The sequence below is a fragment of the Streptomyces sp. NPDC093568 genome (assembly GCF_044764945.1).
Classification (GTDB): domain Bacteria; phylum Actinomycetota; class Actinomycetes; order Streptomycetales; family Streptomycetaceae; genus Streptomyces.
The window spans coordinates 1-47,404 of the sequence record NZ_JBIWJD010000024.1; the positions used below are offsets into that span (position 1 = coordinate 1).

At 67.9% G+C, this 47,404-nt stretch carries 40 protein-coding genes, 1 pseudogene, 1 CRISPR repeat array and 1 other annotated feature; of the genes and pseudogenes, 32 read left to right on the forward strand and 9 right to left on the reverse strand.

What is annotated here, in order from left to right:
* Both ACIRD7_RS41240 and ACIRD7_RS41245 read left to right on the forward strand, forming a co-directional pair.
* A pseudogene (locus ACIRD7_RS41240) lies at positions 1-258 on the forward strand (IS481 family transposase); the annotation flags it as partial.
* Positions 259-345: 87 nt separating this feature from the next.
* A protein-coding gene (locus tag ACIRD7_RS41245; RefSeq protein ID WP_098471310.1) for an IS3 family transposase occupies positions 346-1,496 on the forward strand; the annotation gives its coding sequence in 2 pieces (ribosomal slippage) (positions 346-616 and positions 616-1,496; 1,152 coding nt in all).
* Between the two features lie 26 nt (positions 1,497-1,522).
* Here the strand turns inward: ACIRD7_RS41245 and ACIRD7_RS41250 are convergent.
* Positions 1,523-6,538 (reverse strand): hypothetical protein, encoded by a 5,016-nt coding sequence (locus ACIRD7_RS41250; RefSeq protein WP_363678030.1) that lies wholly within the window; start codon positions 6,536-6,538, stop codon positions 1,523-1,525.
* 390 nt (positions 6,539-6,928) lie between these two features.
* Positions 6,929-7,711 (reverse strand): alpha/beta hydrolase, encoded by a 783-nt coding sequence (locus tag ACIRD7_RS41255; RefSeq protein ID WP_363678029.1) that lies wholly within the window; start codon positions 7,709-7,711, stop codon positions 6,929-6,931.
* An 824-nt stretch (positions 7,712-8,535) separates the two neighbouring features.
* Here ACIRD7_RS41255 and ACIRD7_RS41260 point away from each other — a divergent pair.
* A complete protein-coding gene (locus ACIRD7_RS41260) occupies positions 8,536-9,330 on the forward strand; it encodes a ParA family protein (protein ID WP_049161927.1) in 795 nt (264 codons plus the stop codon).
* A gap of 29 nt (positions 9,331-9,359) precedes the next feature.
* Positions 9,360-9,692, forward strand: coding sequence for a hypothetical protein (locus ACIRD7_RS41265; RefSeq protein WP_363678028.1), 333 nt, complete (start codon positions 9,360-9,362; stop codon positions 9,690-9,692).
* Between the two features lie 78 nt (positions 9,693-9,770).
* Here the strand turns inward: ACIRD7_RS41265 and ACIRD7_RS41270 are convergent, their stop codons facing one another.
* Together ACIRD7_RS41270 and ACIRD7_RS41275 are read right to left on the reverse strand one after the other, a co-directional pair.
* Complete coding sequence (locus ACIRD7_RS41270; RefSeq protein ID WP_159832943.1) at positions 9,771-10,667, reverse strand: replication protein RepA; 897 nt, start codon at positions 10,665-10,667, stop codon at positions 9,771-9,773.
* Between the two features lie 367 nt (positions 10,668-11,034).
* Positions 11,035-11,826, reverse strand: coding sequence for a hypothetical protein (locus ACIRD7_RS41275; protein WP_363678027.1), 792 nt, complete (start codon positions 11,824-11,826; stop codon positions 11,035-11,037).
* Positions 11,827-12,067: 241 nt separating this feature from the next.
* On the opposite strand from ACIRD7_RS41275, the gene ACIRD7_RS41280 reads away from it, so the two are divergent.
* From ACIRD7_RS41280 to ACIRD7_RS41360, 17 genes are all read left to right on the forward strand, one after another.
* On the forward strand, positions 12,068-12,301 hold the full coding sequence (locus ACIRD7_RS41280) for a hypothetical protein (RefSeq protein ID WP_049161934.1): 234 nt from the start codon (positions 12,068-12,070) through the stop codon (positions 12,299-12,301).
* Complete coding sequence (locus ACIRD7_RS41285) at positions 12,301-13,425, forward strand: conjugal transfer protein (protein ID WP_363678026.1); 1,125 nt, start codon at positions 12,301-12,303, stop codon at positions 13,423-13,425. Before ACIRD7_RS41280 ends, ACIRD7_RS41285 begins: the two co-directional genes overlap by 1 nt.
* A gap of 42 nt (positions 13,426-13,467) precedes the next feature.
* On the forward strand, positions 13,468-13,773 hold the full coding sequence (locus ACIRD7_RS41290) for a hypothetical protein (RefSeq protein ID WP_363678025.1): 306 nt from the start codon (positions 13,468-13,470) through the stop codon (positions 13,771-13,773).
* Positions 13,774-13,795: 22 nt separating this feature from the next.
* Positions 13,796-14,311, forward strand: coding sequence for a hypothetical protein (locus ACIRD7_RS41295; protein ID WP_363678024.1), 516 nt, complete (start codon positions 13,796-13,798; stop codon positions 14,309-14,311).
* On the forward strand, positions 14,308-16,911 hold the full coding sequence (locus ACIRD7_RS41300) for an ATP-binding protein (RefSeq protein ID WP_363678023.1): 2,604 nt from the start codon (positions 14,308-14,310) through the stop codon (positions 16,909-16,911). The genes ACIRD7_RS41295 and ACIRD7_RS41300 overlap by 4 nt, the downstream gene beginning before the upstream one ends.
* On the forward strand, positions 16,908-18,872 hold the full coding sequence (locus ACIRD7_RS41305) for a hypothetical protein (RefSeq protein ID WP_363678022.1): 1,965 nt from the start codon (positions 16,908-16,910) through the stop codon (positions 18,870-18,872). Before ACIRD7_RS41300 ends, ACIRD7_RS41305 begins: the two co-directional genes overlap by 4 nt.
* A 3-nt stretch (positions 18,873-18,875) precedes the next feature.
* The gene (locus tag ACIRD7_RS41310; RefSeq protein ID WP_363678021.1) at positions 18,876-20,600 is read left to right on the forward strand and encodes a peptidoglycan DD-metalloendopeptidase family protein; all 1,725 of its coding nucleotides are present in this window, start codon (positions 18,876-18,878) and stop codon (positions 20,598-20,600) included.
* A 15-nt stretch (positions 20,601-20,615) separates the two neighbouring features.
* Positions 20,616-21,347: a hypothetical protein gene (locus ACIRD7_RS41315; RefSeq protein ID WP_366364044.1), complete on the forward strand. Its 732-nt coding sequence runs from the start codon at positions 20,616-20,618 to the stop codon at positions 21,345-21,347.
* Positions 21,348-22,035: 688 nt separating this feature from the next.
* Positions 22,036-22,815, forward strand: a complete 780-nt coding sequence (locus tag ACIRD7_RS41320) for an SAF domain-containing protein (RefSeq protein WP_363678019.1) — start codon at positions 22,036-22,038, stop codon at positions 22,813-22,815.
* On the forward strand, positions 22,812-23,609 hold the full coding sequence (locus ACIRD7_RS41325) for a hypothetical protein (RefSeq protein WP_049161954.1): 798 nt from the start codon (positions 22,812-22,814) through the stop codon (positions 23,607-23,609). The genes ACIRD7_RS41320 and ACIRD7_RS41325 overlap by 4 nt, the downstream gene beginning before the upstream one ends.
* Positions 23,606-25,240, forward strand: coding sequence for an ATPase, T2SS/T4P/T4SS family (locus ACIRD7_RS41330; RefSeq protein WP_363678018.1), 1,635 nt, complete (start codon positions 23,606-23,608; stop codon positions 25,238-25,240). The genes ACIRD7_RS41325 and ACIRD7_RS41330 overlap by 4 nt, the downstream gene beginning before the upstream one ends.
* A gap of 5 nt (positions 25,241-25,245) precedes the next feature.
* Entirely contained in the window at positions 25,246-26,103 is an 858-nt protein-coding gene (locus ACIRD7_RS41335) for a type II secretion system F family protein (RefSeq protein WP_336575237.1), read from the forward strand.
* On the forward strand, positions 26,103-26,969 hold the full coding sequence (locus tag ACIRD7_RS41340; RefSeq protein WP_336575210.1) for a hypothetical protein: 867 nt from the start codon (positions 26,103-26,105) through the stop codon (positions 26,967-26,969). The genes ACIRD7_RS41335 and ACIRD7_RS41340 overlap by 1 nt, the downstream gene beginning before the upstream one ends.
* A gap of 91 nt (positions 26,970-27,060) precedes the next feature.
* Entirely contained in the window at positions 27,061-27,252 is a 192-nt protein-coding gene (locus ACIRD7_RS41345) for a hypothetical protein (protein WP_023190090.1), read from the forward strand.
* Positions 27,253-27,297: 45 nt separating this feature from the next.
* Entirely contained in the window at positions 27,298-27,678 is a 381-nt protein-coding gene (locus ACIRD7_RS41350; RefSeq protein WP_023190088.1) for a TadE/TadG family type IV pilus assembly protein, read from the forward strand.
* Positions 27,678-28,124 carry a TadE family protein gene (locus tag ACIRD7_RS41355; protein WP_336575212.1) on the forward strand — a complete coding sequence of 149 codons (447 nt, stop codon included), beginning with the start codon at positions 27,678-27,680 and terminating at the stop codon, positions 28,122-28,124. Before ACIRD7_RS41350 ends, ACIRD7_RS41355 begins: the two co-directional genes overlap by 1 nt.
* Before the next feature lie 22 nt (positions 28,125-28,146).
* Positions 28,147-28,587, forward strand: coding sequence for a hypothetical protein (locus tag ACIRD7_RS41360; protein WP_403461247.1), 441 nt, complete (start codon positions 28,147-28,149; stop codon positions 28,585-28,587).
* 87 nt (positions 28,588-28,674) lie between these two features.
* On the opposite strand, the gene ACIRD7_RS41365 is transcribed toward ACIRD7_RS41360, so the two are convergent.
* Both ACIRD7_RS41365 and ACIRD7_RS41370 read right to left on the reverse strand, forming a co-directional pair.
* The gene (locus ACIRD7_RS41365; RefSeq protein ID WP_363678017.1) at positions 28,675-30,507 is read right to left on the reverse strand and encodes a hypothetical protein; all 1,833 of its coding nucleotides are present in this window, start codon (positions 30,505-30,507) and stop codon (positions 28,675-28,677) included.
* A 261-nt stretch (positions 30,508-30,768) separates the two neighbouring features.
* A complete protein-coding gene (locus tag ACIRD7_RS41370; protein WP_101967732.1) occupies positions 30,769-31,008 on the reverse strand; it encodes a hypothetical protein in 240 nt (79 codons plus the stop codon).
* A gap of 103 nt (positions 31,009-31,111) precedes the next feature.
* Between ACIRD7_RS41370 and ACIRD7_RS41375 the strand changes: the two genes are divergently transcribed.
* The 7 genes from ACIRD7_RS41375 (at position 31,112) to ACIRD7_RS41405 (ending at position 40,438) form a co-directional block, all read left to right on the forward strand.
* Complete coding sequence (locus ACIRD7_RS41375; protein ID WP_336575215.1) at positions 31,112-31,852, forward strand: hypothetical protein; 741 nt, start codon at positions 31,112-31,114, stop codon at positions 31,850-31,852.
* An 82-nt stretch (positions 31,853-31,934) separates the two neighbouring features.
* Positions 31,935-32,654 (forward strand): hypothetical protein, encoded by a 720-nt coding sequence (locus ACIRD7_RS41380; RefSeq protein WP_336575216.1) that lies wholly within the window; start codon positions 31,935-31,937, stop codon positions 32,652-32,654.
* A 32-nt stretch (positions 32,655-32,686) separates the two neighbouring features.
* Entirely contained in the window at positions 32,687-33,598 is a 912-nt protein-coding gene (locus ACIRD7_RS41385; RefSeq protein WP_402834949.1) for a hypothetical protein, read from the forward strand.
* Between the two features lie 128 nt (positions 33,599-33,726).
* The gene (locus ACIRD7_RS41390; protein ID WP_363678015.1) at positions 33,727-37,359 is read left to right on the forward strand and encodes a bacterial transcriptional activator domain-containing protein; all 3,633 of its coding nucleotides are present in this window, start codon (positions 33,727-33,729) and stop codon (positions 37,357-37,359) included.
* The gene (locus ACIRD7_RS41395) at positions 37,337-37,951 is read left to right on the forward strand and encodes a prepilin peptidase (RefSeq protein WP_363678014.1); all 615 of its coding nucleotides are present in this window, start codon (positions 37,337-37,339) and stop codon (positions 37,949-37,951) included. The genes ACIRD7_RS41390 and ACIRD7_RS41395 overlap by 23 nt, the downstream gene beginning before the upstream one ends.
* Entirely contained in the window at positions 37,951-38,682 is a 732-nt protein-coding gene (locus ACIRD7_RS41400; protein WP_363678013.1) for a hypothetical protein, read from the forward strand. The genes ACIRD7_RS41395 and ACIRD7_RS41400 overlap by 1 nt, the downstream gene beginning before the upstream one ends.
* A gap of 97 nt (positions 38,683-38,779) precedes the next feature.
* Positions 38,780-40,438 (forward strand): RNA-guided endonuclease TnpB family protein, encoded by a 1,659-nt coding sequence (locus tag ACIRD7_RS41405; RefSeq protein ID WP_363678012.1) that lies wholly within the window; start codon positions 38,780-38,782, stop codon positions 40,436-40,438.
* Position 40,439: 1 nt separating this feature from the next.
* Positions 40,440-40,773: a CRISPR direct-repeat array (repeat unit 29 nt; unit sequence GGATGCCCCGCGCACGCAGGGATGAGCCC).
* 39 nt (positions 40,774-40,812) lie between these two features.
* On the opposite strand, the gene ACIRD7_RS41410 is transcribed toward ACIRD7_RS41405, so the two are convergent.
* Entirely contained in the window at positions 40,813-41,100 is a 288-nt protein-coding gene (locus tag ACIRD7_RS41410; RefSeq protein WP_159832975.1) for a hypothetical protein, read from the reverse strand.
* Between the two features lie 225 nt (positions 41,101-41,325).
* On the opposite strand from ACIRD7_RS41410, the gene ACIRD7_RS41415 reads away from it, so the two are divergent.
* Positions 41,326-44,136 (forward strand): DNA methyltransferase, encoded by a 2,811-nt coding sequence (locus ACIRD7_RS41415; RefSeq protein ID WP_403461248.1) that lies wholly within the window; start codon positions 41,326-41,328, stop codon positions 44,134-44,136.
* Between the two features lie 103 nt (positions 44,137-44,239).
* Complete coding sequence (locus ACIRD7_RS41420; RefSeq protein ID WP_363678010.1) at positions 44,240-44,614, forward strand: hypothetical protein; 375 nt, start codon at positions 44,240-44,242, stop codon at positions 44,612-44,614.
* A 28-nt stretch (positions 44,615-44,642) separates the two neighbouring features.
* Here the strand turns inward: ACIRD7_RS41420 and ACIRD7_RS41425 are convergent.
* A protein-coding gene (locus ACIRD7_RS41425) for an IS3 family transposase (RefSeq protein ID WP_402804445.1) occupies positions 44,643-45,907 on the reverse strand; the annotation gives its coding sequence in 2 pieces (ribosomal slippage) (positions 44,643-45,604 and positions 45,604-45,907; 1,266 coding nt in all).
* Positions 45,474-45,608, reverse strand: a sequence feature (AL1L pseudoknot). Its footprint overlaps the gene before it by 135 nt.
* 491 nt (positions 45,908-46,398) lie before the next feature.
* Here ACIRD7_RS41425 and ACIRD7_RS41430 point away from each other — a divergent pair.
* Together ACIRD7_RS41430 and ACIRD7_RS41435 are read left to right on the forward strand one after the other, a co-directional pair.
* Entirely contained in the window at positions 46,399-46,572 is a 174-nt protein-coding gene (locus tag ACIRD7_RS41430; RefSeq protein ID WP_023190058.1) for a hypothetical protein, read from the forward strand.
* Positions 46,569-46,832 (forward strand): hypothetical protein, encoded by a 264-nt coding sequence (locus ACIRD7_RS41435; RefSeq protein ID WP_398807024.1) that lies wholly within the window; start codon positions 46,569-46,571, stop codon positions 46,830-46,832. The genes ACIRD7_RS41430 and ACIRD7_RS41435 overlap by 4 nt, the downstream gene beginning before the upstream one ends.
* A 106-nt stretch (positions 46,833-46,938) precedes the next feature.
* On the opposite strand, the gene ACIRD7_RS41440 is transcribed toward ACIRD7_RS41435, so the two are convergent.
* A complete protein-coding gene (locus tag ACIRD7_RS41440; protein ID WP_363678045.1) occupies positions 46,939-47,136 on the reverse strand; it encodes a hypothetical protein in 198 nt (65 codons plus the stop codon).
* Positions 47,137-47,404 lie beyond the last annotated feature (268 nt).

Genomic DNA, 47,404 nt, shown 5'->3' on the forward strand with positions numbered 1-47,404 from the left:
CACGGACGGGACTCCGAGAACGCGCGAGCAGCCAAGCGCGGGCCTGGCCGGCGGGTCGGCTACACCTACCTGCACTCGGCGATCGACGGGTACACCCGCCTGGCCTACACCGAAGCGTTGGAGGATGAGCGGGCGGCCACGACCGTGAGCTTCTTCTGCCGGGCGCGGGCGTTCTTCGCCGCCCACGGCATCACCGTGGACCGGGTGATCACGGACAACGGGAACAACTACCGGGCCGTGGACTTCACCGCCAAGGTGGTCTTGGGCTGACCCCGTTTCGTAGGTCCAGTCGTTATGAGAGTCGTCCTGTTGCCCGCGGTCGCGGGCAGGGAGACTGGTCAGATCATGACGAACAGCAGGAAGCGTCACACCCCCGAGCAGGTCGTCCGTAAGCTCGGGCAGGCCGACAGGATGCTCGCCGATGGTCAGGACGTCGCGGCGGTGTGCCGGGAGCTCGGGGTGTCCGAGCAGACGTACTACCGGTGGCGGAACCAGTACGGCGGCCTCAAGGCCGACGACGCAAAGCGCCTGAAGGAGCTGGAGAAGCAGAACGCGACCCTGAAGCGTCTGCTCGCGGAAGCGGAGCTGGAGAAGGCCGCGCTCAAGGAGCTGGCTGAGGGAAACTTCTAAGCCCGGACAGGCGCCGCGCCGCCGTCGATCACCTCAAGCGCAAGTTGCGGGTGAGCGAACGGATGGCGTGCCGTCTGGTCGGGCTGAGCCGCTCCGCGTACCGGCGACCGCTCAAGGGCGACACGGTCGCGGACCCGGATCGGGCGCTCAGGGAGTGGCTGCGCGCCTGGGCGAAGGACCATCCCCGCTACGGGTATCGGCGGGCGTATCACGACGCCCGCGCCGAGGGGTGGGTGGTGAACCACAAGAAGATCCAACGCCTGTGGCGTGACGAAGGGCTCCGGGTCCCGCAGCGGCGTCGACGCAAGCGCGTCGGGTCCTCGACCGTCGACGCGCCGACGGCGGACGCGCCGAACGTGGTGTGGGCGGTGGACTTCCAGTTCGACGCCGACGAGCACGGACGACCGATCAAGATCTGCTCGATCGTCGACGAACACACCCGGGAGTGCATCGGCGGGCTCGTGGAGCGCTCGATTACCGCCGACCGACTCACCGCCCACCTCGAGGACCTCGTCGCCGCCCGGGGCGCCCCGGCGGTGCTCAGGTCGGACAACGGGCCGGAGTTCATCAGCGAGGCGATGGCCGACTGGGCCGGCACCCGCACCGGCCTGTCCTACATCCCTCCGGGCTCGCCGTGGCGCAACGGGTACGTCGAGTCGTTCAACAGCCGGATCCGCGACGAGTGCCTCAACATCAACAGCTTCTACTCGCTGCTGCACGCACAGGTCATCATCGGCGACTGGAAGGACGAGTACAACCACCACCGCCGGCACTCCTCGCTCGGCTACCTAACCCCAGCCGAGTACGCTCGGCAGTGCACCCATCAAATGGAAACCGACGACTCACAGAACGTCCGGACCGAATGAAGGGGGCGGCCCACGGACATATGAATCTATCGACTATATGGCGCGAGCGTCGCGCTCCCGGCAACTACAAGCGAGTCCACCAACGCTTGCCATAAATCACCATTTGAATATGTTCCGAATGCCGCCACGCGGATCCCAATGAGCCAATCAGACAGACGCCTACTGTCGCGGGCCACAACGCCCTCCGCACGAATGCACGTGGTAGACATCCACTCAAGACCCTGCATTACCTGCCGGGACTCAGGTAGACGGCCAATGAATTCAAGGAGTGCCTCGACGACCATTTCGTCTGCGGGCGAAACGCTGATCCAGCGGTCGATAAACGGCATCAGTGACGCCGGATCAACCCAGTCAATGGGGGGTCCTTCAAGCTCGTTATACATCCGCGCCGACCAAGCCAACGGCTGTGGTAGCAGAGCCGCCGCAGCCCAAGAGCCCCACGTCTCATCGGCGAAAGGGCTACTTTCACTCGGTACCGCGTATGCCAACGAGTGCTCAAATAGATCCGGCCAAAGACGGGCCGCGGCATCAGCACGCTTTTGGTTTTCAGCCCCAGCGCCGGCCAGCCCGTGAAGAAACATGGAGATAAGGCCAGCATTGGGCCTGAGCGTATCTAGATAGCTAAGTACCGGCCCCGGGTCCAAATCACTCGAGTAACCGTCCAACAACGCTCTCGCAGCAATTAGAGTATGTGAACCTCTCTCATCCGCAGCCCACCGTCGCCGCTCGTGGTCGACCATGGCTCGCGACTGGCTGCCTAGTAACCCTACAACAATGCGCTTGGCCTCTCCAGTAACACAGTGCTCGTGCACTGCGGCAGCTCCAGTTGCGCGGATTGTGGCATCCAAGTCCGCGACAAAGATACTGTCCCCGGGGACTTGCTGAAGTTGGCCTACAGGATCCCCTTCCAGCCGAGACGTGTTCAATTCCTGCCGTTCTTCGTCCCACGGTCCTGCAACTGCACCCCGACACGCTTCGAGCGACCAATCGAGCGCAACAACGTGAATACACGGCTCTCCGCTGCATGGGGCAGCCCAAATGGTGTCACAGCCGCGAGCGAGAAACAGCCGAGTCTCGTAGGAGCCCCGAGTAGCTATTGCGTAGCCATATTCGATTACCTCGGCGCGCGAAAAACCTACATCCGAAAGTAGACTTTCGAAACCGCTTCCTAGCAACGAGGGAAGTGCTTGAGCAGCCGAGCGATCAGGGCCGAACTCATAAAAGCCGTGTTCAGCGCTTTCGTCTGGGCCCTCAACTACAGACGAAGCCACTTCCAATACAGACCTGACGGCGAAGGCGCCATTACTCGAAAGTGCCTCAGTCTCACCGCGGGCCGCCAGAAGTAGGCAATCGCGCGCCACCAGAAGAACGGCAGTGTCCGGACGGAACGAATCATTACCCTCCGAAGATTCAATGATCTCCTTGATAGCACCGAGGTCACTGGAAACCTCGCTAGCAGACGGAGGGATATACTCATTATCATGGAGACGCGCCGTGTACTTATTCTGAATTCGCAGGATTCTGCTCACACGTTCCTGACGAGCCGCGTAGGCGGCATTCACTTTCATGGCATCCGCTGGTGCATCCACGAATAGAAAATTCTGCTCCCCATCCTTCTGAAGACGGTAGCGTTCAATCTCCAAGAAGGCCGCCCATGTCTCGATCAGCGAATTCTCTTCTCCCAGACGCTCACCATTGCTTCGAAGCGTCTCACCTACGAGTCGCAGGCTCCCGCGGCGCGCTTCGTCAGCGGTCATGACGAGATGCATGCAGACTTCACGCGGCGACCATTCACGTCGCCCTGAATGCGCCAGCCCTTCGGAAGAAGCCCGAAAGCCAATGCGCTCATTGGTACAACGACTGAACTCATAATGCCAAACGGCCGGTTCAGAAAGAAATTTGTCGATCGAAACGCCGGCGTGTTCAATATTACGAACGAGCAAGCCGAATATCAATCCCGGCACGGCGAGATTTTCACAGTTCTGCAGTAGCTTGCGTATCGCAGGAGCCACCGCTGTATCGATCTGGAACACAGGGTCGAGCACTCGCTCCATCGCCTGAAGCGCGCTCATACAAGGATTTGGACCCGCCGAAGTGCCCCGATACCAAGACCACGCATTTGCGGTTCCATTGTATTCCCTGGTGCGCCCATCCAAATCAAGTAGCACCGATGGGACGCGGTGGATTTCAGCATGCGGGCCACGTTTCGCATCATGCCTGCGAATACGGGAGGCAGCCCGCGTAGAGTCTATCGAAGCGTGATTGAGAATCCGGTTAAGAACTCTCACGGAGATATCAAATTTCGCTGTCTGAAAGAGGGTATAAAACGAACCCAAGTAATACGCATTATACGGTGGGGCCATGCCAACCCACCGCTGGTCATGTTCCCGAATCCTCTCGTCTCGGACATACCATCCAGTGCCAGTTTCATTTTCGATATAGTATGATTCCATGAGTTCCGCCAAGAAGTCCGGCCTGTATTGGGCAAGGCTTCGTGCACTGAATGGCGAGTCTGCCGCAGGGGCTAGAAACTCAGGTGCATGAATTGCGATGGTGCGCAGACAACTCTCTACATCATGATTCAAATCTTTGCCCATCATTGCCAGGAATTCGATAAATACTGCATTAGTTACCCTATAGTCGAGCTTCGCCACCTTCTTTTTTTCAGACAGGCCAATAGTGGGGTCTCCAGCGGCATCCTTACCGATAGACGGAGCTGGATGGCGGCGCCAGAAATCCATAAGCCGGTCGCGCAGGACGATGCGGAGTTCTTGACCCGCAGGCGTGCCTATGAAGACATGCGTCCAAAGCCACATTGAGAGCAAATTGTTTGCATCGGATGAAATCAGCCAGGGCTCGGGGGCATCCAATAATAGGCGGATGACTGGATCCGCTGCTGGACTTACGAGACGATCAACCGTAAAACGTTGTCCAACAACCCGAATTGCGTCTGCGAGCTCACAGCCGCTTTCCTCTTCCCCCAGTACGGATCGAAAACAGTCGTAAGCCGAATCGGTATCTAAGACGGCCTCCAAAGGCACGTCGGCCCATCTGACGCCGCTCCGCTCTGCGAGGCTATTGAACCCACGTACGATTCTTGGGAACACTGGGGCCGGTGGGCGGGAGGGGTCAGAAAGTATTCCCTTGCATGCAAGAGTGACAGCAGATAGCGCCCAGCGCGGCACCGTAATTTCTTTCAAAGTCTCAACGAGATCTTGCCGACGAACTAAATACATTGCCGCTGCATATCGGCGGATCTCATCGTGTGCGAATTGAGGCCAGGCCTGGAATGAACTATGAGGCGCGAGGAGATGGTCGGCGCGCAACGCGTCGATCGCGTTGGCGTCTAGGGATGCAACTGGGTTGGTTCCCTTAAGCGCTGCCTCTGCTAAGAGGATGAGAGTTCGATCGCGGCCTTCGGCCGACCCTGAGACTGGGCGCCCATCGCCTCGGACAATCGATCTCCAGATCAAGTCAATGCATTCCCACTCGTGCATTGACTGGTCGAGGGTTCGGCCCGTGCGCACAAGGAGGTCCAGGACAACCAGTCGCCGTAGAAGAGACGGATTCGGAACATCGCGAAGGACGCCACCGAGGGACGGAAACTTCTCAGCTACTTGCGAGAGAGCCTCATCGGTCAGCGGATGTACGTCAAAGCGGTCAGGTGTTCGGCTGTGCAGTCTAACGACTTGTTCAGTGACGAATTCACGGGAAACATCCGAGGCTACGACGATTACCCCGACTGATGATTCATGCGCCGCGCACAGGAGGTCTCTTAGTAGTCCAGTTGCTCGTTCGACGGCGACATCGGCACCATCCAGTATCAGCAGGCGCCGAGGACTCGTGAGCTCTCCAAATACTTCTCGGAAGCCTACTCCCAGCGCCGACTGAAGGCTCATGCTATCTTGAGGGAGTTCCCTCATATTTAGGATGACCGCCTCGAGCATATTTGAGGGCTCATCCTCAAGTGCAACAACCGTCGATAAGGTCAAAGCACTCTTGCCTGTTCCCGACTCACCGGTGACAATTACAGCGCGATTTTCTTCGGCGGCAAGTATTGCTTTTTCAGAAAGACTTCTGCGTAGCGGGCTAAGGCTGAGCGTCAGAGAACTACGGTCCCCTATCTCAGTTCCAAGGGATTGACGCACTGATGCCAACGCATCCTGACGGTGTTCCTTCAACATGGCCCATGCCGGTGCCGTTCTGCCTATTTCCGGCTTTATCGAGCCATGCAGGTCCCTGCACACCGTATGAACCGTGACAGATTTGGCGCCAATTGAGTCATACTCTGCAGATCGGGAGAGGAGTTCATCGCGCAACACGAGACCGCTAGCCGTGCCGCTGGACACGGGATCAAGGCTCGATGCCACATTCGTCCACTCGTCAGCTTTGGGCTGCTGCACTTCGAACCCGACCACACGCAGTCGCGTGAGCATGCGCCAGGTCTTCTTTTCAAAGTCTGGGGAGGGGACAGTCGACTCGCCGCCGCTGATGGCATTCGCTACCATGTCACGTAAGTGATCTAGGCGTGAGCGCGTTTGTTTATCCCAGACTCCGTCTTGATTCAAGACCCTAACGAAATCTTCTGAGGTCCCGTGAGTTCGTGCGATCTCGCAGAGTCTGGCGACCTGCTTCCACTGACTCTTCCAGCCCGCGGTCGCAATGACTACTTGGCTTGCTGGGCTATCAAAGGCCTCGATCTCTTCGAGGACAGTTCGAATGAGGTCGATGGTCTTGGTGTCACTGCGAACGAAGTTAGGAGTCGCCCGGCAAGCAATTGCAACCTCAAGGATCTCTTTGCCGGTATTTGCAGTGACAAGCAGATCATCAACCGCATGTGCGGGAGCGGTCTGGAATGAGAGACTTGTTGCGGAATGCTCGCCAAGCTCTGGGCGCCGCTCACCTGTCAACATGCTCGCCAGATAGATCACGGCGACTCGGTGGGCAAAGAGCACGCCACCACCACCCGTCGCATAGGGCGAAGATGCGATGCCCGGCTGCCTCGCCGCTTCTCCGTCTCCACCATCTACCTTAATCGTCATTCCGTGACTCCTTGGGCTCAGAATCGTCAGCCTATCGCCCACGGCGCAGCACGACCCTCGTACCTCGATTCTGCCTTCGTCCGCGCGGGCACGGTAGGAGGCCGGCTGCTGGCCCCGTGGCTGTGGATGGGTTGTTCGGGTCCCGATGCACTCCGGGCCGATCCCACCGGTACCGAGTTTTCACAGCGGTCCCTCAACGTCAGGTCTTCAGAAGCCTTCATCGCGTGTCGTGTGAAGTCTTCGCTGCATCTCGACACCGGGAAGTCGACGGTCGCGCTTCTCCTCCAGGACCGCCTGGACCGACCCGCTGCCATCCTGAGCCAGGACCACTTCCGACGGAGCAAATGCCGACCGTCTGAATGGATGGCCCTGATTGGCCAGCCGGGCTCGTCAGCGCTCGTGGAGCAGGACATCGGCCACCTCGTCCGGGGTGTCGAGGTGCACGTCGTGTCCGGCCTGCTGTACCTCCACCACCCGCATGGTCGGCTGCAGCTGGTTCATCCGGGCCACTTCCTCATCCCGCATGAAGCCCTGCCCGCCGCGGATGAGGTCCACGGGGCAGCGCAGGGCCGCCCATTCCGCCCACCGCGCTTGTGCATGCACCGGGCTCAGCGCAGCCCGCAGGACATCCACGTCGAACTGAGGCATGAGGCCCGCGGGCGTCCTTTGCAAGCCTGCCGCCCAGATGGCTCCGGTCTCCCCGCCGCCGAAGAAAGCCGCGGCATCCGCCCGGGAGGGAAACGGTGCCGGCCATCCCTGGAACCACTGAATGGTTCCTTCGGTGGCTTCCGCACCTTCCCCTCCGACTCCTCCCTCCACCAACACCAGGCGGCGGACGAGAGCAGCATGGCGGGCGGCCGTCAGCATCGCCGTGTGCGCTCCCATGGACTGCCCCACGAGCACCAGCTCGGTGATCCCCAAGTGATCCGCCACCTCGACGACGTCGGCCACGTGCGCCTCGCGGCTGAGGTCGTCAGGGCGCCGCGTGCTCAGGCCATTGCCGCGCTGATCAAAGGCGACCACTCGGAACCGATGGCGGATGCGGTCGATGACCGGGGACCACTCCCCGGAGCGACCCGCGAGCCCATGAAGCAGAAGGACGGCGGGGAGAGCTCCACCACTGTCGACTCCGTGCAGCTCGACGCCGGCGTGCGTGACGGTGAATCGCTCCATGGCGCCATCCTGCCTTGTACGCCGCCTGCTCACCCAGGGTCCTTGTTCTGGGGGGAGCAGCGAGACGAGTCGGCCCTTCACGCGGTGTCCGTGCTCAGCTGGCCCACTATGCATGGGGGAGCGCCCATCCGCCGAACGCCCAAACCGTGGCCCGGGCGCGCGACCTCCTGTGCAGTCTTCACCGCATCTCGACACCACGCCCTCCAGTCGGTCATCGACGCCGAGCCGGGACCGCCGTTTAGTACCACCAGTACCACTGGTACCTTCACATGTGTTGTCGCGAGTGCCCGGCACGCATGAACCGGCGGGACCAGTGGGACCGGCGGGACCGGTGTGACCGGCGGGACCAGTGGGACCAGTGTGACCGGCGGGACCAGTGGGACCGGCGGTACCAGTGGGACCGGCGGTACCAGTGGGACCGGCGGGCCCAGTGGGGCCAGCAGGACCTCCGCGGCGCATGCAAGTACCTCCGGTACCAGTAGTACCGGTGGGCAACGCCTCGGGTGCGCGCCTCACGCGCCAAGATCCGGCCAGGGGTGGACCTATCCCATGAAGGCGCCCAGCAGCTCGACCGCCCCAGCGGCTTCCCCGCCGTTTTCCCGACACCGCCGCCGCCGTTTTTCCAGATGGTCATCCCCCCTTGGATAGGTACCAGTAGTACCTTCGGGCCCCAGGCGACATAAGCACCCCCAGTACCCGCGATACTCCCAGTACCATGGGTACTTGTAGTACCACCCATGAACAGCTAGCCTGGTACCAGAGGTACCAGAGGTACCAGCGGTACCTTTGAGACCCGTAGTACCACCATCGACAGAGGACATCTCATGGCGCACACGCTTGCGGTTGCCAATCAGAAGGGCGGGGTCGGGAAGACCTCCACGACGTTCCACCTGGCCGGTGCGGCCGCTCGTCGGGGTCTGCGGACTCTGGTGATCGACGCTGACCCCCAGGGCAATCTGACCTCCTCGCTGGGGCCGGCCGACTTGGCCGCGGACTCTGTGGGCCTGGCCGATGCGCTCTCCCCGAACACCGACGAGACGCTCTCGGATGTGATCGTCCAGACCGAGTGGGAGGGTGTGGATCTGGTCCCCACAACCGGCACCACTCTGGCCGCGGTGCAGCAGGAGATCGCGTCGCTCTCTCTTGGCCGCGAGCACGTGCTGCGGCAGCGCCTCGAGCTGCTGGGGGACACCTACGAGCTCGTGCTGATCGACTGCCCGCCGAGCCTGGACGCGCTCTCCATCAACGCATTCACGGCCGCCAGTGAGGTCGTGGTGATCACCCACGCCGACAAGTACGCGGGGGAGGGCCTGATCAAGCTCGCCGGAACCATGTCCCAGGTGCGCCAGTTCTGCGCCCGCCCCGACTTGCGGATCGCCGGGATCATCTTCAACGCCTACGACCCGAACGTGAAGGAGCAGGCGCACTGGTACCGGGAGATCAACGCGGCTGCCGAGCAGATGGAGATCCCGGTGGTGCATCCTCCGGTTCCCAAGCGGATCACTCTCGTGGAGTGCACGTTCTCCGGCACGCGCCTGGACCTGTCCAGAGACCGGCGCGCAGCCGATCTGGTGCCGATCTTCGACCGCCACCTGCAGACACTGCACCCTGCCTCCTGACCCTGCCCCTACGACTGAAAGAGACCACCATGAGCGACAAGCGCAGCCTGCTGAACGGGAACAACTCGATGTTCAGCCAGAACGCCCCGCAGCGGGGGACCTCGAGCACAGCGGCCATGTCCCTCGCCGACGGCGCTGGTACTTCGACGCCGGCCCCGGAGGTCGTCAAGAAGACCCCTCGCCAGCAGGTGAAGTTCTACGCGGAGCAGGAGCCCTACGAGGAGTTCAAGCGGGCCCACCGGCTCCTGCAGGTGTACGACGAGTCCCTGGGATCACTGAGTGACCACCTCAACCGGCTCATGGTCGAGGAGACCGCACGGATCAACCGCGAGCACGGCGGCGCCGGCGACCGCGCTTCCTGATCAGCACCGGCGCCCGTCTCAAGCGGCGCACATGAAGAAGGCCCCCGCCGTCTCGGCGGGGGCCCTTGCTTATCCGGGTCATGCACTGCGGCGCAGGGCCTTCTTCCGCTTGCGAGCGACATGAGTGGCGGAGGGGTGCAGCCGCAGCCCGGCATCGGTGACGGCCACACGGGCGCGCGGGTACACCACGCGCACGGCATCCAGGTGCTTGATCAACTTGGCCTTGAACTGACGCAGCTGGGCGTACTCCCCGCCGAACTGGCCCGCCAGCTGCGCCCAGGTGATCGTCACAGGGCCTCGCAGGGTCGCCATGCGGTAGGCCAGCCACACGTAGAGATCCATCCGCAGGGGGGAGCCGGAGAGGGCTTTGAGGGCTGCGGTGTAGACCGGGACGGGAGCGGCGATCACGTCAGCGAAGTAGTCCTCGCTGAGCACGATCGAGGCGGTGGTGGCCTGAGCCTCGGCGGCGCGCGGGAACACGAGCTCATAGCGGCTGGCCACGTGGATGTTCGCCCCGGAGACGCGACGAGTCTGCTCCGTGACCCGGGTGTCCTCGACGGTGATCGAGCAGGTCGCAAGGCGGTGCAGCTGGTCGGCCACCCGGCGGGCGCTGGCGCCGGAAGTGTTCATGCCCAGGGCACGCAGAAAGGCATTCAGGGACTGCCCCGGGTTCAGGTGGCGGTCCTGAGTGCGCACCGCTTCGGTGGACATCCAGATCAGCAGGTACCGCGCCACGACTCCGAACGGGTAGCCAGCGGGTCCGGGGGTGACGGTCACGGTGATCGAGCCGTTCTGCCTGCTCCAGCGCGGCAGGTCTCCGGGGTCGCGGTAGGGCAGGGAGAGCTGGGCCCACAGGCGCGCGGAGAAGGAGATCTCCCCGGGGTTGAGCTCGATCTGCTCGCCGGCTTCGACCAAGCGCAGCTGACGGTCCGAGATCAGCGTCGGCGTGGCGGAGATAGCGGTGGGGTTGGTCATCGTGGAGGGGCTTTCTGGTCGAGTCATGGAGCGTGCGCCGCGGGAGGGGTCAGAGCTGTGGACGGAGGTAGTTATCCACGTGCATTTGGTGACGCACCCACTCACGACCGCCCTGCAGGGTGCAAGGGGGGAGACGATCGGCCTGATAGGCGGGAAGGAGCGCGTGCATTTGGTGACGCCCCCCTCTGAACGGCCGAAGTTGTCCACGTGCATCTGGTGACGGGCTGTACGTGCATTTGGTGACGCACAGCCCCCTATTTCCCCGCTCTGACAAGGCACGATGCGATTCCCCCATGTAGTAAAAACCCATGTAGTTACTCCCTGTAGTGGGTGGGGTGCGTCGTGTGGATCCGTGGATAGCCATCACTCAAGCCGCCATCTGAGGCATCAGATCAGTGCGCTGCAGGGCATGCGTCTGCACCGCCTGGCGAAGGCTCTGCCGCACGCGGTGCACACGCAGACGCAGCGCCTGGGACTCGATACCGAGCGTGGCTGCCAAACGCTTGCGCTCCTGGCAGTTCGCGAGCTCGTAGGACACCAGCAGGGAGGTCTCGGCCTCGGTGAGCACCTCACGGTCACGAGCCCAAGCCGCCAGTGCGAGCACCTGCTGCGTCGCCGCCTCGGTCGAGGACACCTCGTTGTCGATCCTGGCGAGCTCGTTGAGGGTGCGGGGCTCGAACATGGCGCCGTCGGTGGTGTCTGCGGGGATCTCGGCGTCCGCCGCGGTGTAGTACGCCAGGGAGAGCTTGAGCAGGTCCATGGCGAGGTTGCCCAGTACGCTGCCGCGGCGGTGCAGGGGAGCGTTCTTGATGCGCTCCAGAGCCAGGGCCACGGTCACTGCCAGCGGCTCCTCGTAGACACCTGCGTGCTGCACGCGCTGACGCCGGGCGCACTGGGCGGCGATGGACACCACGCGGGGAAGGATGATCTGCAGCGCCGTACGCGCGCACACAGTGTCGTTCGGGCCGTCCTGGGCTGCGGAGGTAAGCAGGCCGCGCAGCACGGCATCCGCGTTCTCCTCGCGGCGCGAGACGATCTGCAAAGTCTGCTCGCACGTCATGCGCCCGTGAGGGAAGTCGTACTCGTGCTCGGCCCAGCGCGCCTGCCATTCGCGGTTCAGGCGGGTGATGACGGACGGGGTGGCGGCGGCGGTGATCATGTGCGGTTCTCCACGGTCATGGCCGCGGGGGAGCGGCCGGGGTAGGGGATCGCACTCAGCCTGTTCAGCGGGTCGGGAAGTGAATCGGGATAGAGGGAGGGGCTGGATTTCCAGATCCGCGCTGGCGCGCGCAACCGCATGACGATGCCGATTTCGGCGGGGGTGAAACGTCTATGGGCCCAGAACGGCATACCTGGGTAGAGAGACGCCGAACTGCCCCTGCCCGTGCGAGGAGACACCGATGACGGAGCGACCCACCCCCCAGAACGAGGCCCTGGACGACGCCGAGCTCCAGACGCTCTACGGCGATGCCGTGGTCATGTTCGACGCCGAGCGCGAGCTGGACAGTGCTGTGGCCGATCTCGTCCAGGCCCCCTTCGACACCCGGGTGCAGCAGACCCTGGCCAACTACCTCGGATCCGAGCAGCTGCAGCGGGCGACTGAGGCCGCCCGGCGGATCGGTGGGCAAGGCTGATGAAGCTCTGGAAGAAGCAGGGGGAGGACAGCCCCGTGGAGGCCGGTGCGGACCGTGCTCTGCCGACGACCGACGACAAGGGCAAGAAGTCCCGCTCAGAACGCCAGCCGACGGGGCCGGAGCGCACGGGTGTGAACTCCGTGGCGACCCGGGCGATGGTCGCGGGGGTGTACGGGCTGATCGGACTCGGCGCCCTCGGCGGGGTAGTGGGTATGGCCGGCGCGCTCAGCCCGGCCGAGACTGTCGCTGCCCCGGTGGAGTACGTCCCCACGACCTCCGCGGAGGGGGCCGCGTTGACCTACGTGACGGCGTGGCTGCAGGCGACCCAGGCCGACCAGGAGCTCGTGAAGGAGACCTCCGGGTCAGGCCTTCCGGTGGCTCCGTTGAAGCCTCTGCGTTTCTCCAACGTGGCTGTGGCCGATGCCCAGCGCAGCCCGGATTCCGAAGTGGTGGCGGTGACTGTCTCCGCTCTCGTGGAGTCCGGTGGCTCGGACGCAGCTAACGAGGGGAAGACGGCCGCCCCGAAGTCAGGGCCGGGCTCGTCCGCGGCGGCTTCGCCTTCCGCCCCTGGCGCGCAGGCCGAGCAGCTGGCAGAGGAGGCCAAGCGGGACGCCGAAGGCCCGCGGCTCGGTGAGGGCAGCCAGTTCGAGGTGCGCTACTGGCAGGTGGCGGTCCATGTGGGCAGCGGCGGCCAGGTGCAGGTGGTGGGGTACCCCACGCCTGTGCCGGCGCCGCCGGGCACCGACAAGGAGCTCGTCCTGGACTACTCCGAGCGCCTGGACCCGACCACGGAGCTCGGTCAGACCGTCAACGGCTTCCTGCAGTCCTACGTCGCTGGACAGGGCGACACGAGCCGCTACGTGGCGTCCGGTTCCACGGTGCGTGGCATCGAACCGGCCCCCTATGCCCAGGCGCATCTGAGGGAGTTGCGCGCCGACCAGCCGGTCGAAGACGCCGCCGGTCAGCCCGTGCGCCTGCTCGTCCAGGCCGAGGCAGAGCTTCCCTCCAGCGAGGGAGACCGACAGGCGATCACGATCGCCTTGACCATGCAGAAACGAGAGGACCGCTGGGAGGTAACCACCGTCGATCCGGCGCCGCTGATCACCGCCAAGGACATCTCCTGAGTCCCCACGACCCCACCCGCATCTGAACCAGAAGGAAGACCCATGAACTTCACCTCGAACATCACCTCCGGCCTCCACGACTCCATCGTGGTCGGCAACATCTTCACCGAGATCAACCGCCTGGTCGGCCAGGCCACCACCACCGTGCAGGTCGTCGTCGCCCTGCTGGGCATCATCGCCGCCCTGGTCATCGCCGCGAAGGGATCCTGGCGCATCAACTCCATCGTCATCGGCGTGCTCGTGGGCGGCCTGCTGATCTGGGGCGCCGTCGCTGGTGTGCCGTGGATGGCCGATCAGGCCCAGTCCACGATCGGCACAGCCGTGATCATCCCGGCCCTGGCCGGCTGAACCCGCACGGAGTCCGGCCCCCATGAGCGAGTACGGCAGGTTCTTCACCTCCACGCGGCACATCCCGATGACCTTCGGGACCAACCCCGCCACCGGCGAACGGCTGCCCGGAGGGCCCTACACCTCGGTGCAGGCCTTCGGCGGCATCGGGGTGGGGCTGCTGCTGTGGCTGACGAACTCGCTCTGGGGGACCGGCCTCGTGCTCGCGGATCTGGCCATCGGGGCGGGACTGACCGCCCTCACCGTGTGGCTGCTGCGGTTCATGCCCGATGACCTGACCGAGCTGTGGACCCTGGGCATCGGGGCCACCAAGATCCTGGACGCCCCCTCCGGGGGCACCTACGAGGGCAAGCCCCTCAAGACCAGCCGCCCGCCCAAGGTGCCTGCGGGGCTAGTCGTCCCGACCCTGGCCGACACCGGGGCGGTAGAGGAGATCCCTGCAGAGCACGAGCTGGACGACCCGCAGCCGCGCCGCCACCTGGGCACCTCGTCCGTCGATCGCCTGCTGGCGCACACCTCCGAGGAGACACCGCGATGAGCTTCCGCAATCCGATCCAGCACCTGCACTCCAACCTGCTGTGGACCCGGCAGGGCACCGTGTGGGCGATGTGGAGGCTGCACCCGATCCCCTACGGCTTCGGCAACGAGGAGGAGAAGCAGCGCGTGCTGCTCTCTCACCAGCACCTGTTCCAGGTGTTGCCCGGCGAGTCGATGCTGTTGGGGTTCTGTGCCGACCTGGACCCTGCAGCCGTGGTCGAGCGCATGCTCGAGGGCCTGGACCTCAACGCCTGCCAGACCTACCTGGAGGAGGTCGAGCTGACCCTGGCCGAGCTCGAGGAGATGCCGGTGGGCGAGCGGGCCTTGTGGCTGGCTGTCCCGCTGCGCAACGCCACCAGCGCCGACCGTGCCAAGACGCGCCTGGCCTCCGTGGACGCCGTGCTGCGTGAGCGGCTGGCCCTGCCCACCCGCGTTCCCTCCGTGGAGGAGATTCGCGCCTGGCAACAGTCGGCCGACGCCGTGCAGGAGGCCATCCCCGCGGTGTTCACCCCTCGCCGGGCCACAGCCGCCGAGTACGCCTGGATCACCGCGCACTGCCACAGCCGTGGGCTGGGCATCGACCAGGGTGTGCCGGCGGAGAAGTCGGCCGAGCCTGGGGTGACCCGAACCAGCTCCTACGTGCCGGCGCCGTGGCTGGACGAGGGCGGCCGCTCCGACCGCGACCCCAAGGACCGCACCTCCAAGGCCAACCCGTTCCGTGACCGCTTCATCAAGGTCGCTTCCGAGACCACCGACGGTCAGGCCTCCTATCAGGTGCTCATGGCGCTCACCGGCACCCCCGTGGGCGGCTTCGCCTTCCCCGGCGGGGAGTACATCTCCTACCTGGACCGCCTGCCCGTGGACGCTGACTGGGCGATCCGCATGACCATCTCCCCGGCCTCCAAGGTCGGCCGGCGCAACCGCCGCGCCGAGACCCACCTGCAGGAAGAGGTCAAGCAGCAGGGCGACGGCACCACGATCACCGGCGCCTCCACCAAGCTGGACCGGCTCGCCGCGGACCTGGGCGAGTACCACGCCGCGCTCAACGCTTCCGAGCGGGAGGTCGAGGTGCAGGCCACCATCATCGTCGCCGTGGGCGGGCCCACCCCCGACGACGCCGAGGCCGACGCCCGCTACATCGCCCGGCACTACGCCGATCGGGAGTTCAAGCTGACCGCACCTCTGGGGCATCAGGAAGATCTGTGGGGGGCCATGATCCCCGGCACCGCGTTGACCCGAGAGGTGCAGAGGTTCCAGCAGGTCACGACCGGCCGGTACTTCGCCATGGGCGTGCCGTTGGTCTCCGACGACCTGGGCACCGAGACCGGGTTCCAGATCGCCACCAACATTTCCTCCAGCCGCCGCTCGCCGGTCTACATGGACATCGGCGGCCTCATGGAGCAGGACGGCTCCGGCTCGTTCGGAGTCACCGGGGAGAACGGGTCGGGCAAGTCCACCTTCCTCAAGATCATCGCCGGCAACGTCTACGACCGGGGCGGCCAGATCATGGCCGTGGATCGCTCCGACAACCTCGAGTGGGCCGCCCTGGGCAAGCTCCTGACCTCCGCTGCCGGGGCCACGCCCACCGTGGTGGACATCTCCGACCCCATGTGGTCCCTGGACCCGATGCGCATCTTCGAGGACCGTGAGGCCTTCCGCATCACCCAGTCCCTGTGCGCGGTCATGCTCGGCGTGCACCCCCAGTCCGACCGCGGCGCCCTGATGGGCCGCATGCTGAGGGAGGACTACCGGGCAGAGCACGGGATCGACTCCCTGAACGCGCTGCGCCGGCACCTCGAGGCTGGCGACGCCGGCCTGGCCCGGGACAACGCCCAGGTCGCCCGCGACATCGGCTTCCTGATGTCCAACATGGCGGCCACCGACCTGGGCCGGGTCATGTTCGACGAGTCCCTGCCGCCGCTGCAGATCCACTCCCGCTGCCTGGTGTTCTGCACGCACGGCGTGGACCTGCCCAGCGCCGACGAGCTCAACTCCGCCTCCCTCAAGGCCGAGATGCCCGTGGAGAAGATCATGGGCCGCGGCATCTACGCCCTGATCGTGGCGATCTGCAAGGCCGTGGGCTTCGCCGACGACTCCCAGGAGTCACTGTTCATCGTGGACGAGGCCCACCACGCCACCGGCTCTCCCGAGACGGTCAAGGAGATCAAGGACATCGTCCGGTACGGCCGCAAGCACAAGCACGCCGTTGGCCTGGGATCCCATGACGCCTCCTCGGACTTCGGCCCCCAGGAGCTGCAGGCGCTGATCCCCATCCGATTCGTCTTCCGATCCCGCGACGAGGGCATGGCCCGCCGCAACCTCAAGTGGCTGGACTCCATGGACCAGGACGAGTGGGTGGAGATGGTCATGGAGGACATGTCTCCGATGGGCGTGGACGGTGTGCCCATGGAACGCCGAGGAGAGGCCCTGATGCGCGACGCCCGCGGCCGCGTCGGCAAGATCCAAGCCCGCCTGCCCCGCTCCGAAGTGCGCCGCAAGGCCGTCCTGACCACCCCGCCCAAGCGCAAGAGCTCCACCACGGCCAGCCACGCCGCGCACACGCTGACCAGTGCCCCTCAGACGATGGCGGTGACCCCGTGACCACCACCCAGCGCGTCCGCCCGCTCGCCACCGCGCTGATGGCCGTGATGGCACTCAGCGCGATCATCGCCCCCGGCGCCTCCGCGGAGACCGTGGGCCTGCAAGAGTGGCTGTCCCAGACCACCGACGCCTACGGCGTCCCCTTGGACCACTACCAGACCCTGCCCCTGGACCGCGGGGATCTCCTGCACTCCGACCTCATGCTGCTGGCCGGCATCATGAGCTTCATCTGGGGTCTGCACTACAGCCTCGTCACCACCCTGCTGTGGCTGCTGCAGTTCCTGCTCAGCTTCGAGTGGGTCTCGATGATCATCACCCCCATCAAGCCCATGGCCGAGCAGATCCAGGCCCTGCTCTCAGGCCTGAACTGGGTGCCCTTCGCCGCCACCGTCGCTGGAGCCACCATCGGCCTGCTGTTCATCGCCGGCCGCCGCAACCAAGGCTGGGGCGAGCTCGTCCTGAGCGTGACCATGGTGGTGCTGGCCACCGGAGCCCTGATGAACCCCGTCACGTGGATCACCGGACCCGGCGGCATGCTCGAGAAGTCCCAAATCTTCGGCGCCCAGATGGCCGTCGAGATCGTCGGAGGCGACAGCAGCCAGGTCACCAGCCCCGAGGATGCCTCCGCCGCCCTCAACGAGACGGTGATGACCGACCTCGGCACCCTGCTGCTCCGCAACCCGGCCCAGACCTCCGCCTTCGGGCACATCCTGGACGGCGAGTGCGGGCAGGCCTTCACCGACGCCACCATCGCCGCCGACCCCCTGGACACCACCTCCACGGACGTGCGCGACACAGTGAGCGACTGCGACGAAGCAGCCAAGGCCTACGTCTCCGCGGCGGACTTCTTCAAACCCGCCCAGATGCTGTTCATCGGCGGCGGCGTCCTGGTGCTGCTGGTACTCGGTTTCGCCCTGGCGCTGATCTTCATCATCAGCGTGCTGCTGGCCATGTTCTACGGCACCTGGCAGATGATCTCGGTGCTGATCGCCATCCTCCCGGGCAGCTCCCGCACCTCGTTCCTCCGCGCGTTCTTCGGCGTCCTTGCCTGCATGGCCGCCATCATCACCACCACCGTGCTCACCGCAGCCGCGGTCAACCTGCTGGTCTCAGTGCTGGAAGCCACCACCGGCCTGGGCGTCGTCCTGCAGATGATGATCCTGTTCCTGATCACCGTCGCCGTGATCGCCCTCGTCTTCAAGATCCGCAACGACCTCCACAAGAAGGGCAAGTCCCTGGCCGACTGGGCCGCCCGGCTGGGCCTGTCCAAGACCACCCCCACCAAGCCCTCCAAGCTCGCCCGCTTCCCCCAGGCCGCAGCCCAGCTCAGCCGAGACGAGCTGAACCGGCGGCTGACGGCCCGCCGGTTGAACCCGAAGCCCGCAGGGACGAACCCCGGCCCCGCCCCGAGCTCCACGCCTCCCAGCTGGCCCGGCCCGACCCCCGCCGGCAACGGCCCCACCTCCAACACCCCCGCCACCCCTGGACCCTCGTTCACCCGCAACGTCCCCAACTCCCGCCCCCCACGGCCCACCTCTCGCCGCCGCACTGCCGGCGGCGCCACCGGCAACCCCACAGCCCCCAAGAAGAGCAACCCCGCCATGACCGCCGGCAAGGCCGTCATCCGACGGCGCATAGGTCCGATGGGCAAGGACGCCTCCGCAAAGGGCCGCGCCATGCGCCTGGCCGGCCTGGCCGCCGGCACCTTCGGCGGCCCCGCTGGCGCCGTCGCCATGTTCGGCGCCGACTACCTGGCCGAGCGTGCCGACCAGCACCACCGCAATCGCCGGATTGCAGTGGACTCCCACGGCCGCGGCCACGTGATCCCCGCACGCGACATCGTTCAGGGCGAAATCATCGACGACACGCAGCGGCAGCGTCCGCCCCGCCGACACGCCCTGCCCCCGTCCCCCCGGCTCAAGGAACTCACCGCCAAGCTGGACCAGGCGCGAAAGAGCTGAACCATGCCCAAGAAGAAGACGACGCGGATCCTTCTGGCCGCGCTCGCGGTCTTGATCGTGGTGGCCCTGCTAGTGGGGTTGTTCGTGATGATGGCGGGCATGACGCTGTTCTCCAGTGCGGCGGAGCAGAAGCGCCGCCAGGACGCCATGAACTCCGGCTCCATGTGCGCGGCGCCGATGATCAGCGCCGACGGGAAGTTCGCCAACCCCATGGTGGGCCCGGTCACCAGCCCCTTCGGCCCACGTCCCAACCCGTTCGGCCCCGGCGTGCTGCCGCCGGGGTTCACCTCGGAAGAGCAACTGACCTTCCACTACGGCGCCGACATCGGCCGGGTGAGCACCGGCACCCCGTTCTACGCCGCGGCCAGCGGTGTGGTCGAAGGCGCGGAGATCGGTGGCAGTGACGGAGGCAACGCCATCCGCATCCGTGGCGATGACGGCAACATGTGGGTCTACCTCCATGCCGCCGACGGCACCACCGTCGTCAAGCAGGGCCAGCGAGTGGAGGCCGGAGACCAGCTGGCCGGAGCCGGGGAGACCGGCGCCGCCAAGGGCGTCCACCTGCATCTGGCGGTGAAGCAGGGCCCGGAGGAGAAGCCGATCGACCCGGTCGCCTACCTGGCCGCGCAGGGAGTCACCCTGGGCCAGGGGGGACCGACGCCGGTGGAGTCGGCCAAGAAGGTTGGCGCCAGCTCCCCCCCTGCCTCCGAGAAGTCCGTCTCTGCAGACGCCCCTCTCATGCCTGGCGGGGGCACCTTGCGCGTACCCATGCCCAGCGGGCAGACCCTGCCGTTGCTGCCCGAGCAGCAGCGCAACGCCTCGGTGATCATCGGTGTGGGGCGCGAGATGCAGCTGTCCGACCAGGCGATCGTCATCGCGTTGATGACGGCCTTCCAGGAGTCGAGTCTGCTGAATCTGGCCTCTCCTGCCGTGCCTGAGTCCCTGAACTACCCGCACGACCGGCTCGGTGTGAACAAGGCTTCGGTGGGCCTGTTCCAGCAGCAGCACACCATGGGATGGGGCACCGTCCAGGACCTGATGAACCCGGAGCTCTCCACCCGAACCTTCTTCGAGGGGCACGACAACCCCGGCGCCACTCCCGCCCTGGGGCTGCTGGATCTTCCTGGTTGGGAAAGCATGTCCCCCGGCGTAGCAGCTCAGACCGTGCAGATCTCATCCTTCCCGGACGAGTACCACAAGTGGGAGAACACGGCGAGGTTCTTGCTGGAGAACATCGCCGGCGCCGACGTAGCCCAGTGCCACTCCGGGCCGGTCAAAGAAGGCGAAGAGACCGACCCCGAGGCCCCGAATGACCAGAAGAAAATCTCGGGGGAGGGCAGCGACACGGTGATCGTTCCCGAGGGCACTACCCGGGAGTCCATCGTGACGGCCGCCCGCAGCGGCGTCGGCGGCGAGTACAAGTGGGGCTCGGCGGAGTTCAAGTCCTGGGACGCCTCCGGCCTGGTGGCCTGGGTGTACCAGGACCAGGGAGTCCAGGTGCCCCGGACTGCACCCTGGACAGTCGGCACACGGACCGAGTCCCCACAACCCGGTGATCTGGTCGCCCAGGACTGGAACCCAGACCGCAACCGCTGGGAGCACGTGGGCGTCTACGTCGGGCAGGGCCGGATGGTCTCTGCTGTCAACGAGTCCACCGGCACCCGCGAGCACCCGGTCACGCAGACCGGATCCGACCCCGTGTACTTCGACATCCTGGGAGGGCAGTGATCCATGGAACAGCACATGGGAAAGCAGAAGTCGTGGTGGCCCTACGCGCTGGGGGCGGTGCTGGCCGCAGCAGTGGCCGCGGCGCTGCTGTTCGGCTCCACAGGGCAAGAACCTGAGACGAGAACTGCGCCGCCGGCCTCTGCCCCGGCGTCCGTGCCTGCCATCAGCTCTCCAAGCTCGGCTCCGGCGGCTTCCACGCAGAACACCCCTCGGACGGACGGCAGCCCGGCGGCCGCGGGGTCAGCATCTGTCAGCTCGGCCACCTCGACCAGCTCGGCGCGGGCCGAGCAGTCCCGAATCGAGCAGCAGGCAGTTCAGGAGGCCGCGGCCGGGCTCTCCGCGCAGGAGAGAGAACAGGCGGAGGAGACCGCTAGCGCGTTCATCTCTGACGCCTATGCCCGGTCGTGGAAGAGCTCCCGGGACCAGTGGGCGCAGCAGCTGGCAGCGTCTGCGGATGCTGCGGTGGTCGAAGACCTCAACACCGATCAGCGCTGGGAGTCGCAGTCGTGGGCGGCCTTCGTGGAGGCAGAGGCGACCACGAAGGTGCGCGTGGGCAGCGTGCAGGTACAGAACGTGGGTCCGCGGGGGGTGGAGGTAGCAGTGGACTACACCGTTGAGACGGACTCGAGTGACCCATGGGTGGCATCGCTGCCGCTGGAGCAGACCGAGACCGTGGTGGTGGACTTGCGCCGGTCGCCGGCGAAGGTGGTCGATCGGTTCAGCATGGTCACCGCTGGGGGTCTCTAACCGCTTGAGGCTGGGAAGTGGAACGGGCCTGCACCATCGTGGTGCAGGCCCGTTCGGCAGTTATGCGGAGGTGTCGATCAGCCCTTGGGCAGACCCAGACGTAGAACGGCGGCGACCAGGGCACTGCGGCTGGGCGCATGGAAGTAGGCGACCTGCCCGTCGAGCCACTCGCGCTGTTCGGTGGTCATGCGCAGCTGCAGCTGATCCCCGCCGCCGCGACGGCCCCAGGTCTCACTCGGAGGCATCCCCGTTCGAGGTCCGCTCGTGGCGGGTTGGTCTTGGTGCAACCACGAGTGCAGCTCCATTGGGTCCACGCGGTCGAACGTCGCAGCCAGGATCGCCGTGTACGGCAACCCGGTGCGCTCTTTCTCCGCCTGGAGACAGACCTTGACTGCCGCAGGCACGTACACACTCACGTTCCACTTCCCGGCTCGCTTCGCAGCGGGGATGGAATCAACCTGTTCGGGGTGGCTCATCATGCTCTCCTCGTGGTCCCGGGTGCCGCACGCGCCTGCCGCAGCCCGGCGCGTTCACACTAACGCACGCTGCTTGCAGTGCAGGTAGCGGGATGCTTGCTAGATACGATGACGGGGGTGGGGAAACGGTGGTGATCGTGGGCCCTGCCCGTGAAACGTCGGGGGGGTCGATTCGGCCTACCTGGGTAGAAGACCGATCAAGGAGACGACCTGTGGCACTGATCACGCGAGGGAAGCAGGCCCCCGAAGCGGCGCCGGCCGAGCAGACCGCCGCTGGGCCTGGACGCATGCCCGTGGCCGCTCCGAAACGGCGCACCGGCGCGCTGGCGCTGGCCGTGGCCCTGGCTGTGATCGGTGGCCTGCTGATGTGGATGTTCCAGCAGTCCTCCGCTGCCACCGCATACCTGACGGTGAACAAGCAGGTGGACCGCGGCACGGTGATCGAGCAAAGCATGCTCTCCACCGTCGAGGTCGTGGGTGAGCCGGCCAACCTGATCCCGGCGCAGAACAGCCGGCAGGTGATCGGCAAGGTCGCCACCGCCGACCTGGCACCGGGCACCACGGTGACCGGGCAGAACACTGCCGACTCTCTCGGCGTGGAGACCGGACGCACCGTGGTGGGTCTGGCGCTGTCCTCGGGTCGGCTTCCCGGCCGTGAGCTCAAGGCCGGCGATCAGGTGCAGGTGGTCTACACCCCCAACGCGGAGGCCGCCGGCGCCGCGCTGTCCCAGGCCCCGATCCCCGCCGTGGTGGAGGGCACCGGACACGATGACGCCTCGGGCGCACGCATCGTGGACCTGAACATCTCCGAGGCCGACGCGGCCGCTGTGGCCGCCTGGGGAGCCAAGGATGCCGCCTCGGTCATCCTGGGCGCCTCCGCCGCCCCGGCCCCGCAGCAGCAGGCTGAGCCGGCCCCGGCCGAGTCCTCCTCCGCGCCGGCGTCGGCCTCGCCCAGCGCCTCCGAGGACGCGAAGAGGGAGGGGGACCAGTGAGCACGCTCGCCGTCGCCTCCGCCGGCACCAGCCCCGGGGTCACGACCACCGCCCTGGCCTTGACCATGGCCTGGGCCCGCCCGGTCATGCTGGTCGAGGCCGACGTGTCCAAGCCCTCGGCCGTGGTCGCTGGCCTGCTCCAGGGTGCACTGCCGGCCGACGCCGGACTGATGGGCGTGGCCCAGACCGCCGGGATCGAGGCGGTCACCGAGCAGGACATCTGGGACTTCTCCGTGCCCCTGCCGCAGCAGTCCGACGAGGCGCTGGGACGGTGGCTGCTGCCGGCGCTCTCCGAGCCCGCCGCCGCCCGCCAGATGCGCTCATTCTGGACCGATCTGCTGCGCGTGCTGCGCGGCCTGGACGCCCACCCCATGGACGCGATCGTAGATCTGGGACGCATCGAGGAACGGCACGGCCGGCACGACCTGATCCTGGACACTGACCACCTGGCGCTGGTGGTCCGCTCGGACCTGGCCTCTGTGGCGGCCCTGGGCGCATACCTGCCGGAGATCGAGGCCGACCGCGCCTCCCGCGGCGCCTCCGAGACGATCTCGGTGATCGTGGTCGAGGACCTCGCCCAGAAGATCTCCTCCTCCCAGATCTCCAAGTACCTGGGGGTGCCCGTGGCCGGGCGTATCCCCCACGCCGCCCAGGCCGCGGCCGCCCTCTCCGGCGGGGCCCGGGTCACCACCCGCACCCGCCGCCCCCTGGAGGCCGCGGCCCGCGCCGCCACGGCCACGCTGGTGCAGAGCATCAACAACCGCCGCGCGCTGATGGAAGGACCGGTCGCATGAGCAAGCGCAACGACGAGACGCCGACGCAGATCGACCTCGAGGACGCCCCGTTCCTGCAGCCGGTTACGCGCAAGCCCCGCACCGCGGACACCCGCATTCCGCGCAGCGCCAGCTCCCACCTCACCCGCCCGCTCGGCGCCAAGACCGCCAGCGCCGCGCCCACCGAGGACACCACCCCCGCAGTACCACAGGTACTGTCGGTACCTGAGGTACCGGAGGTACCAGCAGTACCCGTCGAGCCTGTGGACCCAGTGCTGCGCGCGGCCCGCCGCACCCCTGCCGAGACCGCCCAGGCCCACACCGACCAGGCCAGCTGGTGGAAGATCATCGAGTCGCTGCGCTCGCGCGCCGCCGACCGCCAGGCCAACGAGCTGGGTCAGCGCCCGGGCATCTCCGAGGAGGAGCGCGAGGCCGTGGGTCGCGCCGCGATCTCCGAGGTGCTCGAGGAGTACATGCGCGAGCAGATGGCCACCCTGGGCCGCGACGGCCGATGGAGCCCGGAGCAGCAGGCCAACGCACAGAAGGCCGTGTTCGACCAGATGTTCCGCCTCGGCCGCTTCCAGGCCCTGGTGGACGAGCCCGACGTGGAGAACATCCATGTCAACGGATGCGACGACGTGTGGGTGGAGCGCGCCGGCGGCCGCTGGGAGCAGCGCCCGCCGGTGGCCGACTCCGACGAGCAGCTGATGGCCGACCTGCAGTTCCTGGCCTCCCGTGCCGGAGAGGAAGCCCGCCCCTTCACTTCCGCCCACCCCGACCTGGACATGGACCTGCTCGGCTCCGTCCGCCTGGCCGCCCTGGCCCCGCCGATCGTGCCCCGCCCCTCCGCGGTGTTCCGCATCCACCGCTACGTGAACATCTCCCTGGAGGAGATGGTCGAGATGGGCAACCTCTCCAAGGACGCCGCCGAGTTCCTGACCGCCTGCGTGCGCGCCGGCAAGACCATCGTGATCGCCGGCTTCGGCGGTGCCGGCAAGACCACGCTGATGCGTGCGCTCGCGGGCAAGATCGACCCGCACGAGCAGATCGTGACGATTGAGAAGGAGCGCGAGCTGCACCTGCACGAGCTCGAGGGTCGAGCCGTGATGCCCTATGCGTTGCAGTACCGGCCCGGCTCGGGCGAACGCGCGGCCGACGGCACGCAGGTGGGCGAGTACACCCTGGAGAAGGCCATGGAGAAGGCTCTGCGCCTGAACTCCCAGCGCATCCTTGTCGGTGAGGTCCGTGGCCCGGAGATCACCGCGATGATCCAGGCCATGCAGACCGGCGCCGGAACTTTCTGCACGACGCACGCCTTCGACCCGGACGATGCGATCGACCGTCTGGCCGGCCTGGGCATGGCCCGGTTCGGTGAGGCCTACATGGCCCGCCAGCTGGGCCACCACCTGGACGTGGTGGTGCAGATGGAGAAGCTGCGCATGCCCGACGGCACCTCCAAGCGCAAGCTGACCTGGATCTCCGAGGTCACCCCGGGCGAGGGGGACCGCAAGGTCTCCACCAAGCCGCTGTTCCGGCTGGACTCCCTCACGGACGAGTACGCCCGCCCGGTCGGCCCTCCCGGCGACGAGCGCTTCCGCGCCGACCTGGAGGCCGCCGGCTTCGAGATGACCCGACTGGGAGGCCGACTGTGAACGCGATGCTCTCCGCCCTGGGCGCGGCCCTGCTCGTCGGGGGCCTGGCCGTGGCCGTCGTTCAGTGGTTCATGCCGGCCCCCGTCCAGGAGGCCCGCCCGGACTCCCCGCTGCAGGTCCGTCTCAAGCGCCTGGCCGCCCGTCTGGACCGGACCACTTGGATGATCATCGGCGCCGCCGCGGCGGTGGGGCTGGTCATCGGCCTGTTCACCGGTGCCCTGCTGTACCTGCTGCTGCTGCCGGCTGCGGTGATCGTCGGCCGTCTGGTCCTCTCGGCCCACGGCCATGCCAAGCACACTGAGCAGCTGCAGCAGATGGAGGCCTGGACGCGCTCGCTGTCAGGGTTGATCGTCACCGGCGCGGCGCTGGAGACGGCACTGCTGGGGTCTCTGTCGAACGCCGGGCCGCTGATCCGCCCGCAGATCGAGCACCTGGCCGCCCGCATCCAGGCTGGCTGGTCCACTTCCCACGCCCTGGATGTTCTGGCGGACGAGTGGGCCGATCCGACCGGGGACATGATCGTGCTGCACCTCAAGCTCGCGGTGAAGCAGCGCGGCGCCGGTCTGGCCCGCTCGCTGGATGACCTCTCCGAGGGGGTGTCCGAGGAGGTCAAGATCCGCCGCAAGGTCGCCTCCGACCGTGCTGCTCCCACTCGTCAGTCCCGGATCGTCTCGATCGCCACCCTGGGCCTACTGTGCATCATCCCGCTGCTGGGCGGGCCGATGGCGACCTACCGGGAGCCGGTGGGGCAGCTGCTGTACGCGGCCCTGGCGGCGGCGACGCTGGGGATGCTCTGGATGATCCGTCAGGCTGTGGCGCCCAAGCCGCAGCCACGCATGCTGGGGAAGGCGGTGCAGGGCTGATGCTGGTGCTTGCTGGAATGTGCTTCGGGGTCGCGGTGGCGATGCTGCTGCTGCCGGCACTGCCGGACCGACCCCAGCTACGGGTCCTTGAGGCTGGCCGGCCCGGGGTCATGGATCCCGTGGCGGCGCGCGGCCAGTCTCTCCAGCACCGGATCTCGGCGTGGGCACTGCGCACGCTGCCGGAGCGGGCGACCATGAGCCTGTCGTCGGCTGACCTGGACATCGTGGGCATCACCCGGGTGGAGCACACGTGGAAGAAGATCTTTGCGACGCTGCTGATGGTCGTCAGCCTGCTGGCGATGTCGGTGGTCGCGCAGCTGTTCTTCTCCCTGCCGCTGTGGATCGGTCTGGTCTTCGCGCTGGGTCTGGGCGTGGTGGCGTGGCTCCTGCCGGACACCGACGTGACTACCCGCGCCAAGGCTGCCCGTGAGGAGTTCGGCCGGTCGGTGGCGGTGTTTGTGGAGCTGCTGGCGGCTGAGCGCCGGCGGGACGCCCCGGCGGCGGTCGCTCTGGAGAACGCCGCGTCGGTCTCGGATGCGTGGGCGTTCCGTCGGATCCGTCAGGAGCTGCTGCGGGCCCGCTACAACAAGGTCCAGCCGTGGACTGCATTGGAAGCGCTCTCGGTCCAGTTGAAGGTGCCCGAGCTCGGGGACGCAGCCCGGATCATGGCCCTGTCCGGGGACAAGGGTGCGGCGGTCTACGAGCCATTGCGGGCGCTGGGTAAGGGCTTGCGAATCCGTATGCTCAATGAAGATGCCGCCCGTGAGGCGCGGGCCTCGGACAAGATGATGAACCTCGTCACCGGCGTGGCCGTGCTGTTCGTGATGATCATCCTGACCCCGATGATGTTGACGCTCTTGGGGTGACACAGACTCCCTTCCTGCTCAGTCGGGGCGGAGGGGTTACACCACGGGGGTCGTCCGATCGCCGTGGCCACCGATGGGAATGGAGAAACCGATGAAGCAGATGATGGATCAGCTGAGCATGCAGTTCGAGATGGTCAAGGTGATGCTGGAGGGCAAGGCCGGAGACGAGCGCGGCGACGCCGTGCAGTGGATCCTGATCGTCCTGGCTGGCATTGCCATCGTCGGCATCGTGGTCGCCGCGATCACCACCTACGTGCAGAACCAGACCAGCCAGCTGGGCTGAACCCGGCCCATGCAACGCCGGAACAGGGACAGGGGGGAGAGCAGCATGTGGAAGCGACTGCGTGAGGAGCGTGGCGACACCGCGGTGTCGTTCGTCGGGCTCTTCCCCCTGTTCCTGGCCGTCATGCTCTTCCTAGTGCAGGTGGGCATGTACTACCAGGCCACGATGGTGGCCCAGGCCGCGGCCGATGCCGGCTTCCACGCCGCGCGGGTGGCCGAGGGTAGCGCCGCCGACGGATACGCCGCCGCCCAGCAGGTGATCGCCCAGCATGGGCAGACCCTGGAGGGGGCGTCCGTGCAGATCGCCGGCGGCGGGACGCAGATGACCGTGACCGTGCAGGGCACCTCGCAGACCCTGATCGGGGACTGGTCGGTGCCAGCCGTGCAGAAGGTCGTGTCCGGGCCGACGGAGAGGGTGGTGCAGTGATGCCGACGCGCAACCCCTGGGCTCGCCGGTGGCGAGCCGAGCACGGCGAGACCCCGGTGTCGCTGATCATGGTCATGCCTGTGATCGGGATGATCCTGCTGGCGATCATCGCTGCTGGCCGGGTGGCCGAGGCCCAGACCGCGGTGGAGTCCGCAGTGGGTGCGGCGGTGCGTGAGGTCACGCTGTCGAGGGATCCGGGTACGGGGACCGCCGCGGCGCAGTCCACGGTGTCCCGCGCGCTGAGCCAGCGCGGCGTGAAGTGCGACCCGACCGTGAGCGTGGACGCCGCCGCGCTGTTGAACGCGCCCGGGGTGGATGGGGAGGCCTCGGTGCGGGTGCAGTGCCAGGTGCCTCTGGCGGACTTGCTGGTGCCCGGGCTGCCCGGGGCGGTAACGATCGACCGTGAGGCCACCTCCCCAGTGGACACGTTCCGGGAGAGGGCCTGAGATCAGGATGGGGGAGATGACGATGAACGCACTCAAGCGTGTCTGGGACGCCCTGTGGGGCCGGCTTCGCGGGGAGGTCGGGGAGTCCTCGATCGGACTGGTGCTGCTGGCGCCGATCGTGTTGCTGGCCGGGTTCGGCCTCACCCACGACTGGGCCGGGAAGGTGCAAGCCTCTGAACAGGCCGTCACGATCGCCCAGCAGGCTGCTCGCGCCGGCGCCAACGCCGGCGCAGCCGGCGAGCTGGGTTCCTCCGGCAAGGCCTCGAAGCTGAACACGGCCAAGGCCTCTCAGGCAGCCCAGGAGTTCCTGAACCGCTCTGGCGCCCAGGGAACCGTCTCAGTCGATCCCCGGCAGGTGCGGGTGTCCGCGACGGTGGACTATCAGCCGAAGTTCCTGCCCGTGGGACCGCTCCAGGGGCACGGGGAAGGCACCGCGGAGCTGCGCATGCACATCCGCCGCTGACCGGCCGGCAGTTCGAGACCACGGGAGGGGGCGTTCAGCGGAAGCTGGGCGCCCCCTCCCGCACGCTCGCGCCAGGTGACGGCGCGCTCATGCCGCGGAGAGCAGGGGAGTGCCGAGCGCGGTGGTCCCCGCGGCCAGCAACACGCGCGCCTGGTGATGGTCGGCGCGGCCCGAGTCGGCGTAGCGGGGGTAACGCCCTCGGGTGTTGAGTCCCTGGACCGGGCCCGGCCCCTGAGCGCCACGGACAGCGGCTCCTGCGGCCGGGCGAGGGGCATCCATCCATGCCCGCTCCGCCAGCCACCAGGCCCACACAGCCCGCTCCAGCCGGTACAGCCGGGCCCGATCCGCCAGACGACCCCGGACACCGAGCTGCCGTGCCACCACGTCACGGCGATCCTGGGCGGGTCTGCTCCAGCCTCCAACGGACAGATCGGCCAGCCCCCACCCGTGGAGACGATCCAGGAGCGCACGCGCGTAGCCAGTAGTCGTCCCGAGCTCAGCAGCCAGCACAGAGGTGCTCTTCGGAGCATCCGTCAGACGGGCATAGGTGTTCCCTGCCAGGGCGCCCATCCCGGGCCCCGGGGTGAAGGCGTCATGGCAGGCAGCCTCGAGGCGAGCGGTGAGCAGGGAGATCAGGGCGAGTCTCTCTGCGGCCCCGGCCCCGGGGGGGCGCGGGTCCGCTTGTGTCAGAGACTTCTCGAACTCCCTGTGGAGAACGCCCTGGGGGTCGATCGACCAGTGGGCTGCTCGGCATCCCTCGCTGGCCCGGGTGCGTACCACCCAGCCGTCAGCGGCAAGCCTCCAGAGGGCCTTCGATGAGGTGTCCTTGCTGATCCCTGAACGCAGGCCCAGACGGCGCACGTCGGCCTCCACGTCCACGCTCATGCCTTCCAGCACCAGCAGGCACACCAGATCCAGCACTCGCCGGTCCGTGGGCCCGCTCCCGCGTGTCCAACGCCCCATAGAGGCATCTGCACGCTCCTGGACCTGACGCACCAGCGCAGCCAAGCGATCCGCTCGCAGATCGAACGTCGGGTCGTCGCCGATCTGCCGATCATGCGCAGCAGCCCAGCGTGCGGCCTTGTCCCACTGCCGACGCAGCAGCGCCGTCGCCTCCACCGCTCCCCGGGCATAGCGCTTCCCATCGCGCTCGCGGCGCGTGCGCGCATGCTCCAACCCCGGCGCCGTGGCCACCAGAGCCGCGATCTCGGCGAACCGCCAGTGAGCCGAAGCGGCACCGATCAGCACCCGCCACAAGACCGAGGAGGCATCCCCCGCGGCGCAGTCCTCCTGCAAGGCCTGAGCTGACCCAGCCGGCAACGTCCGCCGCGGCCCGGGCAAGAACAACCGGCCCTGCTCGTCTACCGGCAACGGGCCAGCTGGAGCCTGTGCGGCATCCTGGCGCGTGAGTTCACCGGCCAATCGCTCCACCAGCGCCCGCACCTGCACCGCGCTCGCGGTGGGATGGGTGAGGGTGTCGAGCAACCCGGAGAGCACCGTGGAAACACCGCCATGGCGGTGCGGGGCGCCAGGAGGGCGCATGCAGCCTGTGGCTGCGTTGGTCAGGGGCGCGATGTCGAGGGTGGGGTGGCTGTGCTTGAGCAGGCGGGCCAGGGTGGCCACGGTCTCGGGGTCCACGGAGTCGGCCAGACCGACCCAGATGTGTCGGCCGCCAGAGGGACCGGACTCGCAGATCACCGGAGGCAAACCGGCCTCGTTCAGGGTGACTGCCAGCGCTCGGGCGTCATGGTCGGCGTCCGCGGCGGTGCGCCCGCCCTTGGCGTCCAAGTCGAAGGCCAGGAATCGGTACCGGCGGTCGGGGCCGGCCAGATACATCGCCCACGGGGTGGCGGGAGCGTCCAGGCTCAACCGCCGAGATCCGGCGTACTCGTTCAGCAGCTGGCCGTCGATGTCGTGCACAGCCACACGCGCCGTCGGGCGCGGGCTGAGCATCCCAGTCAGCGCCCACGAGGACGCAAAAGGGGGCGGGCTGTATGTACCACCCGGGGCAAAGGTTGGTACCCTAGACACGACGCCCCCTTGTTGGGGTGACCTGGAACTGGAACATGCACTGTCTCGTCTCTGGGTTGGGATCCCGCTTCTGTCGCCAAACTGTCGGCGGGATCCAGGTTTGATTCATCCGAAGCGGTAGCCCCCGGCCAGGGGCTACCGCTTCGGTCGTTATGCGGTCTTCTGAAGGCTCGGCAGGAGCGGCTCACCGTCAGGGCCAGTCAGTCCCCACTCCTCGGGCACAGTGTGGAGGTCTTCGCCACCCGACATGATCGCGGCTTCGACAATGGCCCACTGAGGCAGACGCGACACCTCAGACAGCTGCTCGATGCGGCGCTTCACCTCGGGGCGCACAAGGATGTGCAGTGCCTCGGTGTCCGTGCCGCGCTTGCGGCGATACTCCACAGTCATGGTGACAGCCTACATGTAGGCAGATTGGGTGACCACCAACACCACGCCGCATGTCCCATAGACTCACCCCGGCTGCCGGCAAAGCACAGGGGGTGATCCGCGAATGCCTGTCAGCGCCTCGCATCAGATCCCCTGGGACGCCTACGAGACCTGGGCTCGTGCGCAGTGGACCCACGTGCACGGCCCGGAGACCGGCACCCACGTCCACTACAAGGACATGGCCGCCACCTCCGGCTACGGCCCCCACCGCCTCATCAAGGCCAAGCGCACCGGCACCATCCCCCTTTACGCAGTCCGGGACTACGCCCGCGGCCTCGGCACCGATCCCATCACCGCCCTCACCGCCTTCACCCCCATCCCCCTCACCGAAGACGAGCCCACCCCCACCCAGTGGCTCACTCAAGTCCACCCCGCCGAACTCCACGCTGAACTCCTGCGCCGCCTCCATCGCCCCGTTCCCGCTCAGACCGGCGCCACCTTCACCCCTCGCCCACACGCCTGGGCCACCGCCCTCCTCAACGGCCCCCACCACCAACCCGCCGGCCACCGCGGCCAACGCCGCAAACATGCCGCCCACCAGCTCCTCCACATCCCCTACAACACCCTGCGCACCAAAGAACGCCGCGGCTCCTGGACCATCCCCGAACTCACCCAGCTCTGCACCTGGACCGGATGGCACCTCGGGCTCGCGCTCGCGGTGACTGGCTGGCTGCGCTGGGATGAAGTCGGCCTGGACCCGCAGGACCGGTATGCCGCGCTCAGGAACCTGGGAGGCTCGGAGCTGATGGACGGCATCGAAGCCGCTTGGCCGGAGACACGCCAAGCCCTAGAGATTGCACAGTAGACGCTCGGCCGTAGAGAACGCGCCAGGTAACCTGTAGATGATCACCCCTTGGCACGAGGGGACGCCACCGAAGGAGATCGCCATGACCACCCGCACCAAGACTCTGGCCGGAGCCAGCCTCGTGCTCGCCCTCGCCCTGACCGGCTGCGACGGGACCGGTGGCGCTGAAGAGACCAGCACCGCCTCCGCTGCTCCCATCAGCACCTCGCCGGCTCCAGCGGAGGCCGGCTCTTCCACGAGCGCCCCCCAGGGCTCCTCCGCGAGCGCCTCGAGCTCGCAGAGCTCCTCCATGTCCGCGTCGCCGTCGGCTCCGACGTTCGAGCCGGTCACCTCCGATCGACCCGAGGACGATCAGACCGCTCAGATCAAGGCGTTCGATGCCCTCCAGCAGTTCTACGACGTGAAGCGCGCCCAATACGTGGCGGCGAAGGTGGATGAAGAGCAGCTGAGTGTGGCTGCCCGCGACCCGTATCTCTCCGATCTGGCGGGGCGTATGAAGGCGTTCGAGTCTGCCGGGCAGACCTACTCGGGTGAGTCCAAGATCGAGCTGATCGAGCCGATCATCGGCCCAACCACGAATGTGCAGGGTGAGCTGTTCCCACACACCAATGCCCAGCTGCGTGTCTGTGAGGACAACACCGGGGTGGTCGTCAAGGACAAGGACGGCAATCGTGTCTCTTCCGGGTCCGTGCTGCGCTATGAGATCACTTACATCGTGACTTGGCAGGAGGACGATCGTGCATGGAAGGTCAGCTCGGATTACGTATCTCGCGATGAGAAGGGCACCCCAAAGACATGCTGAGTCGAACTCGTTCACGCCGCCGGATGAGCCTCATGGCGGCATTTGCGTTGACCCTGACCACTTTCACGGCTGCCCCCTCGGCGCTCGCTGCTGGCGAGGCGGACTGCAGGGATGGTGTCTGTGTGGTGAAGGGGGAGGCGCCGGGGGCCCCTGGTGGTGGAGATCTGTCGCAGCCGGTCCAGCCGGTGGGAGAGGAGCCTCCGCGGGCGGATTTCTGCGAGATCAATACGCCGGGTGACCAGGAATGGAAGATCCCCTACAGCTGTGACACCAACTGGGATCCGGTCAACAAGTGCGTCTGGACGATGATGTCTCCACAACCGGCGCCGCCGGCGGGTAAGGATCCAACACGGGGAGCCTGGGAACAGTGTGAGCCGGATGGCGGCGTGCTGCCGCAGTTGCAGCCGGCATTGCAGACGCGCTGGATGGATTCGACGGTGGCGGGCCAGGCGACGCCGGCGCAGGCGGCGCGTCAGCTGGTGACGCAGATGGACCTCAAGGGCGTGGAGATGGGCATGGTCCCGCGTTCGGTAGCGTCGGACTCGAATGCCATGGGTGCTGTGGGTTTGCCGGCGTGGATGTGGGTGAAGAACACGCATGACCCGCAGGCGTGGGGTCCGTACACAGTGACTCGTGAGATCGACGGACTCTCGGTGACGGGCACGGCGCGTCCGCTGTTCGTGACCTGGGATATGGGTGATGGTCAGCAGGTCGTCTGCAACACCGGCGGTACCCCGTACAGCGAGCGCTATGGGCGTGAGGAGTCGCCCTCGTGCGGGCACACGTACAAGAAGACGGGTCAGTACGACGTGACGGCGGTGACCACGTGGGCGGTGGAGTGGTCGGCCGGCGGTGAGTCCGGGGTGATTGAGACGGTCACGCGCAGCTCTCAGCCGGTGGTGATCGGTGAGCTGCAGGCTGTGAACGTCAAGCCCGGCGGCTGAGGCTGGGGGAGTGCCGCGGACATCTCGCGTCGGGTAATCTGACATTACCCGACGCGAGATGTTTCGTTTCCCGGACGGCCTGCCCGGGTAGGAGACCGATCGCATCTGCACTGGAGGAGCTCACGATCATGCGGACACTCAGAGGACTTGGCGCGCTGGCACTGCTGCTGGCGCTGCTGATCGGCATCCCCGTGGCGCTGATCGCGCTGGGCGGTAACCCGATCCCGGACCCTGACGCCCTGCGCCAGGCCCTCACTGGCGTGGACTACGGCGGCCGAGTGCTGATGGGCACGATCCTGCCCCTGATCGGCTGGGCCGCCTGGGCGTCCTTCGCGGTATCCGTGGTGGTCGAGCTGGTCGCTCAGGCCCGCAATGTGCGCGCCCCGCAGCTCAAGGGCCTGGGGGCTCAGCAGGCTCTGGCCGGCGGGCTGGTCGCCGCGGTGCTGGCTATCGGCGGCGGTGCGCCGGCCATGGCCCAGGATGCGCCCGCCGCCTCTGCTGGCCCGGGCGCCGGCTCCGCAAGCGTGTCCCAGGTGCTCGATCAGCCCTCCTCGGGCGCCGACTCCACCGAGCAGGCTGGGACGTACACCGTCCGCGAAGGTGACACCCTGGCCGGCATCGCCCGCACGCAGCTCGGAGACGAGAGTCGCTGGGGTGAGCTGGCCGAGGACATGCAGGGCGTGGAGCAGTCCGACGGGCGCTCCCTGCAGGATCCCAACCTGATCTACACCGGCTGGGAGGTGCCACTGGACGGCCTCGCCGGCGCGCCGGCGGATCAGGGGTCCACGGCGGCTCCGGCTGAGCCTGACGCTGGTACCCCTGATACCACTGGTACCCCTGATACCACTGGTACTGCCAGTACGAACGGTACTGCGGGCGGCTCCGGGGTGGGTGGGCTGAATGCCTCCGACACCATGGACCGTCCCGGCCTCGAGGATGCTCCGGCGGCCGCCCCGGCGCCCACGGCCACCGATGCCCAGCAGCAGGCCGACGCGGGCACCAGCGAGCGCCAGACGCAGGACGCGCAGGACTCCACGGCCGCTGAGGAGGCCCAGGACGCCGCCGCGGCCGCGTCCGCAGAGCAGCCGGATCAGGACAAGGCCCCTGAACCGGCCCCCGCAGTCCCGGGTGCCACCTACTCCGAGCCCGTGCAGGAGCAGTCCGCACCCGCTCCGGCCGCTGCCGAGCAGGCCGAGGCCGTGGACGGCGCCGACGAGATCGACTGGCGCACTGCAGGCGGGATCGGGGCGACCCTGGCCGCCGGCGTGCTCGCCCTGATCGCAGCGCGTCGCGCGGCCCAGCGTCGCCGCCGCAAGCCCGGCCAGCAGGTGCCACGTCCGGCCGGCGAGGATGCCCAGATCGAGGCCCAGCTGCGCACCGTTGCCGACCAGCCCGCCGTGGACGAGCTCGATCTGGTGCTGCGTGCGGTCGCCCTGTGGGCCTCCAGCGAGCAGATCACCCTGCCGGAGATGTTCTGCGTGCGCGTCACCGACGAGCAGATCGCCCTGTACCTGGCTGCCCCCGCGGCCGCCGAGCTGCCTGCCCCGTTCGTCCGTGAGGACGAGGAGGGCACCGTGTGGACCATCGAGTCCGGGCAGATCGAGGGCCTGGAGCAGATGCCCGAAGCCCCCTATCCGGCCCTGGTGACCGTGGGCAAGGACGACACCGGCGCCCAGCTGCTGCTGGACCTCGAGTACCTGGGCACCCTCGGCCTGGAAGGGGAGAGCCAGCTGGTCTCCGAGGCCCTGGATGCGATGGCCGTGGAACTGGCCACCTCCGCCTGGGGCGAGTCGCTGCAGGTGACTCTCGTGGGCGTCGCTCCCGGCCTGGCATCCGCCGTCGGAACCGGCCGCGTCCGGCAGGTGGACGACCTGGACGAGCTGCTGCGCATGCTTGCTGGACGTGCTGAGGACGTGAAGGCCGCCCTGGACGGGGCCGGCGTCGCTACCGTGCATGAGGCCAAGGGCGCCGGGATCGAACAGGAATGGGCCCCGGAGATCGTCCTGCTGGGTGTGGACCCCACCGACGCGCAGGCCGATCAGCTCCGCGAGCTCACCCGCACCATTCCCCGGCTGGGCGTGGCCGCGGTGACCACGCAGAACCCGCTCTCGGCCCCGTGGCATCTGGAGCTCGTGGACCAGGACAATGCCGACCTTGAGCCGGCCGGACTGCACCTGATGCCGCAGCGCATCACTGCCGCCGAGGCCCAGCGCATCATCGCCGTGCTCGCCACCGCCCTGGCCGACCCTGAGGACACGGACGCTTCTGGCACTCAGACCGTGGACCTCGCCGCGATCCTGGGCCGCCCGGCCACCCACCTGACGATCGTGCCCACCCACGAGGACGAGGACACCGAGCGCTACGGGTTCGAGGACCACACAGAGACCGCCGAGCTGTCCCTGGTTCCGGCCTCCGTGCACGACGAGGACGAGACCGACCACGGTGTGGAGATCACCAACGGCACCGCCGAGTACGACGAGTACCTCACCCCCGCCGCCGAGGCGGCCGCGGAGACCGACCAGGATGAGGCGGCCGGGGAGACCGAGCCGACGACGACTGCCGCTCAGGCCGCAGAAGAGCTCGATCACGAGGCGGATGAGGACACCACCGCGGCCGAGCCGGCCGCCGCCTCGCCAGCAGAAGACGACCAGGAGCCGGCCGCTCTCGGCGCCGACGAGGACGACCAGCAGGACGAGAGTGCAGCCGTCCAGGCCGCCACCGAGGACGACGAGCAGGAACCCCTCGAGGACACCCCCAAGCCCGAAGACGACGAGGACAAGGACGAGCAGCAGGACCAGCCCGCCGCCCCCGAGCAGGACACCGTGGCGGCCGAAGCGGTCACTGAGGAGGAGACCGAACCCGCACAGGACGAGGCCGATCCGGCCACGGCCGCGGCGACCATCACCCGCCTGAGCCCGGAGACCCAGGAGAGCCAGTTGGACCGCCAGGCCGCGGACCTGCTCGAACAGGTCACCCCCGAGGTGCCCCTGGTGTCCCTGCTGGGCCCGATGCGCATCGTCGGCGCCCGCGGCGAGGCCCCCGTCAGCGCCTCCACCGGCAAGGTCTCCGACCAGCAGGCCGAGCGCTGCGTGGCCCTGGCCGCGTACCTGGCCCTGCACCCCGGCGCCTCCGCCGAGGCCTACCACGCCGCGTTCTGGCCCAACGCCGATCCCTCCGGCACCACGGCCTCCTCCAACCGCAACAAGCTCGCAGCCCAGACCCGCAAGTACCTGGGCCAGGAAGAGGACGGCACCCAGTTCTTCCCGCGCGCCTCCTCCGACGGCTACCGCCTGGACCCGCGCGTCACCACGGACTGGCAGATCCTGCGCTCGCTGATCAGCAATGACCCGACCACCGTGTCCACCCCCGCCCTGGTGGCAGCGATGCGCCTGGTCCGCGGAGCTCCGTTCCAGCACGCCAAGTCCAAGAACGTCGCCTGGGCCGACGACCTGCACCAGGAGATGGTCGAGCTGATCTGCGACGCCGCCCACGAGCTCGTGCACCGCGCGCTGTCGGCCGGCCACCACGGCCACGCCCAGCTGGCCGCCCGAGTGGGCCGCACCGTGGATCCGGCCAGCGAAGCGATGTGGCGCGACGCGATCACCGCCGAGGCCGCCGCGGGCAACCGCGAGGAGGTCTCCCGCCTGGTCGAGCAGCTCTACACCTGGCTGGACGAGTTCGAGGAGGGCCTGGAGCCCGAGGACGAGACCGTGGAGCTCATCGACACCCTGCGCGAGCATGGCTACCGCGTCGTCGCCTGAGACCACCCTGCCGGCGGGCGCCGACCAGGCGCCCGCCGATGCTCGTCCCTACCGCATGCCCACCCGGCCCGTGCGCCGGGGCATCACCATCGCGGCCGCCGCGGTCGGAGCAGCAGCAGCTGCCCTCGCCACCGGCCCGGGCCAGCTACCCGGGCCCGCGGCCCTCGCGGTCGCCGCGATCGCCCTGCAGGTGCCCCTGGGCGCCCCGATCGCCGCCACCGACCTGCGCCACCACCGGATCCCGAACTGGCTCGTGCTCGCGCTCGCGGCAGGCACCCTGGCCGCCCTCGCCGTCCACCCCGGGTTGCTGCTGCCCGGGCTGGCCGCCGCGGCCGCCGTCGGCGCTGGCCTGCTCTTGCTCAACCTGGCCGGGGGAATGGGCATGGGGGACGTGAAGCTGGCCGTGGCCTGCGCGCTGGCATGGGGCGTCCACGGCGTGGGGATCACCCTGCTCGCCCTTGGGCTGGGGTTCGTCTTGTCCCTGCCGGTAGCGCTCTCCCGGATGCGCTCCGGCCGGGGCCGCGAGAGGATCCCCATGGGGCCGAGCATCCTGACCGGCTCCGTCCTGACCCTGATCTGGAGCCTGATCTAATGACCGCCACGCCCGTGTTCACCGTCCGCCACCGCAAGGCCCTGGTGGAGGTCATCACCGCCGCCCTCACCCACACCCAGCTCGACACCCTCACCGCCGAGCACCCCGTGCCCGGCGACCCCGGCCACGACGCCGGCAAGGAAGGCCGCGTCGAGCTGATCGTGCTCACCTACCTTGAGGAACCCGACCAGAGCCTCTTGATCCAGGCCCTCACCTTGATCGACCCGGACACCCTCACCGGACAGGACCGCAAGAGCTGGGACATGCTCGTCCGCCGCCTCCACAACAAGGGCATGACCCTGCCCACGTCCGCGAGCGCGGACGTCCAGAGCGAGGAGGGCGAGGCGGGCGAAGAGGTGGCCGCGGCGGATGCGCCGGCCGCCGCGGATCCTGCTGGGGAGGAGCCCGCGCGGAAGAGGCGTGGGCGCCGGTCAAGGAAGGCCGCGGTGCCGGCCATGAGTCCCGGGGAGGGTGAGGAGGACGCGCCGGAGCCGGCGGCCGAGTGGGTTCGGGCGGTGCCGCAGCTGGTGGCTGTGGGAGGTACGGCGGCGCTGGTGGCGCAGCTGGAGGCGCTGGAGGGCGTGGAGGTGGTGCATGTGGAGGACGCGGGCACTCGAGGGCAGGCGCTGGCCGTGCTGGCGGCGGTGTCGGCGGCGCTGCAGACGCCGGGGGCCGTGGTGGCGATCGGCGGGCCGGCGGAGATGATGGCGCGGCTGTCCGTGCGCGGCTGAGCCCACCGGTCGGGGGCGGGTGCTTATCGTGTCCGGTCCGCTGGTGAGCATCGGGGATGTCTTCCAGGTCAGGTGTGAGCGCGAGGAGGTCCGGCCCGTGAGTGTCGCCACCGATGCCCCGACGCAGCGGCTGCGCGCGTTCAAGCACCGACTGGACCCCAACGCCAGCCAGCTGGAGCTGTTGGGCCAGTACGCCGGGGCCGCGCGGGTGGCGTTCAACATGCTCACCGCGCACAACCGGGCCGCGCTGCAGGCCGGCTGGGACCGGCGCCGCGAGCTGGCGGAAGCTGGGGTGCCGGTGGAGGAGCTGGCGGGACGGATGAAGGCCGAGCGGGCTGCGGATCCGGCGCTCAAGGTCGCCGGGTATCAGCAGTTCGCCACCGCGCACCTGACCCCGATGGTCCGTGCGCACCGTGAGGCGGCCGAAGCGATCGCTGCCGGCGCGGACCCGGGGCAGGTGTGGGCGGACGAGAGGTACGCGCAGCCGTGGATGCACACCGTGCCGCGGCGTGTGCTGGTCTCGGGGCTGCAGAACGCGGCCAAGGCCACGGAGAACTGGATGGCCTCGGCCTGCGGTGCCCGTGCGGGCCGGCGGGTGGGGCTGCCGCGGTTCAAGAAGAAGGGCCGGTCGCGGGACTCGTTCACGATCCCGGCGCCGGAGGTCATCGGCGCCGCCGGGACCGCGTACAAGCGCGGGGAGGCCAGGGGAGGGGTGATCACCGACCATCGGCACCTGCGCCTGGCCTCGTTGGGAACGATCCGCACGATGGACAAGACGACCCGGCTGGTGCGCTCGTGCCGGCGGGGGGCCGTGGTGCGCTCGGTGACGATCTCCCAGGCCGGCGGCCACTGGTACGCCTCGGTGCTCGTGGCCGAGCCAGTGACCCTCCGCCGTGGCCCCTCCCGTCGCCAGCGCGCCAACGGCGTCGTGGGTGTGGATCTGGGTGTGAAGCACCTGGCTGCGCTGTCCACGGGGGAGCTGATCCCGAACGCGCGCGCTGGCCAAGCCCAGGCCCGCCGACTGGCCAGGCTGCAACGTGCCCTGGCCCGCACCGAGCGCGGCTCCCGCCGCCGCGAGCGGGTCCGCCGGCAGATCAGCGCGCTGCACCATCAGGTCGCGCTGCGCCGGACCGGGATGCTCCACGAGGTGTCCACCCGCCTGGCCCGCGACTACGCGATCGTGGCCCTCGAGGATCTGAACGTGGCCGGGATGACCCGCTCCGCGGCTGGCACCCTCGAGCACCCCGGCAAGAACGTCGCGGCGAAGGCCGGCCTGAACCGGGCCATCCTGGACGCCGGCCTGGGCACGCTGCGAGCGCAGCTGCACTACAAGACCTCCTGGGCCGGATCCCAGGTGAAGATGATCGACCGATTCGCGCCGTCCTCGAAGACGTGCTCGCGCTGCGGGGCAGTCAAAGCCACGCTGTCCCTGCTCGAGCGCGTCTACGAATGCGAGGTTTGCGCCCTGGTGATCGACCGCGACGTGAACGCCGCGATCAACATCCGGGCGTGGGCCGTGCAGGAGGGCACGGGTCACCGGGTCGAGCTCGCCCAGGGCAATGGGGAGAGCCAAAACGGACGCCGAGCTGCTGGCCGGACCCCACCATCGGGTGGGCCCACCGGGTGGCAGCGCCGAAGCGTCAAGCCCGCACCGCGCGGTGCGGGCAGATCCAGCCGGGCAACTGGCTGGTCATCCCACACCCCTCACATCGAGCGGGAACACGCGGAAGCGGACGTATTCGGCCCAGTCAGGTAGAGGATGCCCCGCGCACGCAGGGATGAGCCCCAGCTGGTCAAGGACAAGCGCGAGCTTGACCAGGATGCCCCGCGCACGCAGGGATGAGCCCATGTGCGCCTCGTCCACCAGCAGGTAGTCGATGGATGCCCCGCGCACGCAGGGATGAGCCCTTCTGCGATGTGAACATCCCCGAGGGCAGTACGGATGCCCCGCGCACGCAGGGATGAGCCCAAGCGTGACATCGTTGACCTGACACGCGGGCCGGATGCCCCGCGCACGCAGGGATGAGCCCATCTCCAGCTCGCGCCGCTCACCGGTCTTCATGGACGCTCCGCGCACGCAGGGATGAGCCCTTCCCCCACTGGTCGATGACACCCGGTGGCGGTGTCGTCTCAGAAGGTGTCGGGGGTGGGGCTCTCGTCGGTGTCGGCGGCGTAGAGGACGGCTTGGGTGCGCTCGAGCAGGTAGGTGAGCTGGAGTAGGTGCTTGGCCGGCTCGGGGACCGTCCAGGCGTGGGCGTCGGGGTGGTAGCTGCCGCCGATCTCGCGGACGCGCCGCTGCTCGTACTTGAACCGGTGCGAGGGCTTGCTGGCCTTGTAGCGCGGGGGTAGGCGGACCCACACGGTGAGGTCGGAATCCAGGGCCGCGGCGGGTAGGTCGTCGGCAGTCAGCTCGTGCATGGCCGGCATCCTCCCAACTGGACGTGCCCGACATGGTGGGCGCACCGGGGGCCGCGCATGCTCGGGCGCCGATGGCTGGGGAGGCTTATCGCGTCGGGGGCCCGGTGTAGGGTCTGGGGCTGCTGGTCTGGTGGAGGAGGGGAAGCCTTCCACCAGGCCAGCACTGCTTTGCCCGCCCGGGGCGGTGGGTGGGGTGGCGGCTAGATTGTCCCGGTGGAACAGCACATGGACCGTGGGGTCATCAGCAGGAACGTGACGGAGTTCGCCCATGCGTGGGCGCAGCGGATCCGTGAGTGGCACGAGACCGGACAGGGACACGTGGAGCGCTCCTACGCCTCCCAGTTCTGGACCGACCTGCTGCGCGCGTTCGGAGTGATCTCCGAGCGGATGGACCTTTTCGAGCGCGGGGCGAAGAGGGCGACGACCGGCGGGGCCGGATACATCGACTTCTTCTGGTCCGGTGTGGCAATCGGGGAGGCCAAGTCTCCGGGCGCCGACCTGGACGCCGCCCACGCGCAGGCGCTGGACTACCTCGCCGGCGGCTCGATCGGTCAGCACGAGTGGCCCAAGTACGTGTTGGTCACCGACTTCGCACGGATCCGTGTGGAGCGCCTGGGGGAGCAGGGCTGGGTCGCGGAGTTCCGGGTCGAGGAGAGCGCCGACCACGTGGACGAGCTGATGTTCCTGGCAGGCCGGGAGAGCGTGAGCCGGGCCGAGGAGCAGGAGGCTTCGATCGCGGCCGCGCAGCTGATGGCGGACATGTTCACCGCGCTGGTCGGGGACGTGGACGTGCCCGTGGCCGATGAGGCTCCCGAGGACCAGGAGGAGGAGGACTTCGCCACGCAGCAGGCCTCGATCCTGCTCACCCGGCTGCTGTTCCTGCTCTACGGCGACGACGCCGGACTGTGGGAGGCCGACCTGTTCCACCGGTGGGTGGAGTGGGACACCACCGCCGACAGCCTGGGCCCGCAGCTCGACGGACTGTTCCGCGTGCTCAACGCCGGCCCGGCCAGCCCTGTGCGGCGCACCGCACCGGCGGCGATGGCCAAGTTCCCCTACGTCAACGGCGGCATCTTCGACGGCACGGCGTCGGCCGGGTTCCTCACGGACGAGTTCCGCGAGGCGTTGCTGGCCGCCTGTCGGTTCCGATGGACCCGGATCTCCCCGGCCGTGTTCGGCTCGATGTTCCAGCTCGTGAAGTCCCGGCAGGCCCGCCGCGGCGACGGCGAGCACTACACCTCTGAGGCGAACATCCTCAAGACCATCGGGCCGCTGTTCCTGGACGACTACCGCGCTCGCGCGGACCGGCTGATCCAGAACAAGAGCACCAGCCGGCGCGAGGCGATCGCCCTGATCGAGGAGATGGCCGCCAACCTCTACGTGGACCCCGCCTGCGGCGCCGGCAACTTCCTCAACGTCGCCTACGCCCAGCTGCGCCAGATCGAGACCGACCTGCTGGCCGACCAGCGCCGCCGCTCCGGCAGCCTGGACCTCTCCCTGGACGTGACCCTGGACCAACGGATCCACATCGACCAGTTCTACGGGATCGAGATCAACTGGTGGCCAGCGAAGATCGCGGAGACCGCGATGTTCCTGGTGGACCACCAGGCCAACCGCCAGCTGGCCACCGCCCTGGGTCAGGCCCCGGACCGGCTGCCGATCACCATCACCGCCACGATCTACCAGCACGACGCGCTCACCCTGGACTGGGCCCAAGCGCTGCCCGTGCCGGCCGGCCGCACCTACATCTTCGGCAACCCCCCGTTCCTGGGAGACACCACCCGCACCAAGGACCAGCTGGCCCTGATGCAGGCCGCCTGGGGCGGCGACAAGCAGCTCTCCCGCCTAGATTTCGTCACCGCCTGGCACGCCCTCACCCTGCGCCTGCTCGCTGACCGAGACGGCGAGTGGGCATTCGTGACCACCAACTCCATCGTCCAGGGCGACCAGGCCGCACGCCTGTTCGAGCCGATCTTCGCCGCCGGCTGGCGCATCAAGTTCGCCCACCGCACCTTCCGCTGGGACTCCGAAGCCCCCGGCAAGGCCGCCGTGCACTGCGTGATCGTCGGCTTCACCCGAGACACCACCGTCCGGCCCCGCCTGTTCGACTACGACCGCCCCTCCAATGCCCCCGTGGAGCGCTCAGGGGTGCGCACCATCAACGCCTATCTGGTGGACGGAGCCAACGTTCTCGTCACCAAGCACAGCCGCCCGCTCTCCCCCGAGCTGAACATGCCCATGTACGGGTCCAAGCCCACCGACGGCGGACACCTGCTGGTCAGCACCGCAGAGCTCGAACAGGTGCAGGCAGACCCCATCGCAGCCAAGTACCTGCGCCCCTACGTCGGGGCCCGCGAACTGCTGCACAACGAGGACCGCTGGTGCCTGTGGCTCACCGACGCCACAGGCGAGGAGATCCACACCTCTCCCGTGCTCCGCGAGCGCGTGGCCGCCGTGCGGGCCCTGCGCGCGGCCTCCAACGCGGCCTCCACCCGCGAGTACCGCCACCACCACCTCTTCCGCCAGCTGGCCCCCATGACCACCGATTTCGTGTGCATCCCCCGCCATGTCTCCGAGGAGCGCCCCTACTTCCCCGTGAAGCTGCTGCCTCCCGAAGTCATCGCCTCCGACGCGACCTTCCAATGCGCCGACCCCGACGGCCTGCAGTTCGCCCTGCTGTCCTCCTCCATGTTCCTCACCTGGCAGCGCAGCGTCGGCGGTCGCCTCAAGTCCGACCTGCGCTTCGGATCCACCCTCACCTGGACCACCCTGCCCCTGCCCGCCCTCGAGGACGCCCAGCGCGCGCGGATCGTCGCCGCTGGCGCCAAGGTGCTAGCCGCCCGGGCCCTGCACCCCGACCGGTCCCTGGCCCAGCACTACACGGCGCTGGGCATGGACCCGGCGCTGGTGAAGGCCCACGACGCGCTGGACACCGAGGTGGACAAGGCCTTCGGCGCCGCACGCCGGTGCCGCACCGAGCTCGAGCGCCAGGAGCTGCTGTTCGACCGGTACGCGGAGATGACCGCGACCACCTGACCCTGTACCAGGCCACCGGTACAGTCGGGGGTGGTGGGAGGACACGCCCCCACCACCCCGGCCGCTGCGCGCGACGGGGGTATGCAAGCCAGAGGAGCCCTGCATGCCGGCCCGCCCAGATCCGTCCCTGCTGCGCGGGACCACCGTGCGCATCATCCGCGAGTACCTGGGCCTGACCCGCGGCGAGCTCGCCGCCCTGCTCGAGGTGTCCTTCGACTCCGTGCGCTCTTGGGAAGGCGATCGCCGCGGCACCCCACCCGGCGTGATCACCCAGCTCCGTCAGCTGCAGGACGCCCTGGACGAGGAGGCCGCCACCGCTCTGGAGCACTACCTGGCCCAGCCCGGCCCCGCCGAGGCTGTCCCAGGGCCGGTGTTCACCATTGAGGACGTGCCCGGCTGCCGCCCGGCCGGCTGGCAACGCCACATCGCCGCGCGCATCGCCCAGCACCGGCCCGATCTGGTCATCCAGGACAACTGAAGCGCCCTGGGTCTGATGGAGACTCGCGCTATTTGATTCCGACCAGCTGTTCGCGGTCGGCTTCGACAGCATAGAACGTGTCCTCGAACTCGGCGGGTGGGACGTCGCCGAGGTAGCCGTGGAGGCGTTGCGTGTTGTGCCAGTGCACCCACCCGAGGGTCGCGAGCTCGAGGTCCTCGACCGTTCGCCAGGGGCCTGGCCGTGCGGGTCCGCGGACGAGTTCGGCCTTGTAATAGCCGTTCACGGTCTCGGCCAGGGCGTTGTCATAGCTGTCCCCGACGGTCCCGATCGACGGTGACGCTCCGATCTCGGCGAGGCGTTCGCCGTAGCGAATGGAGGTGAATTGAGACCCCGCGTCGCTGTGACAGCGCAGGTCCTCGTGGCCAGTGCCGCGGGACCAGCGGGCCATCTCGATCGCGTCGAGGACCATCTCGGTGCGCATGTGTGACGCGCACCGCCACCCGACGATCATCCGGGAGAACGCGTCGACGATGAAGCAGACGTACGCGACGCCGGCCCACGTCGGCACGAACGTCAGGTCGGTGACCCAGAGCCGGTTCGGGGCAGGCGCGGTGAACTCCCGCTTCACGAGGTCCGGGTGCCGCGCTGCGGTCGGATCTGGCCGGGTCGTCTTCACCCGCTTCGACCTGGTCGCGCCCTTAATCCCTGCGGCGCGCATGAGCCGGCCCGTCTGATCTCGGCCGATGTCGATCCCGGCGCGACGCGCGGTCTTCCAGAGCTTTCTGACCCCGTAGACGCGGTAGTTCGTCTCCCAGAGCTCGACCAGCTGCGGGATCATCTCCTCGTCCCGCACCGCGCGAGCCGAGGGGGTGCGGGTCTTGGCTGCGTAGTAGCTGCTCGGAGCCACCTGCAGCAGCCTGCAGATGAGCTCGACTCCGAGCCGGCGACCGTCGACCAGGTCATCCTTGTTCGCGTCGATGAACGCGACTACTTCCGGTAGTGGCGGTCGAGCTCCGCCCCGAAGAAAGACGCGGCACGCTTGAGGACCTCATTGGCCCGTCGCAACTCCCGGACCTCCTGCTCCAGCTCACGCACCCGCCGCGCCTCAGCACTGCTCACGCCAGAGGTGACGCCGTCATCGATGTCGGCGTGCTTGACCCACATCCGCACGGACTCGACCCCGTATCCGAGCTGCGTCGCGACCCGCTGCACAGTCCCATGCTCGGTTCCCAGCTCGGCCCGCAGCGTCCGCACCATCCGGACCGCCGCGGCCTTCTCTTCCGGCGAATACCGACGCGTCGTCGGCTTCCCCGCTGTCTGCTCTTTCGGCATAACTCCATCCTCGTTTCCAAGGTCAGGAGTCTCCAACAAACCCAGGGCGCTTCATGCGGTGGGGTGAAAGAAGGCTTGGGAGGGCATTTGCCTCGCTGCGGTGTGGGGGAGCGGTCGTCGTTTTCATCCCAGAGCGGAAAAAAAGTTCTCTCGCGTGTGTGGAAGACGCTGCGAAAAAATGTGGGGCGAGTGGTGGACTGGTCTCTGTAATAGGTCACTGACCTGGGGTTTCGTTGTTGTCCACGGGTGATTTTGGGGGTCCTTGGTGTGGTGTCCGGCCACCGGATAGACTGTTTTTTGAGCACCAAAGCCCTGGGCCTTCCAGGGTGGAGGGCGCGCAGGGCTCGGTGTCTAGTTTCCAAGGCTAGGACTCTGACTCTAGCGCCCTCACTGCTGTGTTCTCGATGGGTGACGCTCGCTGAGCGGCGGCACCCAGATTGGAGCCCATCTTGGGTAGGACTGTCAGTCGCAGCGTCCGAACGGGCCGGTTCGTGAAGGCCTCCACGGCCAAGCGCAGCCCCCGGACCACCACCACCGAAACCGTCAGCCGTTCCGGCGGGACCACCCGGGCGGTCGGCCGTTCGGCCATCACCGGCCGGTTCGTCACCGCCGCCACCGTGGCCCGACATCCGGGGACCACCATGACCCAGCAGGTGTCCCGGTGAACGCGCGGGTGAAGATCTCCAGCAACCTGGAGCGGGAACTGCAGCGCGTTGTCCAGCCGCAGGTGCAGGCGATCGCCGACCAGTATCAGCAGATGCTGGATCGCCTCGGCCGGCAGTACGCAGGCCAGAGCGTCGAGACGATCAAGCCGGTGCTGCAGGCTGAGTGGTCCCGCATCGGCGGGAGCATCACCGACCCGGAGCTGAGCACCTACGCCCAGCACATCAGCGACGGCGTGCCGATCAAGGTGCGCACCCGCTGACCGGGCGTTGAACGCAGCGGGCCAGCCTCCCTCGAGGCTGGCCCGCTGTTGTTTGTCTCCGGCCGGGAGCGCCGCTCCGGTGTGGGGGTGGCGCTCGCGGGGTGGGTCAGGCGTGGGTGGGGATGACGTGGCGGGCGCCGTTGTAGCTGAAGGCGGCGATCCATTCGGTTTTCACGGCGTTGGGGCCGAGGCAGAAGTGCTCGGGGCCGGTGCGGATCAGGCGGGAGTAGTGGACTCCGGTGTGGAGCTGCACGTCGGTGATGATCTGGCCGAGCTTGGTGGGGAGGGTGGGGGTGGTGGCCATGGTGTGCCTCCTGGCAGGTCGGGTCTGGGGCGTGGCGGTTCCTCGCTCCAACATGAATAAGAATACATATCTACCCGGCGGTGTGCAACACGGTAGACGGTGAGGGTGTCCGCGGGTCAGCGCTCGTACTGCCGATGGTGGAAAGGGGGCCGCCCCGCATCCGGGGGATGCGGGGCGGCGGGCCGCCGGTCGCCTCCATGGAGGCGACGGGATCCGGCGGCCAGGGCCTGCGCCCGCGGAGGGGGGGTGCGGGCGCGGCAGTGCCCAC

Bases quoted from the DNA above. Each gene is read 5' to 3' on its own strand.
- ACIRD7_RS41270 (WP_159832943.1), bottom strand. From the start codon at position 10,667: ATGACCAACCCCACCGCTATCTCCGCCACGCCGACGCTGATCTCGGAC.
- ACIRD7_RS41370 (WP_101967732.1), bottom strand. From the start codon at position 31,008: ATGACTGTGGAGTATCGCCGCAAGCGCGGCACGGACACCGAGGCACTG.
- ACIRD7_RS41410 (WP_159832975.1), bottom strand. From the start codon at position 41,100: ATGCACGAGCTGACTGCCGACGACCTACCCGCCGCGGCCCTGGATTCC.
- ACIRD7_RS41345 (WP_023190090.1), top strand. From the start codon at position 27,061: ATGAAGCAGATGATGGATCAGCTGAGCATGCAGTTCGAGATGGTCAAG.
- ACIRD7_RS41395 (WP_363678014.1), top strand. From the start codon at position 37,337: ATGGCTACCGCGTCGTCGCCTGAGACCACCCTGCCGGCGGGCGCCGAC.
- ACIRD7_RS41350 (WP_023190088.1), top strand. From the start codon at position 27,298: ATGTGGAAGCGACTGCGTGAGGAGCGTGGCGACACCGCGGTGTCGTTC.
- ACIRD7_RS41315 (WP_366364044.1), top strand. From the start codon at position 20,616: ATGGGAAAGCAGAAGTCGTGGTGGCCCTACGCGCTGGGGGCGGTGCTG.
- ACIRD7_RS41260 (WP_049161927.1), top strand. From the start codon at position 8,536: ATGGCGCACACGCTTGCGGTTGCCAATCAGAAGGGCGGGGTCGGGAAG.
- ACIRD7_RS41310 (WP_363678021.1), top strand. From the start codon at position 18,876: ATGCCCAAGAAGAAGACGACGCGGATCCTTCTGGCCGCGCTCGCGGTC.
- ACIRD7_RS41360 (WP_403461247.1), top strand. From the start codon at position 28,147: ATGAACGCACTCAAGCGTGTCTGGGACGCCCTGTGGGGCCGGCTTCGC.
- ACIRD7_RS41300 (WP_363678023.1), top strand. From the start codon at position 14,308: ATGAGCTTCCGCAATCCGATCCAGCACCTGCACTCCAACCTGCTGTGG.
- ACIRD7_RS41335 (WP_336575237.1), top strand. From the start codon at position 25,246: ATGCTCTCCGCCCTGGGCGCGGCCCTGCTCGTCGGGGGCCTGGCCGTG.
- ACIRD7_RS41380 (WP_336575216.1), top strand. From the start codon at position 31,935: ATGACCACCCGCACCAAGACTCTGGCCGGAGCCAGCCTCGTGCTCGCC.
- ACIRD7_RS41385 (WP_402834949.1), top strand. From the start codon at position 32,687: ATGGCGGCATTTGCGTTGACCCTGACCACTTTCACGGCTGCCCCCTCG.
- ACIRD7_RS41290 (WP_363678025.1), top strand. From the start codon at position 13,468: ATGAACTTCACCTCGAACATCACCTCCGGCCTCCACGACTCCATCGTG.
- ACIRD7_RS41400 (WP_363678013.1), top strand. From the start codon at position 37,951: ATGACCGCCACGCCCGTGTTCACCGTCCGCCACCGCAAGGCCCTGGTG.
- ACIRD7_RS41330 (WP_363678018.1), top strand. From the start codon at position 23,606: ATGAGCAAGCGCAACGACGAGACGCCGACGCAGATCGACCTCGAGGAC.
- ACIRD7_RS41420 (WP_363678010.1), top strand. From the start codon at position 44,240: ATGCCGGCCCGCCCAGATCCGTCCCTGCTGCGCGGGACCACCGTGCGC.
- ACIRD7_RS41265 (WP_363678028.1), top strand. From the start codon at position 9,360: ATGAGCGACAAGCGCAGCCTGCTGAACGGGAACAACTCGATGTTCAGC.
- ACIRD7_RS41295 (WP_363678024.1), top strand. From the start codon at position 13,796: ATGAGCGAGTACGGCAGGTTCTTCACCTCCACGCGGCACATCCCGATG.
- ACIRD7_RS41250 (WP_363678030.1), bottom strand. From the start codon at position 6,538: ATGACGATTAAGGTAGATGGTGGAGACGGAGAAGCGGCGAGGCAGCCG.
- ACIRD7_RS41390 (WP_363678015.1), top strand. From the start codon at position 33,727: ATGCGGACACTCAGAGGACTTGGCGCGCTGGCACTGCTGCTGGCGCTG.
- ACIRD7_RS41255 (WP_363678029.1), bottom strand. From the start codon at position 7,711: ATGGAGCGATTCACCGTCACGCACGCCGGCGTCGAGCTGCACGGAGTC.
- ACIRD7_RS41415 (WP_403461248.1), top strand. From the start codon at position 41,326: ATGGACCGTGGGGTCATCAGCAGGAACGTGACGGAGTTCGCCCATGCG.
- ACIRD7_RS41275 (WP_363678027.1), bottom strand. From the start codon at position 11,826: ATGATCACCGCCGCCGCCACCCCGTCCGTCATCACCCGCCTGAACCGC.
- ACIRD7_RS41440 (WP_363678045.1), bottom strand. From the start codon at position 47,136: ATGGCCACCACCCCCACCCTCCCCACCAAGCTCGGCCAGATCATCACC.
- ACIRD7_RS41355 (WP_336575212.1), top strand. From the start codon at position 27,678: ATGCCGACGCGCAACCCCTGGGCTCGCCGGTGGCGAGCCGAGCACGGC.
- ACIRD7_RS41375 (WP_336575215.1), top strand. From the start codon at position 31,112: ATGCCTGTCAGCGCCTCGCATCAGATCCCCTGGGACGCCTACGAGACC.
- ACIRD7_RS41280 (WP_049161934.1), top strand. From the start codon at position 12,068: ATGACGGAGCGACCCACCCCCCAGAACGAGGCCCTGGACGACGCCGAG.
- ACIRD7_RS41285 (WP_363678026.1), top strand. From the start codon at position 12,301: ATGAAGCTCTGGAAGAAGCAGGGGGAGGACAGCCCCGTGGAGGCCGGT.
- ACIRD7_RS41340 (WP_336575210.1), top strand. From the start codon at position 26,103: ATGCTGGTGCTTGCTGGAATGTGCTTCGGGGTCGCGGTGGCGATGCTG.